The sequence below is a fragment of the Streptomyces sp. NBC_00223 genome (assembly GCF_036199905.1).
Lineage (GTDB): Bacteria > Actinomycetota > Actinomycetes > Streptomycetales > Streptomycetaceae > Actinacidiphila.
This window is the reverse complement of the sequence record NZ_CP108109.1, coordinates 4,383,650-4,441,320: the sequence shown is the minus strand read 5'-3', so window position 1 is coordinate 4,441,320 and position 57,671 is coordinate 4,383,650. Positions and strand designations below refer to the sequence as shown.

42 protein-coding genes and 2 pseudogenes (2 of these 44 running past the window's edge) are annotated in these 57,671 nt (G+C 71.7%); 19 read left to right on the top strand and 25 right to left on the bottom strand.

Annotated features, from left to right (window positions below):
* Positions 1-73, top strand: partial view of a restriction endonuclease gene (locus OHA30_RS18705; RefSeq protein ID WP_328917903.1) — the 3' end only. It extends 455 nt beyond the left edge of the window; the window shows 73 of its 528 coding nt (coding positions 456-528); its start codon lies off the left edge, out of view; it ends in the stop codon at positions 71-73.
* A gap of 15 nt (positions 74-88) precedes the next feature.
* On the opposite strand, the gene OHA30_RS18700 is transcribed toward OHA30_RS18705, so the two are convergent.
* The 15 genes from OHA30_RS18700 to OHA30_RS18630 all read right to left on the bottom strand — a co-directional run bounded on the left by OHA30_RS18700 (position 89) and on the right by OHA30_RS18630 (position 20,607).
* On the bottom strand, positions 89-2,251 hold the full coding sequence (locus tag OHA30_RS18700; protein WP_328915001.1) for a hypothetical protein: 2,163 nt from the start codon (positions 2,249-2,251) through the stop codon (positions 89-91).
* A gap of 64 nt (positions 2,252-2,315) precedes the next feature.
* Complete coding sequence (locus tag OHA30_RS18695) at positions 2,316-3,203, bottom strand: hypothetical protein (protein ID WP_328915000.1); 888 nt, start codon at positions 3,201-3,203, stop codon at positions 2,316-2,318.
* Positions 3,204-3,208: 5 nt separating this feature from the next.
* Positions 3,209-4,045 carry a vWA domain-containing protein gene (locus OHA30_RS18690; RefSeq protein WP_328914999.1) on the bottom strand — a complete coding sequence of 279 codons (837 nt, stop codon included), beginning with the start codon at positions 4,043-4,045 and terminating at the stop codon, positions 3,209-3,211.
* Positions 4,046-4,328: 283 nt separating this feature from the next.
* A complete protein-coding gene (locus tag OHA30_RS18685) occupies positions 4,329-5,426 on the bottom strand; it encodes a lactonase family protein (protein WP_443045112.1) in 1,098 nt (365 codons plus the stop codon).
* A gap of 1,049 nt (positions 5,427-6,475) precedes the next feature.
* Positions 6,476-7,189 (bottom strand): GH12 family glycosyl hydrolase domain-containing protein, encoded by a 714-nt coding sequence (locus OHA30_RS18680; protein ID WP_328914997.1) that lies wholly within the window; start codon positions 7,187-7,189, stop codon positions 6,476-6,478.
* Between the two features lie 772 nt (positions 7,190-7,961).
* Complete coding sequence (locus OHA30_RS18675) at positions 7,962-9,284, bottom strand: hypothetical protein (RefSeq protein WP_328914996.1); 1,323 nt, start codon at positions 9,282-9,284, stop codon at positions 7,962-7,964.
* A 238-nt stretch (positions 9,285-9,522) separates the two neighbouring features.
* The gene (locus OHA30_RS18670; RefSeq protein WP_328914995.1) at positions 9,523-11,295 is read right to left on the bottom strand and encodes a copper resistance CopC/CopD family protein; all 1,773 of its coding nucleotides are present in this window, start codon (positions 11,293-11,295) and stop codon (positions 9,523-9,525) included.
* A complete protein-coding gene (locus OHA30_RS18665) occupies positions 11,292-12,035 on the bottom strand; it encodes a YcnI family protein (RefSeq protein WP_328914994.1) in 744 nt (247 codons plus the stop codon). Before OHA30_RS18665 ends, OHA30_RS18670 begins: the two co-directional genes overlap by 4 nt.
* Before the next feature lie 59 nt (positions 12,036-12,094).
* Complete coding sequence (locus OHA30_RS18660) at positions 12,095-12,889, bottom strand: ABC transporter ATP-binding protein (protein WP_328914993.1); 795 nt, start codon at positions 12,887-12,889, stop codon at positions 12,095-12,097.
* Entirely contained in the window at positions 12,883-14,034 is a 1,152-nt protein-coding gene (locus tag OHA30_RS18655) for an ABC transporter permease (RefSeq protein ID WP_328914992.1), read from the bottom strand. Before OHA30_RS18655 ends, OHA30_RS18660 begins: the two co-directional genes overlap by 7 nt.
* A gap of 8 nt (positions 14,035-14,042) precedes the next feature.
* The gene (locus OHA30_RS18650) at positions 14,043-15,305 is read right to left on the bottom strand and encodes an ABC transporter substrate-binding protein (RefSeq protein WP_328914991.1); all 1,263 of its coding nucleotides are present in this window, start codon (positions 15,303-15,305) and stop codon (positions 14,043-14,045) included.
* 520 nt (positions 15,306-15,825) lie between these two features.
* Entirely contained in the window at positions 15,826-16,389 is a 564-nt protein-coding gene (locus tag OHA30_RS18645) for a GNAT family N-acetyltransferase (protein WP_328917902.1), read from the bottom strand.
* Positions 16,390-16,424: 35 nt separating this feature from the next.
* Positions 16,425-17,564: an LLM class flavin-dependent oxidoreductase gene (locus tag OHA30_RS18640; protein ID WP_328914990.1), complete on the bottom strand. Its 1,140-nt coding sequence runs from the start codon at positions 17,562-17,564 to the stop codon at positions 16,425-16,427.
* A gap of 635 nt (positions 17,565-18,199) precedes the next feature.
* Complete coding sequence (locus OHA30_RS18635; RefSeq protein WP_328914989.1) at positions 18,200-19,621, bottom strand: ATP-binding protein; 1,422 nt, start codon at positions 19,619-19,621, stop codon at positions 18,200-18,202.
* A gap of 545 nt (positions 19,622-20,166) precedes the next feature.
* Positions 20,167-20,607 (bottom strand): hypothetical protein, encoded by a 441-nt coding sequence (locus OHA30_RS18630; RefSeq protein WP_328914988.1) that lies wholly within the window; start codon positions 20,605-20,607, stop codon positions 20,167-20,169.
* Positions 20,608-20,994: 387 nt separating this feature from the next.
* On the opposite strand from OHA30_RS18630, the gene OHA30_RS18625 reads away from it, so the two are divergent.
* On the top strand, positions 20,995-23,583 hold the full coding sequence (locus tag OHA30_RS18625; protein WP_328914987.1) for an ATP-binding protein: 2,589 nt from the start codon (positions 20,995-20,997) through the stop codon (positions 23,581-23,583).
* A gap of 159 nt (positions 23,584-23,742) precedes the next feature.
* Positions 23,743-23,952 (top strand): annotated as a pseudogene (locus OHA30_RS18620) (VapC toxin family PIN domain ribonuclease); the annotation flags it as partial.
* Positions 23,953-24,169: 217 nt separating this feature from the next.
* Here OHA30_RS18620 and OHA30_RS18615 read toward each other — a convergent pair.
* Entirely contained in the window at positions 24,170-27,115 is a 2,946-nt protein-coding gene (locus OHA30_RS18615) for an ATP-binding protein (RefSeq protein ID WP_328914986.1), read from the bottom strand.
* Positions 27,116-27,448: 333 nt separating this feature from the next.
* Here OHA30_RS18615 and OHA30_RS18610 point away from each other — a divergent pair, with 333 nt between their 5' ends.
* Complete coding sequence (locus OHA30_RS18610; RefSeq protein WP_328914985.1) at positions 27,449-28,612, top strand: isoafricanol synthase; 1,164 nt, start codon at positions 27,449-27,451, stop codon at positions 28,610-28,612.
* A 57-nt stretch (positions 28,613-28,669) separates the two neighbouring features.
* Here the strand turns inward: OHA30_RS18610 and OHA30_RS18605 are convergent, their stop codons facing one another.
* Positions 28,670-30,004 carry a transcriptional regulator gene (locus OHA30_RS18605; protein ID WP_328914984.1) on the bottom strand — a complete coding sequence of 445 codons (1,335 nt, stop codon included), beginning with the start codon at positions 30,002-30,004 and terminating at the stop codon, positions 28,670-28,672.
* Positions 30,005-30,179: 175 nt separating this feature from the next.
* Here OHA30_RS18605 and OHA30_RS18600 point away from each other — a divergent pair, with 175 nt between their 5' ends.
* A complete protein-coding gene (locus OHA30_RS18600) occupies positions 30,180-30,932 on the top strand; it encodes a DUF4232 domain-containing protein (protein WP_328914983.1) in 753 nt (250 codons plus the stop codon).
* Between the two features lie 117 nt (positions 30,933-31,049).
* Here the strand turns inward: OHA30_RS18600 and OHA30_RS34035 are convergent, their stop codons facing one another.
* From OHA30_RS34035 to OHA30_RS18565, 6 genes are all read right to left on the bottom strand, one after another.
* Positions 31,050-32,636 (bottom strand): carbohydrate binding domain-containing protein, encoded by a 1,587-nt coding sequence (locus tag OHA30_RS34035; protein WP_405785552.1) that lies wholly within the window; start codon positions 32,634-32,636, stop codon positions 31,050-31,052.
* A 550-nt stretch (positions 32,637-33,186) separates the two neighbouring features.
* Complete coding sequence (locus OHA30_RS18585) at positions 33,187-33,726, bottom strand: hypothetical protein (protein ID WP_328914982.1); 540 nt, start codon at positions 33,724-33,726, stop codon at positions 33,187-33,189.
* Complete coding sequence (locus OHA30_RS18580) at positions 33,710-34,201, bottom strand: RNA polymerase sigma factor (protein ID WP_328914981.1); 492 nt, start codon at positions 34,199-34,201, stop codon at positions 33,710-33,712. Before OHA30_RS18580 ends, OHA30_RS18585 begins: the two co-directional genes overlap by 17 nt.
* A gap of 157 nt (positions 34,202-34,358) precedes the next feature.
* The gene (locus tag OHA30_RS18575; protein ID WP_328914980.1) at positions 34,359-34,988 is read right to left on the bottom strand and encodes a class F sortase; all 630 of its coding nucleotides are present in this window, start codon (positions 34,986-34,988) and stop codon (positions 34,359-34,361) included.
* On the bottom strand, positions 34,985-35,380 hold the full coding sequence (locus OHA30_RS18570; protein WP_328914979.1) for a sortase-dependent protein: 396 nt from the start codon (positions 35,378-35,380) through the stop codon (positions 34,985-34,987). The genes OHA30_RS18575 and OHA30_RS18570 overlap by 4 nt, the downstream gene beginning before the upstream one ends.
* A gap of 186 nt (positions 35,381-35,566) precedes the next feature.
* On the bottom strand, positions 35,567-37,399 hold the full coding sequence (locus OHA30_RS18565; protein WP_328914978.1) for an ABC transporter ATP-binding protein: 1,833 nt from the start codon (positions 37,397-37,399) through the stop codon (positions 35,567-35,569).
* Between the two features lie 697 nt (positions 37,400-38,096).
* Between OHA30_RS18565 and OHA30_RS18560 the strand changes: the two genes are divergently transcribed.
* From OHA30_RS18560 to OHA30_RS18525, 8 genes are all read left to right on the top strand, one after another.
* A complete protein-coding gene (locus tag OHA30_RS18560) occupies positions 38,097-38,984 on the top strand; it encodes an ABC transporter permease (protein ID WP_405785553.1) in 888 nt (295 codons plus the stop codon).
* Between the two features lie 173 nt (positions 38,985-39,157).
* On the top strand, positions 39,158-40,234 hold the full coding sequence (locus OHA30_RS18555) for a taurine ABC transporter substrate-binding protein (RefSeq protein WP_328914976.1): 1,077 nt from the start codon (positions 39,158-39,160) through the stop codon (positions 40,232-40,234).
* A complete protein-coding gene (locus OHA30_RS18550) occupies positions 40,221-41,051 on the top strand; it encodes an ABC transporter ATP-binding protein (protein ID WP_328914975.1) in 831 nt (276 codons plus the stop codon). Before OHA30_RS18555 ends, OHA30_RS18550 begins: the two co-directional genes overlap by 14 nt.
* 51 nt (positions 41,052-41,102) lie before the next feature.
* Positions 41,103-42,068, top strand: a complete 966-nt coding sequence (locus tag OHA30_RS18545) for a TauD/TfdA dioxygenase family protein (protein WP_328917901.1) — start codon at positions 41,103-41,105, stop codon at positions 42,066-42,068.
* A 557-nt stretch (positions 42,069-42,625) separates the two neighbouring features.
* A complete protein-coding gene (locus tag OHA30_RS18540; protein WP_328914974.1) occupies positions 42,626-44,725 on the top strand; it encodes an alkaline phosphatase family protein in 2,100 nt (699 codons plus the stop codon).
* Between the two features lie 11 nt (positions 44,726-44,736).
* Entirely contained in the window at positions 44,737-49,062 is a 4,326-nt protein-coding gene (locus OHA30_RS18535; RefSeq protein WP_328914973.1) for an OmpL47-type beta-barrel domain-containing protein, read from the top strand.
* A gap of 302 nt (positions 49,063-49,364) precedes the next feature.
* On the top strand, positions 49,365-50,690 hold the full coding sequence (locus OHA30_RS18530; protein WP_328914972.1) for a phosphatase PAP2 family protein: 1,326 nt from the start codon (positions 49,365-49,367) through the stop codon (positions 50,688-50,690).
* Between the two features lie 41 nt (positions 50,691-50,731).
* Positions 50,732-51,094: a hypothetical protein gene (locus OHA30_RS18525; RefSeq protein ID WP_328914971.1), complete on the top strand. Its 363-nt coding sequence runs from the start codon at positions 50,732-50,734 to the stop codon at positions 51,092-51,094.
* Positions 51,095-51,173: 79 nt separating this feature from the next.
* On the opposite strand, the pseudogene OHA30_RS18520 reads toward OHA30_RS18525, so the two are convergent.
* Positions 51,174-51,376: pseudogene (locus OHA30_RS18520) on the bottom strand (fructosamine kinase family protein); the annotation flags it as partial.
* Between the two features lie 231 nt (positions 51,377-51,607).
* Between OHA30_RS18520 and OHA30_RS18515 the strand changes: the two are divergent.
* The 3 genes from OHA30_RS18515 (at position 51,608) to OHA30_RS18505 (ending at position 54,124) form a co-directional block, all read left to right on the top strand.
* Positions 51,608-52,357: a D-Ala-D-Ala carboxypeptidase family metallohydrolase gene (locus OHA30_RS18515; RefSeq protein WP_328914970.1), complete on the top strand. Its 750-nt coding sequence runs from the start codon at positions 51,608-51,610 to the stop codon at positions 52,355-52,357.
* 507 nt (positions 52,358-52,864) lie between these two features.
* Positions 52,865-53,515, top strand: coding sequence for a DUF4232 domain-containing protein (locus OHA30_RS18510; protein ID WP_328914969.1), 651 nt, complete (start codon positions 52,865-52,867; stop codon positions 53,513-53,515).
* A 219-nt stretch (positions 53,516-53,734) separates the two neighbouring features.
* A complete protein-coding gene (locus OHA30_RS18505) occupies positions 53,735-54,124 on the top strand; it encodes a CU044_2847 family protein (protein ID WP_328914968.1) in 390 nt (129 codons plus the stop codon).
* A gap of 49 nt (positions 54,125-54,173) precedes the next feature.
* Here the strand turns inward: OHA30_RS18505 and OHA30_RS18500 are convergent, their stop codons facing one another.
* Positions 54,174-55,946 carry a chloride channel protein gene (locus OHA30_RS18500; RefSeq protein ID WP_328914967.1) on the bottom strand — a complete coding sequence of 591 codons (1,773 nt, stop codon included), beginning with the start codon at positions 55,944-55,946 and terminating at the stop codon, positions 54,174-54,176.
* Between the two features lie 148 nt (positions 55,947-56,094).
* On the opposite strand from OHA30_RS18500, the gene fxsA reads away from it, so the two are divergent.
* The 3 genes in view from fxsA to OHA30_RS18485 are tightly spaced (at most 43 nt apart) and all read left to right on the top strand, a layout consistent with a single transcriptional unit that may run on beyond the window.
* Positions 56,095-56,292 (top strand): FxSxx-COOH cyclophane-containing RiPP peptide, encoded by a 198-nt coding sequence (fxsA, locus tag OHA30_RS18495; protein ID WP_328914966.1) that lies wholly within the window; start codon positions 56,095-56,097, stop codon positions 56,290-56,292.
* On the top strand, positions 56,292-57,518 hold the full coding sequence (locus OHA30_RS18490; protein ID WP_328914965.1) for an FxsB family cyclophane-forming radical SAM/SPASM peptide maturase: 1,227 nt from the start codon (positions 56,292-56,294) through the stop codon (positions 57,516-57,518). The genes fxsA and OHA30_RS18490 overlap by 1 nt, the downstream gene beginning before the upstream one ends.
* 43 nt (positions 57,519-57,561) lie before the next feature.
* Positions 57,562-57,671, top strand: partial view of an aKG-HExxH-type peptide beta-hydroxylase gene (locus OHA30_RS18485; protein WP_328914964.1) — the start only. 1,843 nt of this gene lie beyond the right edge of the window; the window shows 110 of its 1,953 coding nt (coding positions 1-110); it begins with the start codon at positions 57,562-57,564; the stop codon falls past the right edge of the window.

The following is a 57,671-nucleotide window of genomic DNA, read 5'->3' as shown; positions in this document are numbered from 1 at the left end:
CGGCATACGCCTCTTCGACGGCGACGCCCTGGCCGGCTGGGCTTCCCGGACCGGTCCCGCGCCATGGCACTGAGGTACCTCTTCCGACTCACCTGCCCGTGACGAGGAACCTCAGGTAACGGTGGTAAGCGAGACCGCGCCGCGTCCGCTGTTCGCGTACCAGCGCGGCGTCGATTCTGTCGCGGTCGTCTCGTAGCAAGGCAAGCTCGGCGCGGCGTTGACTCATCTGCGCCCTGACACGCGCGTCATCGGCGCGGGCCGCGCTCTGGGCGTCCACGACGGCGCGCAGTTCGGCCGCGATGCGCCCCTGCAACTGGTCGTGACGCGTCTGAGCGTCGGCCTCGGCCTTCTTCCGTTCGTTCTGGAGCCGGGTGCGGTCGGCCGCGGTCTGTGCTGCCAGGCTGCGCAGTTCGGCGGGGGAGAGCTTGACAGGTGCCGTCTGCCGCGCTCGGTTCTCGATGTCCTGCCGCCAGCTCTCAAGGGTTCGGGCCCGCTTCTCACCGATGCTCGGGACTTTGACCTGGTGGCCGTTCGCCAGGACGAACAGGGCGGTGACGGTGCCGTATCCGCCTCCTGAGACATAGCGGACCCGGGTGAAGTCTGCGGCGGTCCTGATACCGGCGGCGATGAGCGCGTCAGTGGTCTTGGCACCCAAGTTCGTCAGTTTCGCGGTCTCGTGGATAGGAGTGCGCCGGAGCCGGTCCTGAACGTGGCTCTGCTGAAGCGGCGCGAGCGCCTTCTCACGCCGCTCCTGTTCACGGCGGGGCAGGGCCGCGAGCTCGCTGCTGATAGCGCTGAGACGCTGATTCAGCGTGATGGCGATACGCGCCGCCCCGGTTTGCTGCTCCGACTGGAGTTGCTGCATGCGGGCGGACGCCTTCGCCTCCCTGTCCCGTATCCGCCAGTCCAGCGCTTGGGCCTCCTGGTCCAGCTTCACCAGGGCCTTCCCCGGGTCGCCGACCGCCCGGGAACGACTCCTCAGATCGCGTCGTCGTACGCGTACCGCTCGCAGCTCGGACCGGGTACGGCGGCCCACACCGCCGGCCCCGAGCATGGCGAGCAGTGCACCCCCTTGCACGGTGGGGTAGGCCGAGGCCGCAAGGAGAGAAGTGGCCGTCAGCGACGCCGGAGCGACAAGAAGCAACGTCATGAAGGCAGCGAGGACGACGTCGGCCCGCCTGCGGCGCCGAAAACCCGAACCTGTCGAAGGGGATACGGAACCCGAGGCTGCCCCAGCGACGGGCGGTGGCAAGTGTCCTGTCAGCCATGGGGGAAGCGCGGTGGACACAGGTGGTGTCGAACCCGGCGGATCCGTTACCGCGGGCGCCGACCGCCGCGTCCGGTGCGGGCCGGCAGATGACGGGGACGCGCCCGGCGGCAGCGAGGGGAGGGCAGGGAGGGCGGCCAGCGGCTGCGTGGACAGATCCCTTATGCGGCCGGCCAGATCGCGCAGTCCGCTGTCAGGGTGGCTCAGCAGCGTCCCGAAGCGCAGTGACGCAGCCGGCGCCTGGAAGTCGTCCTCCGTCAGCAGCAGGAACTCGCCGCCGAACTCGTGCAGTTGGCCCCACAGCGATGGATCGGTGGACAGCGCGACCAACGAGAAGTGGATGACCCATGCCGAGAATCGGTCCAGATCGGGGCCGAAGTCCGCGTCCGAGCGCTGCGGCGACTGGTAGTTGCGATGACCCATCTCGGTGGCCCGGTGCCCTGACAGGGCGGGTACGAACATCCCGTCGTAGTCGACGAGCCGGAAGGTACCGTCCTGGGCGACGAGCAGGTTGCCGTGCTGAAGGTCACCGTGGGCGACTCCAGCGGTGGCCAGGTCCGCGGCCAGGGCTGCGAAGCGGTCTGCGAGCGAGGCGAGTGCCGCCGGGTCGGCGCGGTGATCCTCGATCCAGCGGATCAGACCGCTGCCCTCCGCCCACTCCATCTTGAGCATGGGATACCACTCACCAGTGACCAAGACGCCCTGTGGCTGGTATTCGAAGCCGACATTCCACGGCTGGGACAGCGCGGCGCCGTCCAGAGCGGCCAGATGGCGGCTGATCGCGTCGTACCGCGACTCCTGGGCGGCAACGTCCTGTGTGAAGCATTTGACGGCGTAGCGCCGCCCCGTCCGTGAGGTCACCGAGAAGACGCTGGCGAAGTTCCCGGAGATGGGTTTGGGGCCGAGCACGGGATCGCGCTTGACCGTACCGCTCTTGAGTTCCGGGTCCCTGAAGCACACGGTCGTGTTCTGCAGCGCTTCCACGTACTGCCCGCCGGTGGGGAACTTGCGGGTACGCCGTGTCCCAGGGCCGGTTCCCGCCCGCGGGTCACCCGGCGTCGCGGCCATCGGCGTCACCGGCCCCCTCGTCACGAACCAGAACGCGTACCAGCGCTACGTCGTCGTTGCGCATCAGCTGCCCCTCGCGCTGCTCGTGAACCCAAGCGCCGAAAGCAGACTGCCCTCCCCCGGCCGCCTCACCGAGTTCGAGCCAAGGGCGGGACCGATCCTCGCAACCGCGGAGGAACCACGCGGCGAGGGCGTCCGTGGCCAGCAGAAGTTCGTCGCCGTCACGCAAGTGGCCGCGGGAGAAGGACAGACGGTCGGCGATGAGGTCGACGTCGTGGTTACGGCTGCCAAGGAGCCGCGGGTTGAGCCCGAATTCCGCCGACGCGGTCAGGGGGAACGACGTCGCCGCGCCGCCGGAGACGTGGAACAGGCAGCTGTCGCCGAGCGCGACGGCCGTGTAAGCCCATGCAGGACCGTGCGAGGCTCGCCCGTCCTCGTCTGGAACCCCAGGTGGCAGGGGTTGCAGGCGCAAGGCGACGAGCGTGGCATACGCGCCCTTCTCAAGGCCCGGCTGCTCGTACCACTGCACGGGACGCCCACCGGCCTGCCGACGAGCGCAGTACTCCTTGATCTGGTCGTCCCATGGCTCGACGGCTCGGCGTACGAGCTCTGCCGACAACGAGCGCGGGTCGCCGAATACCTCGGAATGCAGCAGACCGACCTCCGCGGCCTCCCGCACCAGAGACTGCGCCCACCGAGAGGCCATCATGCTCTCCGAGGCCCCGTCCGCGACAGCGGCGGACAAAGGGGCGTCCAGGGCGTCGTCGGGGTCCAGACTCGGCCGCACCTCGATCGCGTCCTCACATTCGAGGTCGGAGCTTCCTTCCTTCGGAACCAGGAACCGATTCACGAAGAGTTTGGGCGCCACCCCCGTCACCGCAGTTCAGTGGCTCGGGTTCCGATGTCCAGGAACTCCACTACCGAGACGATGTCGGCGTTGTAGACGAATCCTCGGGTATCTTCCGAGACACGGTGGCCCTGCGAGGCCGCGTAGGAACGCATGTGGCTCGGCAGGACGCTGGACATCTCGAAGAGTGTCCGCGCATATGAGTCCGGCAGACCTGCCTCCGCGTCCGGGAACGTGATCGGCGAACCGCCGCCCGCGGAGACATGAAGGTTGAACAGCAGCACGGTGCCATCGGCTGTCGCGTGCGACGCGATGGATATCGCCGCGCTGGTCGGATCGCCGTCGGTCGATTCACCGTCGGTAAGATTCAGCACGATCGGCGGGAAGCCCCCGGGGTGTTCTTCGATCCACCGAGCTACCAGCGAATCCGCGTATCCCAACGCGCGCGTCATCGGCGTGCCGCCCTGCGCGACCGGATCCATCCACACCGGGAAACTGACGCTGGTCTCCACCAGTCCGCCGGCCCCGTCCGAGACCTTCTTCACCCGGTTCTCCACCCGCGCGGGGTTGTTGGCGACCTCACCCAGTGGAACGAGGTCACGGCCGGCCAAAGCGCCCCCGAACGCGGAACCGACTGAATGCCCGTAGCCGACGACCGCGACATGAAAGTAGTCCCGGACGCCCTCTTCCTTGGCGCACTTGACCGACAGTTCGGTGAGCAGCCGGTTGATGGCGTTCGCGACGACATCGGCCTTCTGTTGTTGGGCTTCGTCACCGATCGCGTCACCCATCGACGTCGACTGGTCGACAAGGAAGATGAAACAACCCGGATTAGTACGGCTGATCTCTGCGGAGTACGACATGACGGAGGCTTCGGCTCCTACTTCGGGTACGCCGGTGGGTGCTCACGTCACGCTGGACAGGCCCCCCTGGTGGGGACAGATGCTAGCCCATCCGAACTGCCTGGAGCCGGTTCCCAACAGGTTCGGCGGAAGGAGACGCGGAGCGGACGGGGCCTGTACCTTCCACGCTCCTCCCAGTCCCCGTGCCTCTTCGCCCGGAGGTGCCGGCTCGGATCCGGCGTGTACGGTCGGGCCGTTCGATCCGGTCATTTACTGCCCGGCGGTGGCTTTCCGGGCGTCGGGGCTACAGGGCGACGATTCCCTCCCCGCCGACCGCGTCGGGGACGGTGACGGTGCCGACCTTGTCCAGGGAGCCGTCCGGCTCGACGCGGAAGGCGTCGACACCGCCGGTACCACCGGTCTGGACGTACAGGAAGCGCTCGTCGGGGGTGACGGCGGAATCCACGGTGCCCGCACCGGTCGCGGTGTCGCCGAGCGGTTCGAGCGTGGCCCGGCGGGTCTGCCGGAACCCGGAGAGCGTGTTGCTGCCGGCGTTGGAGGCGTAGAAGCGGTCCCCGGCGCGGGCGATCCAGCAGGTCGCCTGCTGACCGGTGGGCGCGTCGTCGAGCCGGACGAGGCTGCCGTCCCCGCGGATCGCGAAGGTCAGTACCGCGTTGGTGCCGGCATCGGCGACGACCAGGCGGCCGTGGCCGTCGAAGGTGAAGCCGAAGGGAACCGCTCCGTTCTCCACGTTCACGACGGGCCGGGCGGAGAGGGCTCCGGACGGGCTCACTCCGAAGACGTCGATGCTGCTGCCGCCGGCCTTCGTGGTGACGATCAGTCGGGAACCGTCGTCGGTGAAGGACACCTGGCCGGGGGTATGGGTGAACTCCGGCGCTGCCGTGGTGTCGAGGCCGAGCTCCCGCTTCCACCCGGCCACCCGCTCCAGCCTCTTGCCTCCGGCGATCCGGTAGCCCTGGACGGAACCGCCCTCGCGGGCGTTGAGGACGTAGACCCGGTCCTTGTGGACGGTGACGCTGACGGGGAAGCTTCCGCCGGAGGAGATGACCTGCTCGCGGTGGAGCTTTTCGCCGTCGACGGAGAAGACGGTGACGGTGTCACTGCCCGCGTTGACAGCGAAGAGGAGGTGGTGGGCACAGTCGTAGACGAGGGAGTCCTGCGAGGCGAGGTGGTCGACGACCGAGCCGTCGAGGACGCCGCCCTTACCGCCGGTGGCGAAGGTGCCCCGCCGGCTGAGGGAGCCGTCGGCGGCGCGGCGGTAGGCGACGATCTCGTTGCCGGCGGGGTTGTCCGTCTGAACGAACACCGGACCCTCGGACCCGCTCGGGTGCGGGGCGGGTGACGCCGCTGCCGAAGCGGCGGGGAGGGCGAACACAGCCATGGAGCCCGCCACCGCGACGGCAGTCCTGGCAGCGTGAGCGAACGTGGGCAAGCGCTTCATCGTTCCTCTTCGGGCAGAGATGGGTTTGCGAGCTGGCTCCCTGCCCACGGCCTGGGCAGATGCGGTCCGCCGCCAGGATCGGGCAGACGGCGGACGCGAACCGTGACCGACGGGGCCAGGCTCCTCCGTTGGTGTGAGCGGTCCCGTCGAACGGCCCCAGGCAAAGATCGGTCTCGGTGGTCCGGAGGTTTCCCAGCGATCGATGCCTGCCCCGATACCTCACCGAGGGTCAACTGCCCCCGAAGACTTTTCGTGGCGTACTGCCGCACCACTCGTGCACCAGATGCAGCGGTACGCCACGGGCGATCACGGTCACACAGGTCATGGCCAAGGTGTGCCCCCAAGTCCATGAAGGCCGCCTGACCAGGGGAGAGGCCAGAAGAGCGCCCATGATTCCCAAGCTCGGAGCGTGGGTTCGATTCCCGTCATCCGCTCGTGACGACCGGGATGCGGGTCGTCGGGCATGCGCGCGCCCAACCGCTGGCCCGAACGGCAAGCAGTCGCACGAACGAGCGATCACGGACCCGGCGAGATGGGACTTGACGTCCTCTCAGATCGCCGCGGACCAGCAGCGTTGCGACGGCTCCTTGAATCCGCCCAGTGCACCTCTTTCGCTCTCGCGGAGCACCTGCATCAGGAGGGCGTCACGGCCTCCACCAGAACCGGACGGTTCAGACCGGGCGTGGCCCGGTCCTGTCAGCACGATGCTCAAGCCCGTACCGGCGGAGCCGCCAGGGACCGGCTGCAACGCAGGGCCCGCGACGGTCGTCGGTGAAGGTGCCGCGGCGCCGCTCCGGGGTCGCCCGCGGTCGACCGGGGTGCCGATCTCGAACCGCGTGCTCCGGAAGCCCTCACGCCTCGGGGCCGGGCGGTCGCCGAACGAGCCGCCCTGCCGGCCGGGTCGCATGCGACGTCCCGCCGTCGGCTCCGTGCGCCGGGTGGCGCTCTCCGCGGGGCGGGAGGGCGCCGTCCGGCGTTTCTGTCGCCCGTCAGGACGAGGACACGGAGAACGAGTTCGTCGTGAAGTTCAGGCCGCCGGCGGAGGACGTGATCTCGTAGCCGAACTGGACGTTGCCGAGGGTGATGTCGCCGAACCAGCCCTTGGTGTTCTTGAGCCAGTTCAGGACGGCCAGCACGTCCACGGTGGAAGAGCTCGTGTTGGACGTGCGGACGAAGGAGAAGACGGCGTTGGCGCCGTTGCTCCCCTTGTAGACCGTCCACGTGCTGCCGCCGACGGTGACGGTGCCCTGCGAGGTGCCGAGCGGGCCGACCGCGCCGGTCTTGTTCATCCAGAGCATGATCTCGTACGCGTTGTTCGTGTCCCAGACGTCGTACGCCGTCTCGTACGCGCCGCTCGACGGCACGCTGACGTTGAAGCTGGAGCTGACGGAGTGCAGCGCGCTGAGCTTCTTGCCCACGTAACGGGTGGCGTTGGGGTACGACTTCACGCCGCCGGTGTTCGGGTGGTTCGCCGACACCCCCCAGTCGCTGTACGAGTTGGCCCAGATCGTCTGCGAGCCGGCGCCGCTGCCCCAGACGTCGTTGTAGAGGGTGTAGCCGCCGTTGGACCAGGTGGCCCACTGGTCGCTCGACGACCAGGTGGCGGCCTGGGCGGGCGCTGCGGCCAGTCCGACGGCGGCGGCCGCGGCGGCGGCGAGGCCGAGCAGGAGGGTGCGGGGGTTTCTCCGAAGAGTCACGTGCATGGGGGGACTCCGTTTCGTGTGGCTGTGACGGCTCCCGCGCGGACATATCGTCGAAGCGCTTCGACTGAGGGATGAAGCAGCTCGGTGCCATCATCGGAGGTTTGAGCGATACGATGACAGTCGAATTGTCGAAGCGCAACGAGTCCTACCGAGCGGGTTTTCACTGGCCGAAAGCCGCCGGCGCCGTCCCGTCGGGCGGGAGTCTTCATGCCGCTCCATGCGGGCGGCTCGCCACTGCCCTGTGACCTGCGGTCTCTGTTTCGGTGCCTGGTGGGGTGCGAGAGGGTGGGGTGACTCAGGGGACGGCCCGAACTCTTCGCCGCGGGAGGCGGGGCGGCCTGGCCGTACTGCCGGGTGTTCGTCCGGCCGAATCATGTGGGGCTCGCCGTCGGGTGTTCGACGGTCCGGCGCCAGGACCACGCCCGCCGCCACCCGCACCAGGTCTCCGGCGGCTGGCGACTGGCGGCCGGCGGCCGGTGACGACGGCACCTTGACCGTCCCGCTGCGGATACGCGGTCCGACCCGTTCGATCGTCTTCGTCCGCGAGGCCGACCACCTGGTCAGCCGTTCGGCGAAGATCCGCAGCTTCGTGACCATGCGGGGCGCCGGGGCCCACCGGGAGCGCATGCTCCTGCTGCACGGCGAGGAGATCGGACTGGGGTCCGATGACGAATGCCCGGACCCGCCGTCGACCGACGGGAGCGCCGGCCCCCGCACGGCCGGTAGCCGGACACGTCGGCGAGCAGCACGCCACGACACCCGAGCGGGTAGGTCAGTGCCAGGTGGCCTGGTGGTCGCGGTGGGTGGGGAGGTAGGCGCCGGGGGTGAAGTGGTGGTCGTAGAAGTCCGGGTCGAGGTGCTGGGCTTGCAGGTAGTTGAGGATGTGGACGGTGGGTACGGTGCCGGGGACCTTGCCGAAGGTCTCGTCGATGTAGCTCACCTGGTCGGTCAGCAGGCGTACGAAGCGCTCGTCGTACGGGGCGGCGGAGGAGCGTACCCGGCGGGTGTCGCGCCAGGGTCCCGGGGTGTCGGGGTGGAACGGGCCGCCGGGGCCGAACTTCCGCTCGGTGAAGCGTTGCACGGCCTCCGTGGCGTCCCGTACGTGAGGGCGCGACAGGGTCTCGAAGACGCCGACGAGGCCGGTCGGGTTGGGCAGCGCCCACCGCTCGTCGTGCTCGACGTGGAAGCCCAGGCCGGGGACGTCCGGGTTGCCGGAGGCGCCGAGCACCGAGAGCCGGTCGATCCCGTCGAAGGTCCACCCGCCCAGGCCCATTGCGCCCAGCAGCAGATGGCCGTTGTAGACGCCGGTGATGAGCTCGGCGCTCGCCTCGGCCAGGGTGTACTGCTCCACGAAGGAGAGCGGGTACGGGTCGCCCGCGTGACGCAATGACGGGTCGTGCGCGCCGGGGAGCGGGCGGCCGTTGACGTCGTCGTACACGCCGTAGCCGTTCTGCAGGAAGAAGGCGAGGTTGGCGATCAGGTGCTGGGCGAGGTCGGCGACCGGGATGACCAGCAGGGAGCCGGGATGGTTGGCGATCCAGGTGTTGTGGCCTTCCAGGTACGGCTCTTCGCGGGGCAGCCACAGGCGCTGCGGGGAGAGCTTGCGGTAGCGGGCCGTGGTGGCGTTCAGCCAGGCGTCGACGTCGAGGCCGTCCGCCTCGGCGCCGGACGGGACCTCGCCCGCGGGGGCCTCGTCGCGGCTGGACAGGAAGTACGTGCCCGAGTCGTCGGTGAAGAAGAACTCGGTGGTGTGGAAGCCGGCGGCCGAGGGAAAGGTCCGACCGCCGGCCGCGCCCGGGTAGTTGGGGAGCGCCGGGGCGTAGCCGGGGTGATGGGAGATCCCGAGGTTCCACCCGGTCACGCCGGTGACGACGGCCAGGACGAGGGCCCGCTCCACTTCGCTGAGCGGCTGCGCCGGCCTGCCGCTGGTGAAGGCCAACTCTCCGGAGGGGATGCTGCCGCCGACCGGAAAGCGCCGCGAACGCCGACCGTTGACGGCGGCGACCAGGGGAAAACGCAGAAGGGCGTCGACGGCGTCGCGCTCACGCGCGGAGAGGCGGAGGGCGCGGGCGGGGGTGTCTGAGGCGTCGGACATGGTGGGGTCTCCGTTGACGTGGGTGGGTGGGGCGGGTGGGGCGGGTGCGGCACCGGCTTCCGCTTGCCACGTACGCGGCCGTGCGGATGACGACTCGTCGAGCGGCGGCTCCGATCGCGGCGCGGACGCCGGTCATCCGGCCTCGGCGGCCGATCCGGTCCCCGTCCCACGCGACCCGGGCCGCCACACCTTCCAGCGGGACGGGCGGGGCGCGAACAGCGCTGCCGGAGGCGGTGGTTCACAGGACCCGGTAGTGCAGCGCGGTCGTGTACTGCTCGGTCGGACCGGCGACGACCGTGAGGGTCGCGGTCCACCGTCCTGCGGCGGGTACGTTGACCGAGGAGCTGACGAAGGTGAACGCCGTGGCCCTGCCCGGGCGGATCGAGCCGGGCAGCCGGTACGAGAAGGGAACGCGCAGGTCCTCGACCGCGCCGGCGTCCTGCCCGAGGTCGAGCGACACGGACCTCGGCAGCGCGGTCGTGTCGCCTGCGCCCTGGGCGGTGACACGGAAGCTCTCCAGGCCGCGCCGGGCGGGCGCGACCTCGAAGATCACGGTGTACGGGCCGACCACGGCGTGCACGACCCGGGTCGGGGCGTACGCGGCTCCGGCGGGGGCGACGGAGGACAGCACACCGGAGACGACGACGATCACCACCCCGATCCCCGCCTCGGCCCGCACCCGCCCGCGCAACCGCGCCGTCTCCCCGGGCGGGACCAGGCCGTGTACGGCGCCCGCGCTCGGGCCCGCGCTCGGGCTTTTCGCGGCGACATCGCCCGGGCCAACACCCGCACCGCGCCTGCCCACGCCCCGCCTGCCCGCCCACCGGCCCACCCAGCGGTTGCCGCGCCACCCCAGCAGCAGGGCAGCGGCCACCAGCGCGAGCTTCACCAGGAGTACGCAGCCGTACGTCGTGTGAACCAGCGCCGGTACGTACCGCACCTGGATCAGGGCCTGGATCAAGCCGGTGAGCGCCAGCAGAGCCACGCTGGACGCCGCGTAACGCGACCAGAGGGGGAGCCGGGCCAGCCGGGTCGGGGTCAGACGGCGCCGGAGCATCAGCCGGCCTAGGACGGCGAGGCCGCCGAGCCATGCCGTGACCGCCGACACGTGGACCAGCGTGGTCGCGAAGTACCACCAGGAGCCCGTGCCGCCATGGCCGTTGTGGACGACGGAGCCGAGCGCCGCCAACGCCAGCACCGCTCCCCCGGCCCACCATCCGGCCGATTCCGCGCCCCCGGCCCTCCGCAGCCGCGGCAGCACCGCGAGCGCCGCCGCGAGCAGCCCGGCCCGTACCAGAACCGCCCCCGCGTAGCCGGACCCCGCGAACGCGCGCAGGCCCGCCCAGGTGGCACCGCCCGGCACGGCGGAGGCGTCCCACAGGTACTGCGCCACCACCTGGAGCACCGAAGCAACTAGCGCCAGCAGCATGCCCGCACCGGCGACGCGCCGCAGGACCCGGCGCTCGTCACGGTCGGCGCCGAGCACGAGACCGGCGGGAAGGACGCCGAAAGCGGCGACGAGCCCCAGATACAGCAGGCCCTTGACGGCGCCGACGACCAGTTGCAGGCCCGCGCTCGGCTGCGGGGCCGGCGGCGCGGTGGCCGCCGTCGCGGGTACGCCGTAGCCGAACTCGATCGAGCCGCCCACCGGGTGCGTGTCGCTGGAGACCACCGACCAGCCGGCGATGTAGGTGCCCTTGGCCAGTCCTGCCCGCATGCCGATGACCAGGGTGCGCCGCCCGCCGGTGAGTCGCACCGATCCACTGCCCGCATCCCTACCCGCCGCGTCCACCACGCCGGCCGCCCCTTTCCCGACCGGCAGCGTGACCGGCTCGTCGAAGGTCACCCGCACCTCCGTCGGGGGCACGGTCACCTCCGACCCGTTCGAGGGGGTGGTGGCGATCGTGTACGCGTGCGCGGCAGCCGGCGGCGCCGTACGGATCAGACCGGTCAGCGCGCCGAGCAGGACGAGGAGGGTGAGCGCGCAGCGCCGCCTCCAGGGCCTGGTCACGAAGGCGTACGCTCCGCGTCCTGGCTGCTCGTGGCGGCCGCGGGCAGCGCGACGGCAGGGCGGCGGCCCCTGGACAGCGCCGTACCGCCCGCCGCGCCGGCCCCCAGCGCCAGCACGATCCCGGCGACGCCGAGTCCGACACCCCAGCCGCCCTGGGAACCGCCGGAACCGCCGGAGCCGCCCGGGGAGGCCGCCACCGGCGAAGACGCCGCCGCCCGGGTAATGGTCACGCTCGGCGCCGGGTGCTCCGGCTCCGCCCCGTCCTGCGCCTGCTGCACCCAGTCGACCTCGGTGCCGTCCGAGTAGCGCTGCACGGTCGGCAGGTAGAGCGTGCCGGACGCGGGCAACGGACCCACCGACAGCGAGAACCGGCCGAACTGGCCCGGGGCCAGGCCCCCTTCGGTCGCCGTCCAGGTCACCGCGGTGACGGCCGAGGTGACGGTCCCGCCGTCGTCGTCCTTGGCCGGCGTCGCGAGCCCGGTACGGGCGAGCTGTACGCGCCAGCCGGGCACGGGCTCGCTCAGCACCGAGGTCAGCGGCGTACTGGACGGCAGGTGCACGGTCAGCTCCACGGTGTGCGCGGTCGCCGACTCGACGGGCACCTTGAAGGTCAGCACGGCGCTGCCTCCGCCCGTCGTGCTCGACGCCGTCACGGTGACGTGCGCGGCGGCCGGCCCGGCCGCCCCGAGCACCAGGGCGGCCGCCCCGACCGCGACGGCGATACCTCGTGCGTGCTTCATGGCGCCTGCTTCCGTCCTGGTTCCGTTCGCTCGTCAGTGGGGTCTCTTCGAGCCGTTGGTCAGTGGGTCTCTTCGAGCTCGTCGGGCTGCGTGGTGGCCTCCTCGTCGAGCAGCGCGAGGATGCGCGCGCGCAGGGCGACGAACTCGGGGGCGGACTGCTCGCGCGGGCGGTCGAGCCCGACCTCGACGATCTCGCGTATCCGGGCCGGGCGCGGCGAGAGCACGACCAGCCGGTCGGCCAGCACCAGCGCCTCGCTGACGTCGTGGGTGATGAGGACCGCGGTGAAGCCCCGCTCCTGCCACAGCCGCAGCAGCTCGCCCTGGAGCACCCTGCGGGTCAGCGCGTCGAGCCTGCCCAGCGGTTCGTCGAGCAGGAGCACCGAAGGGTCGTTGACCAGCGCGCGGGCCAGCGCGGCCCGCTGCGCCATGCCGCCGGACAGCTGCGCGGGCCAGGCGTCGGCGAAGTCGGTCAGACCGACCAGTGCGAGCGCGTCGTCGATGCGCTGCTTCGACCCGGCCAGGGCGCCGCGCGCCTGCGGCCCGATCGCCACATTGCCGCGGACCGTTCGCCAGGGCAGCAGCGTCGGGTCCTGGAAGACCAACGCGCGGCTCGGGTCGGGCGCCGTCACCCGAGCGCCGTCGACATGCACCGAGCCGAACAGCGGCCGGTCGAGCCCCGCGAGCAGCCGGATCAGCGTCGATTTGCCCGAGCCGCTCGGCCCGACCAGGGCGACGAACTCACCGGGCCGTACCGACAGCGAGATGTCGTCGAGGACCGCGAGATCGCCGTCGGCGGCACGGAAGGCCTGCGTGACGTTGCGGATGTCGACGGCGGCGCCGTGGCCGGTCACCATCGGGTCAGCTCCTTCTCCCAGCGCAGCACCCAGCCACGCAACCGGAACAGCAGGGTCAGCAGCACGCCGCAGACGGCGACCAGGACGACGATGCCCGCGTACAGGGCGGGGAAGTCGCCCCAGCTCTTCTGCCAGTTGAGGTACCAGCCGAGCCCCGAGTTGACGCCGAAGTTCTCCGCCACCGTGAGGCTGACGAAGGACGAGCCGAGCGCCATGAAGGCGCCTGTGAAGATGCTCGGCAGCGCGGCCGGCAGGCTCACCCGCAGCACCAGGAACCAGCTCTTGGCGCCCAGGGTCTGCGTGACGTCGTAGTACGAGCGCGGCACGCTCACGATGCCCGCCCTGGTCAGGACGGTGATGGGAAACCACACGCTGACCGCGATCAGGAAGATCGCCCCGCTGTAGGCGGTCGGGAAGAGCGCGAAGATCACCGGGACCCAGGCCAGCGTGGGCACGGGCCCGAGGAACATGAGGACCGGGTGCACCCAGTAGTTGGCCTGCTGCCACCAGCCGATCGTCACGCCGGTGGCCAGCCCGGCGACCAGGCCGAGCACGAAGCCGAGCGCGAGCAGCTGGAGGGAGTTGCCCAGGCTCTCGGCGAGAATCCGCCGGTCGCTCCACAGGTGCTCGAAGATCTCCTGCGGGGCGGCGAAGTACGGCGTTTCGAGCAGTTGGGTCTTGGCGGTGGAGATCTCCCAGAAGATCCCCCAGACCGCGGAGCCGACCAGCCAGGCGGAGCCGTGCGCGACCCGGGCCGCCGCGCGGGCGCCGAACCGCCCGCGGGTGGCGGCCAGCGCCCAGAACACGGCGGCGAGACCGGCGACGACCAGACCGGCGATCGAGGTGAAGCGCGTCGTGTGCTGGACGGCGGCGAGGTCGGGCGCCGGCAGCCGGGGGCTGTCGGACAGTGCCTCGGTGAGCGCGCTGAAGGCGACCCAGCCGAGGATGCCGGCCGCGGTGAGGACGGGGTTGATACGGACAGGGTGAGTGGTCTTCCGCAGGGCGGCGTGGATGCGGGACGCGCCCTGCACGGTCGTCTCCGCCGCGGACGGGGCCGCCGGTCGCGCCTTCCGCGCGGCGGGCGCGGTGGTGAGCGGGGTGACGGGCGCGGCGCTGGGCGGGGTGACGGGCGGGGTGGAGGCCATGGTCTTCCTCAGAAGTCCAGGCCGAGGTTCACGAAGACCTTGTCGGCCAACGCCCTGGCATCCGTGCTCGACGGCAGGAAGCCGGTGTGGATGAACTTCGCGATGCCCGGCTCCAGGGCCCGCTGGAGGTTCTTGGGCGACGGGTCGAAGGTGAGGGTGCGCAGGACCGGCAGGATGTTCTCCGGCTTGTCGGGCACGTACTTGGCCGACGACTCGATCTCGGCCGTCTTCTGGAGGTTGGCCCCCGCCCAACGCGAGCCGCGCGCCCACGCGGTGACGAGCCTGGCCGCGGTGACCGGGTCCTCGCTGACGAAGGTCTGGTTGAGGGCGACCGCGCAGCACGGGTAGGAGGCGTTGCGGCTCAGGTCGCGGTTGTTCGACACCTCCCGCGCCCAGCCGTCCTTGACTCCTTGGATGATCGGCAGGAAGCCGCCGGCCGTCGCGATGGCGTCGACCTTCTTGTCCTTGAGGGCCTTGGGCAGCAGGTCCTGCTCGATCACCACCCACTCGACCTGCTTGGCGGCCGGGCTGGAGTTGATGCCGGCGTCGAGCAGGTCGAGGGAGAAGAAGTTGGTCGCGGACCCCTGGAGACTGCTGACCCCGATCCTGCGGCCCTTGAGCGAGGAAACGGACGGTACGGAGCCGTCGTCGCGGACGTAGAGGTCGAGGCAGCCGTGGTGCAGGCCGCCGGACAGCTTGACCGGAGCGCCGTTGTAGATGGGGCCGAGGAAGTTGAAGAAGATCCCGTTGCTCGCCGTGTACTTGCCGGAGCCGACCGCCGCGGCGACGTCCTCGTCGGTACCGGTCTTCTTCAGTACGACGTTGAGCCCCGCGTCCTTGAAGAAGCCGTTCTCGTAGGCGACGACCAGCGGCGCTTCGCAGACACCGCTGGGGGCGGTGACCCGTATCTCCCGGTCGGCCCAGGACTTGGTGACGGTGAGGCCGTCCGCCTCGTGGTCGTCGGCCTTGCCGCGTTTGAGGAAGGCCCAACTGCCCAGGCCCGCGGCTGCCACGGCGCCGACGCCGAGGCCGCCGAGCGAGAGCAGGCGACGGCGCGAGACACCCGAGGCGTCGTCGAGGTCGACGTTCGCCTCGACGAGTCGGAGGCCGTCGGCTTGTGGGGTGTCGGCTGGTGAGCCGTCAGCTTGCGGGCCGTCGGCTTGTGAGGTGTCGGCTTGGGGGCCGTCGGCCTGTGGGCTGTCGGCTGCCGATCGGTCGCCTTCGGATCGGTCGCCTTCGGATTCAGGGACAGCGGGAATGTCGTCACTCATCGTTCGCACATCCTGTGGTCAATTGGCGAAACAGCTCGATGCCACGGCCGGAAATGGACAACACGGCGTACATATACGTACGCGCGTATGCGCGGTTGTGGCGTGTTGCCGGGAATCGGCAGGAGAGCGCCGCGTTTCGGACGGGCCGCTTTCCTGCTACGGGGGCGGTCGGCGGACGACCGGGCGGCCCGGGATCAGCGCTCGGCGGGGTGTCCCGGACAGAGCGCGGCAGCGATGCGCCCCAGGTCGATGTGCCGACGGCAACAGCCCTGGAAGGCACGCGGGTTGCCGCGGGACAGCGACGTCGACCGCTCGGCCATCCCCCGCACCCCCACTCGGCGGCGGATGCCGCTCGCCCGTCCCGCGCTCGTCGAACCGTCGCATTCCGAAGACGTACCGCCTACGGCAGAAAACGTAGCTCCGGGGCGACGAGCGGGGCAAGACGGCGAATCTTGCAGGTTTATGAAAGCTGTGTCAACGCGCCCTTTCGGGGCTCCGGAAGGGCGCGTTTCGGAGGCATTCAGGGGCGCCCGTACGGGGCGGGGGCGGATCGGGGTACCGGGCCGAAATGGTGGCGGCGGGGTGGCGGGAACTCGTCCGGGCCGATCGGCTCGTCGCCCACCAGCCGTTTGGCGAACGGCAGCGGGCCGCCCAGCGACTCGGGGTCGGCGGTGAGGTCGAACAACGCGGAGTAACCCGTCGTCAGGTAAAGGCCCTTGGCCTCCGGCTGGCGCGGCCCGGTGGTCAGGTAGATCCGCTGGTAGCCGACTTCGGCCGCGGCCCGCTCAAGGGCGTCCACGACGCGCCGTGCCAGCCCTTGGCGGCGGTGCCCGCTGTGCGTCCAGATCCGCTTCAGCTCCGCGGTGCGCTCGTCGAAGCGGCGGAAGGCACCGCCCGCGACCGGCTCGCCGTCCAGCAACAGCAGGAGCAGCAGCCCACCGCGCCGCGGCTCGAACTCTTCCACCGGATAGCGCGCCATCTCCTGACTCCTCCCGCCGAGGGAGGGGTAGCGGGTGCTGTACTCGTACTCCAGCTCCCGCAGCAGCGGTTGCGCCAGCGGATCCGCCAGCGTGGCCACCCGCATCTCGATACGCGGTCCGGGCTCGGCGGTGTCCACCGTCACCTCCGTGCCGTTGCTGCCACGGGCTCGGCGTCCCGCGCGGGACGCGCCGCCCGTTCGGCGTCGCGCTTGGCGACCTCTGCCCGCACCAGCGGAATGACCTGCCGGCCGAAGTCGACGGCGTCGTCCAGCAGGTCGTAACCGCGGGCCGAGATGATGTCGACGCCGAGGTCGACGTAGTCCAGCAGCGCTTGCGCGACGGTCTCCGGCGTGCCGACCAGGGCGTTGGAGTTGCCCGCGCCACCGGTGACCGCGGCGGTGCGGGTCCACAGCGCGCGGTCGTAGCGCTCGCCCTGCTCGGCGATGCCGATCAGCCGCTGCGAACCGGTGTTCTGCGGGGCGTCTCCGCCGCGCCGCCGCCACGCGCCCGCCGCCCGGCGCTGCTCGATGGCGGCGACCGTGCGGTGCGCCTTCTCCCAGGCCAGTTCCTCGGTGGGCGCGATGATCGGCCGGAAGGCGACCTGGATGCGCGGCGGAGTGCTGCGGCCGGCGGCCAGTGCGGCCGCCTTGACCGCCTCGATCTGCTTGGCGGTCTCGGCCAGTGGCTCGCCCCACAGCGCGTAGATGTCGGCGACGGCGCCACCGGCCGCGTACGCGGCGGGCGACGATCCGCCGAACGAGACGTCCGGGTGCGGCTGCCGTACCGGGAAGATGTCGGAGACGTAGTCGTGGAAGCGGTAGTGCGTGCCCTCGTGGTCGAACGCCTCATGCTCGGTCCACACGCGTTTGACGATCTCGATGTACTCCCGGGTGCGTGCGTAGCGCTCGTCCTTGCTCAGAACGTCGCCCTCGCGCTGCTGCTCGTGGTCGTTGCCACCGGTGATGAAGTGCACGGCGAGCCGGCCGTCGCTGATCGCGTCGAGCGTCGCGAACTCCCGGGCGGCGAAGGTCGGATAGGACACGTTGGGGCGGTGCGCCAGCAGGATCTGGAGGCGTTCGGTGCGCGCGGCGATGTACGCCGCGGCGGTGCCCGGCTCCGGCGAGGCGGAACTGTAGGCGAACAGCACCCGGTCCCAGCCGTGGTCCTCGTGGGCGCGGGCGAGCCGCAGCGTGTAGTCCCTGTCGAAGGACGCGCCGGAGCGCGGGGTGGACTCGGAGCCGTCGTTGGTGGCGGCGATACCGAGGAACTCGACTGGCATGGCGGAGCCTCTCATCGGGGTGGCGGGTCGGAGCGGCCGACGGCCGGGTGGGCGTTGACGACTCTCACGGGTGGTGACGGCGTCGGTGGCGTCATGGGGGTGGGCATCGCCGTCTCTTGCGGCGGAGGTGGACGGCGGCCGGAGCCGCGCGCGCAGGCTGCCGCCGGGGCTCGCGCACGGCCGTGCGCGAGCGAAAAAGGGTGAGGGGTGCCGTCAGGAACGGCGGATCGTCAGCGACAGAGCGCGGCGTGGGTTCGGCACAGATCGACGTGCCGACGCTTCGTACAGCCGGGCCGCAGAACCGCGACCGACACGACGGGCGATCCCTTCACGACGACTCCGATCGGCCCGACCGCGAAAGCCGGGCACAGCTCCGCGGCCCCGGACGCGTCCCGGCCGCGTGATGCGTATGAACGATGCAGGACGAACGTACGTGCCGGATGGCGGGCCCTGTCAAGACCCCCTGGATACCGCATCGCTACAGCGCCCCGGAGTCGGCGGCGCTTCGCGGTACCAAGAAGCTTCGTCTCCCCTCCCCCACCCGAGCCGGCCCCGTTCGGCCTCGACCCACTTCCCGATGCTGGAGCCCGGGGTTTCGCTGTCTGGTGAGGACCGATGGCCCGTAGCTCCAGTGGTCAGGAGCGCCACGCCGCGAGAAGCTCGGCAGGCCCGTACGCGGCATCCAGGCCCGTACATGCGGTCCCGCTGCGCGAGACGGCCACCGTGCGTACCGGTTCAGACGTGAGCGCGGCGCGGTGGCGGTGCAGCGCCACGAGATCATGCTGGTCGAACGGGGAGTTCTCCAGCCACTTCACCGAGCCGACGAACAACAGGTCCTTGGCGATCGGCCCCCGGTCGGCTCCGACAACGTCGATCTCCACGTCATTGGTCCGGGTCCAGTAGCCGCCGATAGCAGGGGCGGCGGGGAGGTTCGCATCGGGCAGCAGCCGTGCCAGTGCCTCTCGCACCAGAGGTTCGACCGCCCGGCCGCGCCAGCTGGTCCAGTTGCCGCGGATACGCTGCAATGTCAGGTCACCCCTACCGCGCTCGATCTCCTCCATCGCCGGGCCCAGGAGTTTCAGCCAGAAGCGGAGATAGGGGTCCGCGACCCTGTAACGGCGGTCCTTCGAGGGCCGTGTGGAGAGAGGCAGTTCCGCCGCGATCACCCGTTTCTCAGTGAGAAGCCCAAGCGCTCGCTGCAGCGGGGTAGCTCCGATTCCGCCGGCGGCGCGGGCAATGTTCGAGAAGGTCCGCTCACCGCTGCCGATCGCCGACAGCACAGTGCGGGCCTGTGCCTGCTGCGGGAACTCAGCAGCAAGCGAGCGCTCCGCGGACACCAGCAGGGCCGATACCGGATCGTTGAGCGCCGTCCGGAGAAAGTCCCACATCCCGGCGCCGTTCGGCCACTCCGCGCAGATCAGGGGAAGTCCACCGGTGATCAGGGCCGCGTCGAAGGCGTCGGCGGGCTCCGCGAGGCCCAGCATCTCACCCACTTCCGCCGGGTTGAGCGGCCCCAGGACCATCTCTCGTCCGCGCTGGTGGAACGGGCGTCCGTAGCTGTTCAGCGCCTCCATCATGGACAGGTCGGAGCCGATGAGGACCAGCAGAACAGGTTTGGTTTCCAAAGCCCTGTCCCAGGCCCTCTGGAGGACCCCCTCGAAGGCACCCTCGGCATCCATCAGATAGGGCACCTCGTCCATGACCACCACGCTGGGCCGGTCACCCGGCAAGGTAGCCGCCAGCACATCGAAGGCGGCGTCCCAGTTCGGCGGGCGTGCGGCGGAGAGCACATGCGCAAGTGGAAGACTGGACGACTGCGCGTCCTGAGCGAACCGTTCCAGGTCGACCTTGGGTGACGCGCCGGTAGCCGCGTAGAAGAGGAAGGGAACTCCGGATCTCTCGGCGAACTGCTCGACCAACCGTGACTTGCCTACCCGCCGCCGCCCCCGCAGCATCACGCACCGTCCGGGCCGCTGCCCTCCGACACCGGCCGCCACCTTGGTCAGCTCACGATCGAGCATGTTGAGCTCGTGCCGTCTTCCCACGAATTCCGCCATCGATCATCCCTCCGTCACCGCCGAAACCTGAGACTAACATCAAAGTTAGTAACATTAATGTTAGTAACGTGGGTGTCACTCGAATAGGGCACGCATCATGGCTGACGCCCGGTGCTTCACGGGCGACCCGGCCCAGGTCCGCACGAGGTCCGCGGGACGACTACGACGGGCACGCGACGACTTGCTCACCGTCGTCCCCGTCGCCCGACCCACCGTCCTTCACGACCGGCAGGGTGCGCCCGCCGCACCACGTACGCATCAGATCTGACGGTCAAACAGTCGTACGGGGCAGGATCGGAGAGACCTTCGCATACCGATGCCGCATTCGTCTTGAATTCCGGCTACCCGGACGGGCTCGTCCGCTCCTGGCGCCGCACCGTACGCCTGGTTCGTGCCACCCTGCCCGTGGAGGGCGACGCGCGTCCTGGGCGACGCGCTCACCGGGCTGAGGGGCGCGGGCGCGCCGCCGTCAGCGTGTCGCAGAGCCGGCCCGTTCCCCCGGGGGGAACGGGCCGGCAGGGGCGGGCGCGCCGCCGGGCGCCGCGTCAGCTGTAGGCCAGCGAACTCAGGGAGCAGTAGCGGACGAACGGGCCGGGGTACACGTACTCGTCCAGGCAGTAGCCGTCGGCGCTGATGGTCGAGGTGCCCGGGGTGATGGTGTAGCGGTAGCCCTCCCACGTCGGGGTCTTCGGGTCGTTCTCGCAGAAGCCGGTATTGACCGCGAGGGCCGTGGCGCTCTGCGGGATCTGGACGGTGAAGTACTTGACGCCGCCGGACGCGTAGCTCGAACCGTCGGGGTAGTACCAGCCGGAGCCGTTGTCGACGGTCAGCCCGTACGGCAGGCCGTAGGAGCAACTGAGGGCGAGCTGGAAGGTGCGCGTCGCCTCGGCCGAGGCGGACTGCGGCGCCGCGGCCGCGATCAGCAGCGCGGCGGCGATCGCCGAGCCGAGCGCCACGAGTCTCTTACCGGTGCTTCGTGTGGTCATGGTTGCGTCCCTGTCCTTTCAGGCGCCGTGGCGCCCTGGGTATGTGGGGGGTGCGGACAAGCGGGAGGCTGCTCCGGGTACCTGCCGCCGCCGTGGTCGCCCTTGTCGCGGACCCACGCGGCGGGCGGCGGGCCACCCGTGGACGTGCCGGCCCATCCTGACCGCGCGGCGGGGCGGCGGCAGCGGATTCCGTACGCGGCCGAAAACCGCCGAAGACCACCGAGGACCACCGAGGACCACCGCAGACCGCCGAAGACCGGCCTGCACCGGGGGAGGCAGGCGAAGACCCGCGTACGGCTTCCGGCGCCGCCGCCGCGGCGGTAGGCTGCCGTCCGCTCTCGGCGTTCGGATTCATTGCCCTGCGAATTGCGGACGAGAGGATCTGGTGTGAGGCAGCCCCTGCCGGATCCGACCGGTCCCGTGACCGAGGCCGCGGCGGCCGTACGGACGCTGGACGGACTCGCCCTGCTGCTCCGGGACCTGCGGCGCAGGCACGCGCGCCGCCGCCAGGACAGCACGCTGACCTACCGCGAACTGGCCGCACGCACCGGGTGGTCGCAGACGGCGATCGCCGAGTATTTCACCGCCCGTACGCTGCCGCCGACCGACCGCCTCGACGGGCTGCTCGAACTGCTGGGCGCCACACCGGCCGAGCAGCGCGCGCTGGCCACCGCCCGGGACCGGGTCGAGGAGGCCGCCCGCCGTGCCAGGCGCGGCGGCGGCGCCCGTACCGCGCCCCCGGGCGAAGCCCCGTCCGCGCTCGGCGGGCCGGACCGGGCACCGCACCAACTGCCCGCCCCGCCGGACATGTTCACCGGACGCGTGCGCGAACTGTCCCTCCTCGACACCGCCGCCGGCGGCGACCGTCACCCGGGCGACGGCGCGGGCGGCGTCTGCGCGATCGGTGGCATGGGCGGCATCGGCAAGACCTGGCTCGCGCTGCACTGGGCGCACAGCCGGCGGGACCGCTTCCCGGACGGCGAACTCCACGTCGACCTACGCGGGTTCGACCCCACCGGCCGGCCCTTGGACCCGGAACTCGCGGTGCGCGGCTTCCTGGAGGCCCTGGGCGTGGCACCGGACGCCGTCCCGACCGGGCCGGAAGCACAGACCGCGCTGTACCGCAGCCTCACGGCGGACCGGCGGATGCTCGTCCTGCTGGACAACGCCCTCGACACCGCGCAGGCCGCCCCGCTGCTGCCCGGCGGCAGCGCCTGCACGGTGCTGATCACCAGCCGCCGCCGGCTGACCGGTCTGATCGCCGCGCACGGCGCACGGGCGGTGGCCCTCGGCGTACTGCCGGAGGACGAGGCGCGCGAGGTGCTCGTACGCCGCCTGGGCCGCTCCCGGCTGAACGCGGAACCCCGCGCGGCGGCCGAGCTGATCGCCCGCTGCGCCGGCCTGCCCCTCGCGCTCGGCATCGCCGCCGCCTGTGCCGCCACCCACCCGGGCCTCTCGCTCGCGGCCCTGGCCGGTGAACTGCGCGACGACGCGGACCGGCTGGACGCCCTGGACGGCGGTGAACCCGGGGCCGACCTGCGGGCCGTGCTGTCATGGTCCGGCCGGGCCCTCTCACCCGCCGATCGCCGCAGGTTCGGGCTGCTGAGCATCGCCCCGGGCCCTGACATCACCCCCGCCGCGGCCGCGCACCTGCTCGACCTCCCGCCCGCGGCGGCCCGCCGCCTGCTGCGCGCACTCGACCACGCCCACCTGGTCCAGCGCCACGCCCCCGAGCGCTACCGCATGCACGACCTGCTCCGACTGCACGCCACCGAGCAGGCCCACGAGCACGGCACCACGGCCGAGTTACGCGCGGCGGTACGCCGCCTGGTCGACTTCCACACCGCCACCGCCTGCGCCGCCGCCCGACTCCTCGCACCCCACCACCCCCCGCTCCCCACGACCACGCCCACCGCGCCCCCACCGCTCGCACCCGCCGCCGACTTCCCGCGTGCCCCGTCCACGTCCGGCGCCCTCGTCCCGCGAGGACCTGCCCCCGGCGCTCCCGCGGCCGGCGGCTCCGTACCCCGCGACACCGCCCCGCCTCGGGTGCCGGAGCCGCCGGGGGATCAGGTCGCGGCGATGGGCTGGTTCGACGTGGAGCACGCGAATCTGCTGGCCGCCCAGCAGGCGGCCCACCGTCACGGGTGGGACGCCCAGGTGTGCCGGCTGGCGTGGGCGCTGGACCCCTTCCACCGGCGGCGCGGGCACTTCGCCGAGCAGGCGGCGGCGTGGCAGCTCGCCGTGGAAAGCGCCGCACGCCTGCGCGACGCGGCCGCCCAGGCCCACGCGCACCAGATGCTCGGGGACGCCTGTGCTCTGCTCGGGCGGACCGCCGACGCCCTCCGCCACCTGTCCCGGGCGCTGGAGCTGGCCGAGAGCACCAGCGAGGCCGCTGTCCGGGCCGAGATCCACCACAGTCTGGGCGGGGCCTGGGAGCGGCACGGCGACGACCGCCGTGCGCTGGAGCACGCGCTGCGGGCGCTGGCGATCTTCCGGACGCTGGACGACACCTACCGCCAGGCACGGGCCCTCAACGGCGTCGGATGGCTGCGGACCCGGCTCGGCGACCACGCCGGGGCCCGTGCCGACTGTCTGGCCGCCCTCGCGCTGCTGCGCCGGCACCCCGCCGACCGCCGCCAGCTCGGCGAGTCCAGCACGCTGGACAGCCTCGGCTGTGTCGCGCACCGGCTCCGGGAGTACGACGCGGCGGTCGCGTACTTCCGCCAGGCCCTGGCCATCTGCCGTGCCCAGGGCCACAGCCACCTCGAAGCCGACGTGCTGCGCCACACCGCCGCGGCCCTGCTCGCCCGGCACAGCACCGAGGAGGCCCGGGAGACCCTGCTACGGGCCCGCGCGTTGCTCACCGCCCAGCACCGCCTTGCGGACGCCGCCGACGTCGGGCGGGAACTGGCGGGCCTCGCCCCGCCTCCGTCACCCCCGTCCCTCACCGGCAAGGAGGCGGCCCCCGGATGAACGTCCCGGACACCGCGCTGCCGGATGCCGCGCCGAGCGGTGCTGCCGGTGCCGCGCCGCACTCGGCGCGGAAGCCGTGATGGAGGCGCGCGACCTCCTGTCCGCGCCCCTCCTCGAACTGATTCGGTGCGGGCCGCGCGACAAGCAGGGGGCGGATTTCAAGCCGCCCGCGTCTACGGCAGAGTCTGCGCAGCCGTGATCAGCACCGGCCGCACGCCACGGCGCCGGGGCGCCGGCCTCGTGATCGTCGCCATCGGCATCGCCGAAGAACTGCCCCTCTTCACCACCGACCCCGACGACTGCAAGGGCCTCGACGGCCTTCTCACGGTCGTCCACGTCAGCCGGCCCAGCGTCCTCCATGACCGGTAACGCGTGACGGGGTGCCGGGACGGAAGATCGTGCGGGGGCTGGGGGGCGTGGCAGACGGGCAATGGTCGCTGACGAAGGCGCCGGGGTACTGACGTACCTCGCTGTGATCTGACTCGGGCCACGGCTCGTCCCCGGCGGTCGATGCCGCCGGCGGCCTTTGTGGAGGGGCAGCGAGGCCGCCCACGATCCGGCGGGGTGCGCCGGGGAGAGCGCGGGCCTACGGCACCCGGACGTCGGTTCCGGCGATCAGCCGGGGCAGTCCCGCGTGATCGCAGCCGACCTTGAGATAGATGTCGGACAGCAGCCGCGTCACCACCGTGTCCGAGGTGCCGAGTTCCTCGGCCATCTGCGCGACCGACCGGCCGCCGACGGCCCATTCGGCCACCGTACGCTCCTGGACGGTGAGCGAGTCCGCCTCCGCGGTGCGGGGATGGAGCGGCCACAGCCCGGTGGCGTCCAGTTCCTCTCGGGCCCGCGCCGCGAGCCCGTCGGCCCCGCACTGCACGGCCCTTTCCAGTCCCCGGTGCAGCTGCTCCGCGGCAGGCTGCGGAAGTCCGGTATGACGCAGTGCGACGCCATGGTCGACCAGCGCCCGCGCCAGGTCGTACCCGGACGGTGAGCGTTCGAGGTGCCCGACGGCCTCGGCGAGCAGACCGGCGCGCCGGGTCACGGGGGTCACCGCGGCCAGGGCGTGCAGCGCCTGGCCGATCGCGGACTGCGTACCGAACCTGCGGGCCCTGAGGACACCTTCCTCGGCGGCCGCCGCGGCCCGCTCCGGGTCGGTGACCTCTTTGGCCAGGGCCAGCCGGAGCGGCCAGGGGCACCAGGCGGGGTTGCGCATGCCACGGGCGTCGAGGCGTTCGCCGACCCGGACGAGCTGCTGTTCGGCCTCGCGGTGACGGCCGAGGGCGAGCAGCAGCTCGCTGTGGACGGTCTGCGCGTCCGGGTAGACCACGGCGCTGGGCGTGATGTCGCCGTACCGATAGGACGTGGCGAGTTCCTGCGCCTCCTCGGCGCGGCCCCGGGCGAGCAGGATCTCGATGAGGATGCCGAGCGCGAAATACTGCGCGGGCACCTGGCGCCCGACCCGGTCGGCGATCCGCAGACCGTCGCGGACCATGGCCTCGGCGGAGTTCAGGCGCCCGCGGCGGAAGCGGATGTAGCCCAGCAGCGTGTAGCCGAAGGACAGATGCGCGCCGCGCCAGCCCTTGTCCTGGCATTCCGCGATGCCCTGGTGGAAGAGCTGCTCGGCCCGTCCCGGCTGGTCGCAGTACATGAAGGTGAGGGCCACCAGGATCGGCACCTCGAAGCCCCAGAGCTCGTCGGTCCACGGCAGGCCGTCGCCGAGGGCCTGCTCCGCCCAGTGCAGCGCCGTGGCCGCGGGCTCGCCGCGTACCATCGCGTCCCAGGCCCGCAGCCCCATGATGTAGCGCTCGGCGGTGCCCTGACCGGCCAGCTCGGCGGTGCCCTGACCGGCCAAGTGGTCCGCGAGCCGGGCGAGTTTGCGCGAGCGGGCGGTCGAGTCCCGCTCGTCCGCCCGGAAGGCGTTCCACATGAACTGCTCGGCCTGAAGGTGCAGCCGGGTCTTGACGTCGGCGGCCGAGCGGGCGGCTTCCGCGACCGTCTGGGCCGCCTCCGCCATCCGGTCGGAGTGACCGAGCGCCTGCGCCAGCCGGTAGACGATCGCCTCGCGCAGGTCGGGGGTGAGGACGGGTTCGTCCAGCGCGGCCCGCAGGTAGTTGACGGTGATCGCGGGCTCCGTCAGCAGAGCGGAGCAGCCCAGCTCGAACAGCACCTGGGCGCGGTCCTCCATGGCCGGTGGTTCACGCAGCGCCCGTGCCAGGCAGCGCCGGGCGGCGTCGGGAGCACCCGCCCGCTGGTACTCGCGGGCGGCCGCGCACAGTTGCTGCACCAGCCATGGGTCACCCTCGGGGTGGGTCTCCAGCAGGTGACGGGCGGCCGCGGTGGGGCCGAGACCCGCCTGGGAGACGACCTCGGCGGCCTGGCCGTGCATGGCGACCCGAAAGGCCACCGGAATCGCCCGGTAGACGGCGGTGGAGACCAGCGGGTGGAAGAACTCAAGGCGGCCGTCGGCCTCTTCGTGCCCGTCGCGGGGCGGCTCGGCGAGGATACGGGCCTCGCGCAGCCGGGTGACCGCGTCGGCGGATTCGGCCTCGCCCAGTCCGCCGACGCTCGCCGCCCTGCTGCGGGACGCCTCGGCGCCCAGCACCGCGACACTCCAGGCGAAGCGGACCGCGGAGGTGCCCAGCCGTTCCAGCCGCTCGACCAGACCGCCGCCCTTCACCGCGGAGGCCAGCTCCCGCAGTTCGGGCAGGTGGGCGACCTGGGGCTTGAGTCCGCGGTCGGCGACCCTGGCGGCGAGTTCGACGGCTTCGAAGGGATTGCCTCCGGTGACCGCCCAGGTCTCCCGGCAGAACGCCTCGTCGGCGTCCTCGCCCAAGGTGTCCCGGACGATACGGCTGACGGCGCCCGGCGTGAGCGGCGCGAGGTCCAGGGGACGCGACCCGTGCCGGACCGCCAGCCTGCCGAACGCCATGGCGTCGCGCGGCAGTTCGTCGGGGCGGTAGGCGACGACGAGCAGCATCGGCAGTTCGGTGACCCGCGGCGCGAAGCCGGTGAGCCAGGCGAGGGACTCGGCGTCGGCCCAGTGGGCGTCGTCCAGCATCACCACCAGAGGGGCGCGCTGTACGGCGAACCGGGTGACGATCCAGTCCAGGCCGTCCCGCACTCCCTGCGGGTCGGGGGAACCGTTCGAAGCCGCCACCAGGCCCACGGCGGGTGCGACGATGTCGTACCAGTTCCCCAGCGCCTCGCGGTGCTCCTCCTCGGTGCCGGTGGCGAGCAGCGGCTGCACGAGGTGGCGCACCACCTGGAAAGCGACACCCTGCTCCTGCTCCCCGGCCCGCGCGGACAGCACTGTGCAGCCGCGGGCCATGGCCCTTCTGCGCACCTCGTTGAGAAGGGTGGTCTTGCCGAGACCGGCCGACCCGGCGAAGACGAGCAGTCCGCCGGTGCCGATCACGGCCGGCCCCTGGGACGGCCCGCTCAGATCGGCCAACAGGGATTCCACCGCGGCGGTTTCCCGCTCGCGCTCCAGCAGCAGCCCCGTCCGCCAAGGCGGTTGGTCTCCGGTGAAAGACATGTACTTCCCTCGAAAGCGTGGTGTCCCCGCTCGCCTGCACTCTGGATACGCACAGCGTACGCACGCGAGCACGAGGTGAGGTCCGCTTCGGAGCTTTCTCTCCCGGCCCGCGCCGACTCGGCCCGCGGCGGGGACGGAGCCGCTATGCTCCCGGCGGCCGGAACCCCCAGGGGGCGCACAATCCGTCGCGTGCGCCGGTCGCGCATCTGGCGCCGCCCATCGGCCGGGGTCTCCCGGCGGAAGCTGCCCCTACGCTTTCTGAACGGCACCCGGAACACCTCGGGCCCGCACCGCCACAGGCGGCCGGGCGCTTCGCGGCATCCTGGAGGGCGAATGTCAGACGAGACCGCTTCCGGCCCCGGCCTTCCCCTCGACCCCACCCGGCGCGCCGCGGCTGTCAGGATCCCCTTCCCCCCACGGCTGAACCTGCACGCGGAGCGTGCCAGGCGGCACACTCTGCAGTGGGTGCAGGGCATGGGCCTGCTCACCGGGGACATCGCCGCGGCTGAATACGACGCTCTGCGGCTGGAGCGGCTGATGGCGTACTTCTACCCCGACGCCACCGCCTCCGGCTTGGAGCTGGCCGCCGACTTCAACGCCTGGTTCTTCATCTTCGACGACCAGTTCGACGGGGGTCTCGGCACCCGGCCGGAGGAGATCCGGCGCGTGGTGGACTCGCTCGTCGGCACCATGACGGTGGAGGGGACCCCGGCGCCGGACGCCGGGGACACGTTAGGTGCACGCGGCCCCAGGGACGCGTGGGGTGCACCCGGCCCCGGGGACGTCCCGCTGCCGGGTGGCGAGGAGGAGACCCCGCTCGTCCGCGCCTTCCGGGACATCTGGCTCCGGTCCACGACCGCCATGCCGAACAACTGGCGGCTGCGGTTCCGTGAGCACTGGCGGGCGTATCTGGCCGCGCACGAGGGAGAGGCACACCAGCGCAACGCCGACCGGCTGCCCTCGTTCGAGGAGTTCCTCGACATACGGCGGGATTCCATAGGGGTGCGGCCGTGCCTGGACTTCACCGAGCGGTGCGGCGGCTACACCCTGCCGGACGAGGTGTACGGCTCGCCGGCCCTGCGGGAGATGCGGGAGATCACCGGCGATGTGGTGATCTTCGTCAACGACATCGTCTCCCTGGTCAAGGAGTTGGCGGCCGGCGACGTCAACAACAGCGTGGTCGTGCACCGCGCGCACAAGGGCTGCACGATCGAGGAGTCGGTCGAGCACATCAGCGCGCTCGCCAACACCCGTACGACCCGCTTCACCCGGCTCGCCGCCGCCCTGCCCGGCCTGCTCGCCCGGCGCGGCGTTCCCCGGGAGACCCGTGAGCACGTCAGCCACTACGTGGACGGTATGCGTCACCTGATGGCGGGCAACCTGGCCTGGTCCCTGGCCACTTCCCGCTACGACGAGACCGGCGTGGCAGCGGTGAGCGGCGGACGCCACCGCCCCTGGAGCCGCCTCACCCACGGCATCATCTCCGCACCCCGGTGAGGTCCGGGCTCCACCGTCGGTCCGCCGTCAAGGACGCGGGCCGATGTCCGGGGGGTGTCAGCCGCCCATGCGGGTGATCCAGTCGCTGCCGCCCAGCGGGTAGTCGTAGCCGGGGCGGCCGACGTCGGCGCTGGTGCGGAACGGGGTTCCGTTGTCGTCGATACGGACGGTGCCGCGGCGGCTGCCGCTCGACCAGTCCAGGGTGAGGTTCCAGCGGACGTCGTGCGCCTTGGTGCGGGCGGTGACGTAGAAGACCTCCGGGTCGGACTCGCTCACCTTGTACGGGAAGTCGCGCTGGCCGTTCCTGACGGTGACCGTGGGGCTGCCCTTGTCCAGGTCGACGGCGAAGGTCTTGGTCCCGACGCCGCCACCGCAGCCGACGCCCATCGCGTAGTCGTTCCAGGCGAGCGGCGCGGCCTTGGTGTCGACGTTCACATGCAACGCCTCCAGGACGACGGTGTCCGCGCCCGTGCCCTGGACGGTGAGGGCGACCCGCTGTTCGCCCGAGGAGACCGCACCGTACACGGCGGCCCAGCGCGGCGCGTCCTGCTCGTTCGCCGGCGGGCCGACCCGCTCGGGTGCGCTGTCGACGAGGAAGTGCTGGCTGCACGGGTCGTCGTAGACATAGGGGCGGACGCCGACGGCGAAGGGGACGGCGCTGCCACCGGTGGGCCCGGCTGCCGCGCCCGGCCGGACGCTGCCCTGCGAGGCGTCGGCCGTACCCCTGCTCGCGGCGGTGCCGACCGCCTGCGGGTCCTTCGCGTCGTCGTTCCCGTCTCCGCCCCACGGCGGATGCGCGACAAGCGCCGCGACCACCAGTACGGCGGCCACCGCGGCGGAGGCGACCAGCGCGGTACGACGCCGTCGTGGCGGGGCGAGCCCTCGCGCCACGCGGACGACGACCGGCTCGTCCGCCGCACCGTCCTCGCCCCGTCCGGGCGATGCCGCGGTACGCACCGCCTCCGCCGCCGATCCGGTGTCCACCGTCTGCGGCGCGCCGGCCGCCCGGGCGGACTCGGTCGAACCGGCGTCCTGAGGCGAGTCCTTCGTCGCGGCCGGTTCCGCGGTGGCGTCGTCGCCCGGGGCGGCCTCCCCGGCCCCCGTCGCCGCGGCGGAGTCACCCCTGAGTCCGCGTGCCGCGTCCGCCAGGATCCAGCGCCGGTGCAGTTCCACGAGTTCCTGCGGCGTCGCCCGGCACACCCGCGCGAGGCGCTCCACCGGCGCGTAGTCGCTCGGGATCGCGATGCCGTTGCAGTAGCGGTGCAGCGTCGACGCGCTCGTGTGCAACCGCTTGGCCAGTACGCCGTAGCTCAGTCCCGAGCGGTCCTTGAGTTCCCGCAGCAGCGTCGCGAACTCCTCGGTCGGCCCAGCCCCTGACACCCGTTTCCCCATCCCGCAGCGTCCCGTTCCGGCATCCCAGGGGTACTGAATTCCCCCTGGTCAGACCAGGTTTCGGCGTTTCAGCGTCCCAACTGTCCGCAGTATGTGGCGGCTGGGACGGATCGCCCCGCAAGCTCCGATCATCCAAGCACCACACCCACCCGAACAACGAATGAGGCACGGCTGCATGTCCAGTATTCGAAACTCCGGTACTCGTCTCGTCGCCGCCGCCGCGACCGTCGTTCTCGCCGCCCTCTCCCTGACCGCGTGCGACGACGGAGCGGACGTCCACGACAAGGGCGCCGGGACGGACGCCTCCACGACCGCGTCGCCTTCCACCGGCGTCCCGACGACCGCGTCACCTTCCACCGACGCCCCCACGGAAGGCACTTCGGCCACCGACCCGTCCCCGTCGCCCTCCGCGGTGAAGTCCGCGGCGAAGCCCGCGGCGTCCAACAGCTCGAAGCCGACAGCGGGCACCGTCGCCACCAAGGCTCCGATTCCCCGCAGTAAGTCGGTCACCTGCGAGGGCTCCAACACCAGGACCGTCGCGGCCCCGCTCCAGCGCCCCCTGAACCACATGCTGCTCACGGTCACCAACACCGGGAACAGTACCTGCTACCTCTACTACTACCCGGCGCTGCGCTTCAACGACGCCCAGGCCGTGCCGCCGGTCCTCGACGACTCCCAGCCGCAGGCCGTTGTCACCCTCGACCCGGGCGAGTCCGGCTACGCCTCCGTCAGCCTGTCCGCCGGCGACGGCAGCGGCTCGAACGGCCGCACGGTGAAGTCCCTGACCGTCTACTTCTCCGGTCGGTCCGACAACGGGAACGTCGGCGCCGCCGCCCACCCGCCGCTGCCCGCGAAGGGCGTCTACATCGACGACTCGCTCACGACCACGTACTGGCAGCAGTCGATGGACGACGCCCTGGGCTGGTGACGCCCGGGAACAGGCCCGAGCAGCGGTGTCCCGCGGGCCGCCGTCACCGGCGCGGTCCTTCACGCACGCAACGCCCCGGCCTGTCACGTGGCACGTGACGGGCCGGGGCGCGAGGTGTCAACGGCCCTGGAGGGGCTTGACGTTGTCGCCGAAGGTCCAGCTCTTGGAGCCGTCCCAGTTGATCGACCACGTCATGAGGCCCTTGAGCGCGCCGCCGAAGGCGTTCCACGACTGGCTCACCAGACTGGGCGCCATGTAGCCGCCGCCCGCGCCGGACTGGGCCGGCAGACCGGGCACCTGCTTGTCGTAGGGCACCTTGATCGTGGTGCCCTGGATGACCAGGCCGTTGTTCAGGCACGTGGTCTGCGCGGTGAAGCCCTGGACGGTGCCGGCCGAGTACGAGTCGCCGGAGCAGCCGTACATGCTGCCGTTGTAGTACTGCATGTTCAGCCACCACAGGCGGCCGTTGTCCGCGTACTTCTTCACGATCGGCAGGTACGCGCCCCAGATCGACCCGTAGGTGACGCTTCCGCCGGTGACGTACGCGGTCTCGGGCGCCATGGTCAGGCCGAAGCCCGCGGGCATCTGCGCGAGCACGCCGTCGATGATGCGCTCCAGGTTGGCCTGGGAGGCGGACAGCGTGTTGATGTTGCCGCTGCCGGACAGGCCGGTCTCGATGTCGATGTCGATCCCGTCGAAGTTGTACTTCTTGAGGATCGGGACGACGGTCGCCACGAAGCGGTCGGCGACGGTGCTGGAGCTGAGGTCGATGCCCGCGGTGGCGCCGCCGATGGACATCAGGATCGTCGCCCCGGCCGCCTTGGCCTGGCACATCTCGGCGGGAGTGGCGACCTTGACGCCCGAGTCCATCCCGTCCTGCCACTGCACGGTGCCGTCGGAAAGGATCACCGGGAAGGCGGCGTTGATCACGTTGTAACCGTGCTGGGCGATCCGGCTGTCGGTGATCGGGGTCCAGCCCAGCCCCGGGTGGACGCCGTTCGAGGCACCGTCCCAGTTCTCCCAGTACCCCTGGAGGACCTTGCCCGCGGGCTTCGGCTTCGTGGCGCAGGTGTCACCAGGCGAGGTGGTGGGCGGGGTCGTCGGCGGCGTAGTGGGAGGAGTGGTGGGCGGGGTGGTGGGCGGAGTGGTGGGCGGGGTCGTCGGCGGCTTGGTCGGCGGCGTCGTGGGCGGGGTGGTCGGCGGAGTGGTCGGCGGAGTCGTGCTGGTGCCGCCGGGGCCGGTGAGCGACACGTCGTCCGCGTAGTACGTCGGCTGCGCGTACCAGCCGTGCAGGTAGACGGTCACCGAGGTGGTGTTCGCGCCGGTGGTGAAGTTGAGGCTGAGCTGGGTGTACGACGAGGCGCTCGGCGTCCAGGTGGACGGATCACTGGCGGCGCCGGTGCCGGTGGCGCCCAGGTAGACGTAGCTGCCCTGGACGTAGGCGCTCAGCGTGTACTGGGAGTTGGGCTGCACGCTGACGGTCTGGGTGCACTGGGCGTTGTCAAGGCCGGATGGTGTGGCCTTGAGCGCGGAAGTGCCGGAGTGCACCGGGCTGCTGACGGCTACGCCGGAGCCGCCGGAACAGGCCCAGTTGGAGAGTCCGCTCTCGAAACCGGGGTTGGCCACCAGGTTGGTGGTGGCGGCCCCGGCCGCGCCGGAGCCGGCCAGGGTGACGCCCGCGCCGATGACGGCGGCGGCGCTCACCCCGGCGAGGGCGCGCCTCAGGACGGGTGATCCGTGCCTGGCACGGCTTGTGTGATGCACGTGCGATGTACGTTCCACGGCCGCCTCCTGCGGGCGCGGGGCCGGGAGTGGCGCGCTCCCGTACGGGTCGCTCCCGTACGAGTCGTCGCCGCGGCTGACGGAATCTGGACGAGGGCGGAAAACGCCTGCCAGACGTGGGGTACGCGACCTCCGACGGAACATGTGGTGCTCCCTTCTCGCCACGTGCCATGGGCATGAGCAAGTGTGGGGGGGCATGACGCCCGGCTCTGGGTGAAGTGGAGACATGTCACTGTGACCGACCGGATCGTAGGAGCGGCGGCAAGGCTCGTCAATAGGTCTGGACCAAACAGGTCTAAACCAAAGGTGGGTGAACCCTGCTCGACCAGCGCACATCCGAGTCGACGACCGGGCGGAACGGGCGCGGGCACCGCTTGGTGGTCCGTAACGGCCGCCGTCGGCCGCTTACGTGGTCACCGCGGCCGGGCCGGCCGACGCCACCGCGCCCCCGGGCGAACGCGTCGATCGCGGTCTACGGCCGGGTGCCCGTCGCGGCAGTGGGGTAGGGACCGTTCCGCACCGCGCTCCGAATCGCCGACGGCTCGACGGACCACATGGCCGTTCTCGTGGGCACGGGCGTGGTGGGGGGTGCGGTCCTGTGCTGCTCGGTGGAGGGGTGGCCCTCGGGTTCGGGCACGGCCAACTGGGTGGGCGTGGCCGAAGGGTTGCTCCCCACCGTAGGGGTGCTCGTGGCCGAAGGGGTACTCGTGGCCGACGGACTGTCCGTGGCCGAAGGGCTGCCCGACGGCGGGGCGAGCGGGAGCGTCGGGAGAGTCGGGGACGCCGGTTCCAGGGGCGCCGCCATGCGGAACGGCAGCGCGACAAGGACGGCGACGGCGCACGACAGGCCGACACCGACCGCCGTACGCAGCAGCCAGCGGCGGGTGGCGCCGCGGCGGATCGCCTCGTACCGACCGGGAGGCGGGCCCAGGTAGTCGACGGTGGGCCGCAGTATGACGGTGAGGGGGTCGTCGGGGTCGAAGTCCGGACCGTCGTCAGAGTGTGTGATCAAAGCTCCTCCTCAGATGGGCTCGGAGCAGTTCCCGGGCCGTGTGGAGGTCGGACATGATCGTCCCCTCCTTGCGCCCGGTCAGCAAGGACACCTTCCGGATCGGCATATCAGCGTAGTAGTGCAACAGGATCGGGACACGCAGCCGTTCCGGCAGCGACTGCACGAGCAGGCGTACCGACGGGTCGGCCTGTTCGGTCTGCGGGCGGACGGCGGCTTCGACGGTGGCCCGGCGCAGCGCACTGCGTTCGCGCTCCAGCTTGCGCCAGTGGTCCCGGACGAGGTTGGCCGCGGTGACGTAGAGAAAACCTTGCGGTTCCGCCACCGCTGTCCAGCGGGCCCAGAGCCGGGTGAACGCCTCCGAGGCGATCTCGTGGGCCGTCTCGTCGTCGTCGACCAGACGGCGGCACCAGCCGGCGAGGCGCGGGTAGACGGCGGCGAACAGTTCGGACGCTGCCCTCTCGCGGGACCCTTTCAATGCTCTCCATGGTCGTGATGCACTCGTGGGGTAAGGATCCCGGGCCGTCGGGACGGACCGTCGGCGCGGTCCGTCGATACGGTCCGTCAGCACACGGCCGTCGGTGCGCGGTCCGTCGACACGCGGTCCTTCGGCCCGGGATCCGGGCGGTGGCGGGTCAGGGGCTCGTCGAGCTCAGTTCGGCGAAGACGATCACGTTGTCGCGGTAGCCGTCACCGCTACGGGGGCCGCCACAGGTGATGAGCCGCAGTTCCGGGCGGTCCACGTCCCCGTAGACCGCGTCCGTCGGAAAGTCCGCCTTGGCGACCGTCCGCAGGGAGTCGACGGTGAACACCGCCGCCGTGCCGTTCTCCAGGCGCGCCACGATCCGGTCGCCCCGGTGCAGCCGCGAGAGGTGACGGAAGACCCCGTCCCCGTAGGCGCCGACCGTGACATGGGCGAGGATCACCGACGGGCCGACCTGACCCGGCGTCGGCGAGTACCGGTACCAGCCCGCCTGGTCGTGCGCCGTGATCGGCGGGACCTGCACGCTGCCGTCCGGGGCCAACCCCAGCCGCATGACCGGGGTGTCGACCCCGATGGCCGGGATCTCCAGCCTGACCGGGACCGAACGCCCGATCGCGCGCACCGCCTCCGCGGCGGGCCGCGAGGACGCCGTGCCGCTCCGGGGAGAAGCGGTCGTGGCCCGGTCGGCCTGGTCGGGCCGGCCGGCCTGGTGGCTGCCGCAGCCCACGAGCAACGCGGCCAGCGCCGCGGCGGCGAACGCGCGCCTGGAGAGCGAGGTCATGCCCCGGTCGCCTGCCGGCGACGGACGACGAAGAACGCCGCGCCGCCGACGACGAGCACCGCGGCGGCGCCGCCGCCGATCAGCCCGCCGTTGGCTCCGGAGCGCTGCGCCACCGGCTGCACACCGGTGTCGGGCGCTCCCTTCGGTACGACGGCGACCGCACCCGGCATGGCCTGCTGGGCGGGCCTGACCGCGGCCGAGGTCGGGGTCGGGGTCGGGGTCGGGGTCGGGGTCGGGGTCGCTATACGGGTGGGGGCGGCGCTGGGAGCGGCGGCCGCCTGGCTCGCGGTCGGGGTCGGGGTCGGGCTCGCCCCGTCGGCGAACGCGGGAACCGTGCTCGCCAGTACGGCGGTGCACGCGAGTGCCATGGCACTGAAGAGGGTTCGGCGCATGAATCGCTCTCTTTCTTCGGCCAGCCCGCGCTCTCACTCGGCGGGCTGAGTTACGGATCGAGAGCAGAGACGACGCAGCGGCGGACCAGATTGCAAAGAGATGGCAAAGTCGTCGTTTTGAGTACGCGGGCGCCTCGGCGCGTCGTCGCGGGCGTCTGTGTCACGACGGGGGCTGCCGCCCGGGGTTCATGTGCCCTTGACGGGCCTGGCGGCACCCTCCGTGTCGTCGAGGAAGCCGCCCGACTGGTGTTGCCACAGTTTCGCGTAGGCGCCGTCCGACGCGAGCAGTTCCTGGTGTGTGCCCTGCTCGACGATCCGTCCGCGGTCGAGGACGACGAGCCGGTCCATGGTGGCGACCGTACTCAGCCGGTGGGCGACCACCAGCGCGGTCCGCCCCTCCATGAGCCGCCACAACGCCTCCTGGACAAGGATCTCGCTCTCGGAGTCCAGGGCGCTGGTCGCCTCGTCCAGCATCAGTATCGGCGCGTCGCGCAGGACGGCCCGGGCGAGGGCGACCCGCTGGCGCTGACCGCCGGACAGTTTGACACCGCGTTCGCCCACCATGGTGTCGAAGCCCTCCGGCAGCGCGTCGGCGAACTCCGTCACGTGGGCGACCTCGGCCGCGCGGCGGATCTCGGCGGCGGTGGCGCCCGGCCGGGCGAACGCGATGTTGTCCCGAAGCGTGCGGTGGAACATCGCCGGGTCCTGCGGCACATAGGCGATCAGGCTGCGCAGATCGGCCTGGCGCAGCCTGCTGATGTCCTGGCCGCCGATCAGTATCCGGCCGGCGTCCACGTCCGTCATCCGCAGCAGAAGCCGGGTGAGCGTGGTCTTGCCGCCGCCGGACCGGCCGACGAAACCGATCTTCGCCCCACTGGGCACGGCCAGTTCAAGGCCCTCGAAGAGCGGCTTCCCGCCGTCGTGGGCGAAGGTGACCCGCTCGAACCGGACGTCGGAGCCCCGGCGCACCAGCGGCTCCGGCAGCGCCGGGTCGAGCACGGTCGGCGCGGTCAGCAGCAGTTCGCTGAACTGCGCCGCCTCCGTCATCGAACTCTCCAGCCTGCGGTAGATCTGGTTGAACTCGAACATGACCCGCGTCGCGTTGGTGTAGTACGTGAAGGCGACCACGACCTCCTCCACGCCGTGCCCGCTCCCGCCGAGCACGACAGCGAGCAGCAGGCCCAGCGCGTTGGTCAGCACGGACAGCGGTGCGACCAGGGTGTCGATCCGCAGGTTGCCGTAGTCCCACGACCGCAGCGTGAGCCGTCGCAACTCCGCGACGCGGGAGCGGTGCTCGGCGGCCTCGCCCTCCTCGGCGGCGAACGCCCGTACCGTGTCGATGTTCACCAGGCTGTCGGCGACATGGCCCGACACCCGTGCGATCGCCTCCTCCCGCCGGCCGACGAGCGCCTGACGGCGACGGATGAGCGGCGTCACGCACAGCGCCGTCAGCGCGATCATCGCCAGGAGCACCACAACGAGCATCGGTTCGTAGTGCCACAGCACCACGGACCCGAACGCCAGCGGCACGAAGCTGCCCACGACCGAGAACGTCAGCGTGTCGATGAACTCCTCGAAGCGGGAGGCGAAGCTCAGGACCCGCTTGGTCAGCGACCCGGCGAAGTTGTCGTGGAAGAAGGCGGCGTCCTTGGCGAACAGCGCGTCCATGCCGATCACGTACAGGTGCTCGATGCCGCGGGTCTCAAGACGGTTCAGACAGTGCAGCCCGACGCGCCACAGCGTCTCCGCGAGCAGCAGAACGCCGGCGAATCCGAGGACGTACGGCAGTGCCGCGCTGATGCCGAGGCCGGCACCACCGGTGTCACCGGCGATACGGCTGACGAGTTTCGCCACGACCAGCGGCGCGATGTAGTTGATGCCGATGTTGCCCAGCGCCGGCAGCAGCATCGCCGGCGCGGTCAGCCACCGCAGCCGGGTCAACTCCCGTCCGTAGTAACGCAGTGCGAGGAACACCGAGCCCCTGCCCGGCGAACTCCCGCGCGATTCAGGCGATCCCATTCCATCCCGTCCCTGCGTGGTCTCCGGCAGCCGGACCCGTGCTTCTCCGCGGAGCGGCCGTTGCCTCACCGGCGCGCGGAGTCTCGCTTCAAGTGCCCGTGCGCAGGTCCTCATTCCCGCGGGTGGGCAGGACGACGGAGCCCCCGCCCAGCGGATGGCGACGCACCCGCTGCACGGAAGGACCAGGAACCGCAGTGTCCCGTGACGCCGCCCGCGGAGTCCAAGCGTTTTCGCCGTGTGCGGGCGCTTTCGGACATCGAGGAGTGCGGTCGGTACGGGGAGCGCTTTCCTCGCTTCCGGCGCTGCCGGGAACAGGCGGACACCCCTGGCCACGGACCGCGTTGAGCCGCCGTCCGTTCTTCCGGGAAGTGGACGGGCTATTGGTGCGGAGCCGGGTCTGCGGTAGAAATAGGGCCCATGATTCACGACCGCTTGGTGCGACGCCTGGTCATCGACCTGTGCCGACGCCCTGTTTCGTGTTGTCGCTGATCACGCGTCTCTGACGCCGCCCGCCGTTCGGTCGTAGCACCCGGCGAGGGCCGTCTTCCGCACCCTGCTCATGGGTTCACCACGTCGTGAGGTCCGCTCCGGCGCGGGGTCCACCTCTGCCTTTCTCCCCTCAGCTCCCGCCCGGAGACGGTCACCGCTGTCGTTCGACGTCAGTGGCCCGCCCCGGTGCCGCCATGGAGGCAGCCCGTTGTCCACCACATCACACCTGCCGGAAGCTGATCCCCCCTCGACAGCCGGCCCCGCGACAGCCGCGGGACCGCCGGTTCGCCGCCCCCGCCCGACGGGCACGGGGGCGCGGGCCCGCCGGCTCGGGTTGCCGCTCGCCTCGCTCCTGCTGTTTCTCGTTCTGTGGCAACTGCTGGCGGCGAGCGGGCAGTGGAGCGAGACCCTGGTTCCGTCTCCGGCCAAGGTGTGGGACGCGTTCATCGACGTGTCCACGACGCACGACGGCGTACGGGGCTACAACGGCCAGTACCTCGTCGAGCACCTGGCCATCAGCCTGCGGCGCATCGCGATCGGAGGAGGCGTCGGCATCGTCGTCGGGGTCCTCTTCGGCCTGCTCATGGGCACCGTCGGCTGGGTGCGCTCCCTGTTCGAACCCTGGATCACCTTCCTGCGGACGCTGCCGCCGCTGGCGTACTTCTCCCTGCTGATCATCTGGTTGGGCATCAACGAGGAGCCGAAGGTCACGCTGCTGGCCATCGCCGCCTTCCCGCCCGTGGCGGTGTCCACCACCGCGGCGGTCTCGGCCGCGCCGCGGGTGCTCATCGAGGCGGCCCGTGCCCTCGGCGGCTCACGACTGGACGTCATGAGGGACGTCATCGTCCCGTCGGCGCTGCCGGAAATACTCACCGGCGTCCGGCTGGCCGTGGGCGTGACCTACTCCTCCCTCGTCGCCGCCGAACTCGTCAACGGACTGCCCGGCATCGGCGGCATGGTCAAGGACGCCGCCAACTACAACAACACCCCGGTGGTGCTCGTCGGCATCATCACCATCGGAATCTCCGGTCTTGTCATCGACGGTCTGCTGCTGCGGCTGGAACGCGCCGTCGTCCCCTGGCGCGGCCACTCCTAGGCCGCCGGCCGCCGCTCCCAGGCCGCAGCTCCGTGCCCATCGGGCCGTGGCCCGTACGCCGTTGGCCCATCAGCCCGCGGCCCGTCCGCCCCCGGCCCTTCGCCCCGCAGCCCGTACTCCCCTGGTTTCCCAGGTCCGGCCCCCGTCCCCTCCTCGCACAGAAACGGCTCCCCATGTCCCCCTGGAATCCCCGCGCTGCCGTCGGCTCCGCCGTACAAGGACCGCCGCGCCGCCTGCTCCTCGCCGGCGCGCTGGCCGCGGCCGCCGCCGCTCTCACCGGCTGCTCCTCCGACAGTGACGGCTCGTCCGGCGGCTCCAAGCGGCTGCGCATCGGCTACTTCGCCTTTCCCAGTGGCGACTTGCTCGTGAAGCACCACAAGCTGCTGGAGAAGGCCCTGCCGGACTACAGGATCAGCTGGATCAAGTTCGACTCCGGCGCCACCGTCAACCAGGCGTTCCTGGGCAAGTCCCTCGACATCGGCGCCCTCGGCTCCAGCCCGTTCGCCCGAGGGGTGTCCGGAAGCTCACCGATCCCGTACAAGGCCGCGTTCATCCTCGATGTCGCGGGCGAGAACGAGGCGCTGGTGGCCCGCAAGGACACGGGCATCTCCGACGTCGCCGGTCTGAAGGGCAAGACCGTCGCCACCCCGTTCGCCTCCACCTCGCACTACAGCCTCCTGGCGGCGCTGGAGGCGGCCGGTGTCAAGCCGTCCGACGTCAAGCTCGTCGACCTTCAGCCGCAGGCGATCCTCGCCGCGTGGCAGCGCAAGGACATCGACGCCGCCTACGTCTGGCTGCCGACCCTGGACGAACTGCGGAAGTCCGGCACCCAGCTCGTCAGCAGCAAGGAGATCGGCGCCGCCGGCAAACCGACCCTGGACCTGGCCGTGGTGTCCGACGCGCTGATCGCCAAGGACCCGCACGCGATCGACGTGTGGCGCAAGGCGCAGGCGCAGGCCCTGGGCCTGCTCAAGTCCGACCCGGAGGGCTCGGTCAAGGCCGTCGCGGCCGAGCTGAACATCAGCGCCGACGACGCCAGGAAGCAGCTCGCGCAGGGGGTGTTCCTCACCCCTGACGAGCTGACCTCCGCCGATTGGCTGGGCACGGACGGCCATCCGGGCAAGCTCGTGACCCACCTCACCGGCACCGGCCGGTTCCTGGCCGACCAGAAGCAGATAGCCGCGGCGCCGTCCGAGGACGTCATCCGCAAGGCTCTGTATCTCAAGGGGCTGCCGGATGTCCTCAAGTGAGACCAGTGAGATCACCGATCACACGGCCCCCGCACCGGCCGGCACCACGCGCGCCGGAACCATCCGGCTCGACCAGGTCACCCATCAGTACGCCCAGGGAAGCGAGACGGTCACGGCGGTGGGCCCGGTCGATCTGGACGTGCCCGCCGGCGAGTTCCTGGTGCTCGTGGGCGCCTCCGGCTGCGGCAAGAGCACACTGCTGCGGCTGATCGCCGGATTCGAGCAGCCCACCCACGGCTCGGTCCAGGTGTCCGGCACCGCTCCGCTGCCCGGCAGGGCGGCCGGCATGGTGTTCCAGCAACCGCGGCTGTTCCCCTGGCGAACGGTGAAGGGCAATATCGACCTGGCCCTGCGCTACGCGGGAGTCGACCGGGACGAGTGGCCGCGGCGACGTGCGGATCTGCTGGCGCGCGTCGGGCTGGAAGGCACCGAGAAGCGACGTGTCTGGGAGATCTCCGGCGGCCAGCAGCAGCGCGTCGCCATCGCCCGCGCCCTGGCCGCCGATCACCCGCTCCTCCTGCTGGACGAGCCGTTCGCGGCGCTGGACGCGCTGACCCGTGAACGGCTCCAGGAGGACGTACGTCAAGTGACCGCCCAGGCCGGGCGGACCACCGTGTTCGTCACCCACTCGGCGGACGAGGCGGTGTTTCTCGGATCCCGCATCGTGGTGCTGACCAAGGGCCCCGGAACCGTGGCCCTCGACCTGCCGATCGCCCTGCCGCGCGGTGACATCGACGCCGAAGGGCTCCGCGACTCCGACGACTTCGCCGACCTGCGCGCGCGGGTGGCACACACCGTCAAGGCAGCGGCGGCCTGACGCCCGCCGAATCCCGCGCCGCCCCTTACAGAGGAGGAGACACAGGTGAGCATCATCAGCCCGCAGTCAGCCACCGCCAACGCCGGCGCCGACCGCCCGGCACCCCCGGACCTGCCGATCACCCGGCTCGGTCCGCGCTTCGGCGCCGAGATCCGCGGCATCGACCTCGGCCGCCTCGACGACGGCCAGGTCACCGCGATCAGGGAAGCCCTCGTGGAGCACAAGGTGCTCTTCGTACGCGGACAGGATCTCGACGACGCCGCGCAGATCGGGTTCGCGCGGCGCCTGGGCGACGTCACCACCGGGCACCCGGTCCACGACTCCGGTGACGTGGCCCCCGAGGTGTACGCCGTCGACAGCCAGGACAACGGATTCGCCGACGTCTGGCACACGGACGTGACGTTCGTACGGCGTCCCCCGGCGATCTCCGTCCTCCGGGCCGTGGTCCTGCCGCCCCACGGCGGGGACACGTCGTGGGCCGACAGTCAACTCGCCTACGAGTCCCTGTCGCCGGGGCTGCGCACGTGGGTCGACTCCCTCACCGCGGCGCACGACGGCACCCGCGAGTTCGGGTACTACCTGGCCCAGCGCAGAAAGGGCCGCGGAAACCTCTGGGAGGGCGAGGTGTTCACCGACCTGACGCCTGTGGAGCACCCCGTGGTACGGGTGCACCCCGAGAGCGGGCGCAGGGGACTGTTCGTCAACCCCGGGTTCACCTCGCACATCGTCGGCGTCTCGGAGTACGAGAGCCGGGGCGTGCTCGACATCCTGTACGCCCATCTCACCAAGCCCGAGCACACCGTGCGCCACCGGTGGCAGCCCGGTGACGTCGCCCTGTGGGACAACCGCAGCACGGCTCACTACGCGAACCGGGACTACGGTGACCGGCACCGCGTCATGCACCGCGTCACGCTGCGCGGGGACATCCCGGCCGGCCCCGCGACCACCCCGACCTCCCCTCGGCCCGCCGAGGACAGCCACCGGGAGGTCGCCGCCGCACCGAGCCCCCTCGGCTGACGACCACTGCCCGACGGTCGGCGCGTGTACCGCGTCGAGGGCCGCGTACCGCAAGGCGCGCGGCCCTCGATGGACCCGCCGTGGCCCCGAGTTGTCGTCGCTCTGCGCCGGGGTCCGGCCCACCGAGGACGCCCCGCGCCGCCTTCCCCCGACCCCAGCGGGCCGTCTCCTCGTGGACGGCCTCTCCCACAGCGGGATCGCGGCAACGCTCCTGGTCAGCCCGGGGAGACCGGCAGAGCCTTCGCCTCCCGCATCCTCGCCTAGCGCCAACTCCGCTATCAGGACCGGGCAGTTGTCCGCGCGTACCGCCGCAGCCCGCTGACCTGACGCTCCACGGGGGCAGCGCGAGTACCGGTGGACCGTGGCGGTGGGACGGACCGGGGCGCCCGGAACGTATGTCCGCTCCCCCGGCCACCGCCCGTACGCGGGTACTCACCAGCGCGTTTGGCCATCCGTCCGTGGCCCGCCGTTTGCCCGGCCCGGCTAGCTTCACGCACGCACGCCCCGCCGACGTGTGCTGCCCGTGAGTTGCTTCTCCCCGAGCCAGAGGTCGCCTGATGACGCTCACCACCATCGAGCCCCCGCCCATCGACTTCCCGTCCACCGAGTCCCCGTCCGCCGACTCCCCGTCCGTCGAGAGTGCCGCGGACGGACTCCGTGTCACGGACGAACTGCGTGTCACGAGACGAAGAATGCTCCAGACCGCCGCCGTCGCCCTCGGTGCCATCGCCACCGGCACGGTCGGCGCGGCGAGCGCGGCCGCAGCCCCGGCCGAATACGTCCTGCCGAAGGGCTTCAACGGCGACATCTCCGATCTGAAGCACGTCGTGATCCTGATGCAGGAGAACCGTTCCTTCGACCACTACCTCGGTCAACTGCCCGGCGTGCGCGGGCAGAACGACAAGCAGGTCCTGAAGTTCCAGGACGGCACCGACGTCTTCCAGCAGCGCGACGCCAACGGCACCGTCGTACCGCCGACCGTCTCGACCGCCACTTGGGGCGACAACCACAACTTCTACGGCGCCAACGGCGGCCGGTGGAACACCTGGGTGCAGGACAAGGGCGCGCAGTGCATGGGGTACTACACCCCCGACCACATGCCGTGGATGTACTCGCTCGCCTCCCAGTACACCGTCTGCGACATGAACTTCTGCTCCCTGCACGGGCCGACCATCCCGAACCGGTACTACCTGATGACCGGTACGTCGAACGGTGAGACCTCCAACGCCGGGCAGAACAACTACAGCAGGACGTGGCTGACGGTGCCCGAGCAGCTGGAGAAGGCCGGCATCAACTGGCGGGTCTACTCCGACAACAGCGGCAACGGCGTCACCGGCAGTCTCCAGAGCGGCTACATCGGTGAGTACGGCTGCAACGTGACGAACAGCTTCCAGGCGTTCGACCCGCGGTCGGCGAGCGCCGACGACCTCAAGCCGGGCACCGGCAAGGTCTGGAAGGCGAACTCCTTCGTCTACTCGGGCGCCACCACGCCCAACGACGACTCCGAGGCGAACCTCGACGCGGTGCTGAGGGACCTCATCGCGGCCTGCGAGCCGGGCGCGGAGTCCCCGCTTCCCGAGGTCTCGTGGATCGTGATGCCGGCGGCGTGGAGCGAGCACCCGGGCTTCGACACCGTCCACGGCGAGCGCTACATGAACAAGGTGCTCCAGACGCTCCAGAGCAACCCCGACATCTGGAACCACACCCTGGTGATCATCACCTACGACGAGAACGACGGGAAGTTCGACCACGTACTGCCGCCGCGCCCCGAGCCGGGCACGGCGGGCGAGTTCTCCGGCAGTACGCCGTACGGGTTCGGTCCGCGGGTGCCGATGCTGCTGATCTCGCCCTGGACGCGCGGCGGTTACGTCGCCTCGGAGGTGTTCGACCACACCTCGACCGTGAAGTTCCTGGAGACCTGGGCCGCGTCCCTCGGCAAGCCGTTCACCAACCCGAACATCACCGACTGGCGCCGCTCCATCTCCGGCGACCTGACCAGCGCGATCGACTTCGCCCACCCGCAGCCCGGACCCGCGGACATCGCCGACCCGGTCCACGGGACGCCGCCACCGCTCTCCGCGGACCGGATGAAGCCGCGCGGCCTGTCCTTCCACCCGCACGCCACACTCGCCGAGAACCGCTCGGCCGGCACGGTGACCGCGTCCATGACGCTGACCGGCGGCCCCGACGGCAAGGCGGTGAGCCTCCAGGTCTTCCCCGACAAGTACCTCGCCTTCTCCAACACCCCGTACACGGTCTCCGCTTCGAGCCCGCGTCAGTACACCTGGGACGTGAAGAAGACCGACGGCAAGTACGCCTTCTCCGTCTACGGGCCCGACGGCTTCGTGCGCTCCTTCGCCGGACAGGTCGTCCCCGCCGGCCAGAAGAACATCGCGATCCCGCGCGCCGACGTGGAACTCGTCCCCGGTTCCGACTTCGGAGTCCGGCTGACGCTGCGCAACGACGGCACCGGCACGGTCCGCTACACGCTGACGGCGAACGACCACCTCGGCGGCACCCAGACCTACAGCGTCGCCGGCGGAACGTCGGCGGTCGTCGACTGGCCGACCCGGCTGGGCTACTACGACGTCGTGATCACCGCCAACACCGGCACCGGCTGGACCCAGCGGTACGCCGGCCGCGTGGCGACGGTATGAGGAGCGAGGACATGAGACCCCGAACCATGCCGCCCAGGACCATGAGGCCCGGCACCAGACTTTCCGTGGCCCTTCTGACGACTCTCGCCGCGCTGCTCGCGCCGATCTCCCTGATGGCGGGGACGGCGAACGCGGCGGCACCGGCCTCCGCGGCGCGGCAGGCCACGCCGGCGGCGGTCACCGTCCCCGACGCGGGCGTCCTCGACGTCGACTTCGCGGACGGCACGCCGGCCGACCACGCCCAGCGGCTCGCGGTCACCACCAAGGGCACACCGTCGGTCACGCGCGACCGGACGGCGGGCAAGAACGTGGCCACGTTCAACGGGACCACGGACGCCTACACGTACCCCTTCTCCGCTCAGTGGTCCAAGCTGACCGGCGGGTTCTCCGTCGAGTGCAGATTCCGCTGGAACGACGCGTCGATCCCGACGTCGGGGCAGAAGGCGATCTGCTCCAACGCGCAGTCCGGCGGCGCCGATCTCCAGATCGACAGCGGTCAGCTGGCCTTCTCGGTGAACGTCGGCGGCTACAAGTACACCCACGCCCCGATCGTGCCCGGCCGCTGGTACGACGCCGTCGCAACGTGGGACGGCACGAACGTCAAGCTCTACGTCGACGGCGTGCTCGCCTCGACCACGGCCGCGGCCGGGTCCTTCACCGTCCCGGTGGCAGGGGCGCAGAACTGGACGCTCGGCGCCGACTCGGCGGCGAACGGCGGCATCGAGACGCCCTCGCCGGTCAGCCTCAGCACGGCCCGCGTCTGGGATTCGGTGCTCTCCGCCGACCAGGTGGCGGAGTTCGTACGGCAGAACAGCGCGCCGCCGCCCGGCGCGCCCGACTGCGCCGCGTACGAGCGGGAGATCGCGGGCGCGGCCGACGCCGCCGCCGGTACCGTCGTCCTCGACGAGGACTTCTCCCGCGCGGACTCGGCCGACTGCTGGAACCAGGCCACCGGTTCGGTCCCGTGGAAGGTGCGCGACGGCCGGCTCGTCGGCGGCTCGCCGGCCGCGGGCGACCAGCCCGTGATCACCTTCGGCCCGCACCTGGACGACTACCTCTTCGAGGCGACCGCCCGTTTCGACAGCGTGCTGAAGCCGGCCGGTCCGTGGTTCGCGCTGATCGCGGACACTCCGGAGTCCGGGGTACGTCCGTACCCGGCCTTCGCGCTGCGCACCGACACGACGGCCGCCGACGGCGTCCGCGCGATGACGCAGAACGTGACGTCCTCGTCGGCGCTCGCGAGCGCGGCGTACGGCTCGGACCTCGGCACGGGCGGCGATGTGGACGTCGCGCTCGAAGTGCACGGCACGCTGGCGAACTTCTACGTCGGCGGCAAGCTCGTGCTCGGCGGCGTCACGATCCCGCGCACGACGAAGGGGGCCCTCGGTTTGTACCTCGACTCGGCGACCGTCTCGTTCGACGACGTCAAGGTGACCAGGCTCGGCCCGCTGGAGACGGCCGGCTTCATGACCGACACCTTCCGCCTTCCCGCCGTGCCGGTCTCCGGCGCCGTCCACCAGCCGCTCGCCGGACTGTGGAACAGCGGCTGGGTGGGGCAGGGACAGGCACCGGTCACCTTCGCCAAGGAGTCCGGCGACAGCTGGCTCTCTGTGAACCCCGACGGTGTCGTCACCGGCACCGCCCCCGACGAGGTGCCGCAGGACGACGGCGAGATCACCGTCAAGGCCGGCGACGGCACGACGACCTCACGGATCCAGGTGCAGATCCCGGTGGCCGCGGCCGGGGCGGCGCCGCGGATCCAGAGCGCGTCGTGGAACGCCTGGGACGGCGGCGGCCATGTGACCGACGCCGTCGCGAAGAACGTCGCGGTGATCGCCACCCAGGGCATCGACCTGGTCGGGTTCCAGGACGGGGGCGCCGCCATGGCCCGCAAGGTCGGCGACGCCCTCGGCTGGCATGCGTACGCCGCCGGTGATCTCGGCGTCGTCTCGGCGTACCCGATCTCGGACGCCGACCGGGTCGGCCCGACCGGCACCGCGCCGGCCGCCGCCGTCACCCTCGACGTGGCCGGGACGCCGGTACGGGTGTGGGACGCCCACCTCGACGAGGCCGACTACGGCCCGTACCGCGCCTGCTTCGACGGCGCCAAGGACCTGGCCGCCCACGAGAAGACCACGACCCGGTACGCCCAGGCCCGGGCCATCGCCCAGGAAATGGCCGGCGACCTGTCCGGTGACACCCCGGTGCTGCTCCTCGGCGACCTCGCGTCGCCGTCGGGCGCCGACTGGACCGCCGTCACAGCGGGCGCGCACTGCGACGCCGGCGCCGTCGACTGGCCGGTGCCGGACGTCTTCACGGACGGCGGACTGACCGACTCCTACCGGGTCGCCAACCCCGACCCCGAGGCCGACCCCGGGAACACCTGGTCGCCGATCACCTCGACCCACGGCAACGGGCGGGACGAGCCGCAGGACCGTATCGACTACGTCTGGTCCGCCGGCGCCGAACTGCACGTGGAGGAGGCGCACGCGCTCACCGTCGGCTGGCCGTCCGAGGACGACGTGGCGGACAACTCCTGGGCGAGCGACCACGCGGCGGCGGTCACGACCTTCACCCTCGGCGAGGGCTCCACCACCCCGGCGCCGGACCTGCCGGTCGTCTCCGTCGACAACCGCACCATCGCCTACCAGGTGGGCCACGGTCCCGTGGACGCCGCCGCGTTCCTCGGCGACATCAAGGCCACCGCCGATCCGGCCGACGCGACCCTCGCGGCCGACCTGTCCGGGGTCGACTTCGGCGCCCCCGGCTGGTACACGGCGCTGGTCACCGCGACCAGCGGGCGCTACACGTCGCACCCGGTCGCGATGACCGTGCGCGTCGCCCCCGTGCCCGGTCTTGTCCTCTCCTCCGACACCGCGACGTTCGGCGTCGGCGAGACCATCGACGAGCCGGCGGTCCTGGCACGGCTGGAGCCGATCCTCGACGTGCCGGGTGCCGTGAACGTCGGGCTCTCGGACGTCAACAGCCGGGTTCCGGGCCGGTACCCGGTCACCGTGACCGCGACCGACCAGTGGGGCTTCACGGTCACCCGGTCCGCGACCGTCGAGGTCGTGGGCACGCCGGACACGACCGCCCCGGTCATCACCACCTCGGTCGCGCCGGGCGCGCCCGACGGCCGCGACGGCTGGTACGTGTCCGCGCCGGCGATCACGGCGGGCGCGAGCGACGACGACGGCTCGGCGCCGACTCTTGAGTACCGGGTCGACGGCGGCGCGTGGGCGCCGTACGCGGGCACGGTCACCGTCGACGACGGCACTTGGACGTACGACTTCCGGGCCACCGACCGGGCCGGGAACGTATCGACGGCGTCGGTGACGGTCAAGGCCGACCGGGTCGCCCCGGTGACGACCGCGTCCGCCGCGCCGGGTGCCGGCGCCGGTGCTCCGGTGACGGTCACCCTCACCGCCACGGACGCGACCTCGGGCGTGGCCCGGACCGAATACCGCGTCGTCGACGGCGGCTGGGCTACGTACACCGCGCCGTTCACGGTGACGCCGACGGCCGCGGACCAGGCGGTCGACTACCGGTCGACCGACGTGGCCGGCAACGTGGAGAAGGCCGGCCGGCTGGTGATCCCGGCGATCACCCGCGTCACCCCGACCGTCACCGCGACCGCTCCGGCGGCCGTATACGGGACGGCGGCGAAGGTGACGGTCACGGTGAGCGCTCCCGGACTGCCCGCGACCGGCGTCGTCACCCTCACCGAGGCCACGACCGACGGCCCGAAGGCCCGCGGCACGGCCACGCTGTCCGACGGCAAGGCCGCCTTCACCCTGCCGGCCGGTCTGGCGGTGGGCGGCCATGACCTGACCGTCTCCTACGCGGGCGGCGACCTGCTGACCCCGGCGACCGCCAAGGTCACCGTGACGGTCGCCCTTCCGGCGGCCTGGATCTCCTCGACGGTCTACAACACCGGTGACACGGTGGGCTACCAGGGCAAGCTCTACCAGGCGTCGTGGTGGACGCAGAACCAGAAGCCGGGCGACCCGAACGGGCCGTGGCAGGAGATCACACTGGCCGAGGACGGCACAGCGATCTGGACCGCGTCGAGAATCTTCGACACCGGGGACGTCGTGACCTACCGAGGCACGACCTACAAGGCCAAGTGGTACACCCGCAACCAGGAGCCCGGCGACCCCAACGGGCCGTGGCAGGAGATCACACTGGCCGAGGACGGCACCGCGATCTGGACCGCGTCGAGAATCTTCGAGGCCGGAGACGTCGTGACCTACCGAGGCACGACCTACAAAGCGAAGTGGTACACCCGCAACCAGGAGCCCGGCGACCCCAACGGACCGTGGGCGGTGATCGGCTGACAACCGGCTCTTCCGACTGACCCAGCGGATCCCGGCCCCCACGTGGGGGCCGGGATCCGCCGCGTTTCCGCGCTCGGTCGCGGACGGGGGGCGCCGCGCCGGATCGACCGACCCGTCACACACCCATGGCCGACGAAACCTGCCCGAACCGCTCCGTTAACATGTTCGAACCCACGACGACCGCCGTCAACCGCTCGTTCATCGGAAACCACGAGGTCCCGCACGAAGAGCGAACCATCCGGGCAGAACCTAACAAATCACCCAGACCATTGATATTCATAGCATCAGGGCTGTTTTCGCGAATGAGCCGAATAAGCCGCAGAGTTACGTCCGTCGCGCGGCACCAACCGCAGGCGACGCTGTGGGCTGCGGCGGGTGCGGTGACCGTCGGATTTCTCGTCACGCTGGAGATCGTCGCGCATCACCTCGGCGTGCCGGGGCCGATCACCAGCCAGGTGCGCGAGGTGGTGTTCGCCCCCAAGTCGGGTTTCCTGCTGTACGCCAGCATGGCGTTGATGATGGTGGTGCTCACCTGGCGGCAACGGTTGATCGCGGTGGGCGCCGCGATCGGCATCGACGTCGTCTTCCTACTGGTGCGGTGGGCGGCCGGCGCCAGGCCGACCTTCGGCAACGGCGCGTTGTGGGTCATTCTGGGCTGTGCGGTCATCGCCGTCACCCGCCGCACCGGCCGGGAACGGGCGCTGCTGCTGAAGGGTGTCGGGCTGAGCCTGCTGCTGGTGACCGGCCGCAAGGTCGGGGACACCTGGCTGCTCACCACGTCGAAGGTCCGCCCCAATGTGCTCGACCCGTACGTGGCGACCGCCGATCGCGCGCTGGGCGACCCGTCGTGGCTGGTGGGCCGAGCGGTCGCGGCCACCGGCCCGATCGGCACCCATCTCCTGGACTACGTCTACATCCAGCTCGCGGTGGCCGCGGTCGCGGTCGCGCTGTACCAGCTGCGTCATGTGGCGGTCGAGCGCCGATTCCCCCGGCACCACCTGGTGCGCACCTTCCTGGTCATCGGCCTCCTCGGGCCGGGCATCTACATGATCTTCCCCACGGTCGGACCGGTCTTCGCCTACGGCGCCGACGGCGGGCACTGGGCGGCGGCCAACCTGTGGCCGCACACACTGCCGCCGCTGAGCACCCCGCACCCGATGCCCTTCGACGAACTCACCCCGCGCAACTGCATGCCCAGCCTGCACACGGCGTGGGCCACCGCGATCTTCATCCATTCCCGCAGGGGCCCAAGAGCTCTGCGCTTCGCCGGCGCGTTCTGGCTGGTCGCCACCCTCACCGCGACGCTGGGATTCGGCTACCACTACGGCGTGGATCTCGTGGCCGGCGCGGTGTTCGCGCTCACGATCGAGGCGGCGCTGCGCGCGTTCGACCGCGGCTGGGACACGTCGGGGGTTCAGCTGGTCGCTTACGGCGCGGCGGTCTTCGCCGCGCTCCTGGTGTCGTATCGCTGTCTGCCGACGCAGATGGCCACGTATCCCTGGGTGTTCGGGCCGCTTCTCCTTCTGGCGATGGCCTCAGTGATCTACGGCTATGTCCGGACCACCAGGCAGTGGGAACCGCGGCCCGAGCCGGCCCGGCAACCGGAACGGCAGCCCGTACTGGCGTGATTCCTGTCGTACCGGCGCGCCGGAGGGGCAGAATGGTCGCCATGTCCTCACGCTGGTCGATCGGTTCGCGCAACTCGCTGCTGTCCATCGCCTCCACGGAGTCCGTGCTGTCCATCGGCTCGGCCGGCTCGGCCCTGTCCATCGGTTCCGTCGCGTCGTTCGGCTCCTTCGGCTCGCTCGGGTCGAGCATGTCCGCCCTGTCGATCGGCTCGTTCCAGTCGTTCGGCTCGTGGCTGTCGGGCCAGTCCAGCGGCTCCGCGCTGAGCTGGCAGTCCGACGGCGCCGTGCTCTCCCGCCGTACGTACGCCCCGCCCGCGAGCCTGCTGCCGCGCGCCGCGCTCGCCGTCACGGCCACGGCCGTCACCGGGCTCGCGTGGTGGCAGATCCGCCGCGCCCTGCGATGAGCCGGGCGGGAGGCGGGCCCCCGCGACGTCACATCACCTTGTACCCCGCCACGTCCGGACCTCCGCGCGGTTCCGCGCCTCACCGGGCCAGAGCCGCCCGCGCGGCCCCGACCGCCTGCTCGGCGTAGCCGCGGCCGAACAGCGCCGCGTGCACCAGCAGGGAAAGAGCTGGTGGAGGGGAACCCGGTCCGCCCACCCGTCGGCCAAGGGCGCGACCTCGCCGTAGGCGTCCAGCACGCGGTCCGGATAGGGGCAGCCGAACAGCCGGAGCACGGCCAGGTCGCCCTGGGCCGTCACCGGCCTCTTCGACGCGCGCCCGGGCCGGGCACCGAGCGGGGACGCACCGGCACGGGGCGGTTGAACACGGCGCTGAGGGGACGGGAACGGTCGAGGGCGCCCACCTTACGGGCGAGGTTGTCGGCCCCGACCCCTTGAGCACCTCCAGCCCCAACGGCATGCTGGGACCTCACATCGCGCTTGACATGAACCCGACCGGTTACCGAAAGGACAACGATGACTTCGTCCTCTTCCCCCTTCGACCGTCGTACCCTTCTGCGCGGAACGCTGGCCGTCGGCGCCGGCGTCGTACTGGGACCGGTCCTGGTCTCGGGCTCGGCGTACGCGTACTCGTGGTCGCGGACCCTCTCGCAGGGCGCGAGCGGCGCCGACGTCACCGAACTGCAGATCAGGGTCGCCGGCTGGGCCACGAGCAGCCCCGGCCAGACCCGGGTGGCCATCGACGGGAGCTTCGGCCCCGGCACCGCCACCGCGGTCCGCCTCTTCCAGTCCGCCTACGGTCTGTCGTCCGACGCCGTCGTCGGGCCCGCCACGCAGGCGCAGCTCAACGCCCTGGAGCAGTCGGACGGTTCCACCGCGCACTTCAACTTCAGCGAGTTCACCGACCGCGTGAGCGGCACGTTCGACGGCGGCAAGGTCAGCGCCGCCGCCGCCAAGGAGAACGCCCGCCGCGCGATGTACAAGCTCGAAGCGCTCCGCAAGAAGCTGGGCAACGTCCCGATCACCGTCAACTCCGGCTTCCGCAGCATCGCGCACAACGCCTCGGTCGGCGGAGCGAGCGACAGCATGCATCTCTACGGCACGGCCGCCGACCTCGACGTTCCCGGCGTGGCCAACAAAACCGTCTACCAGAAGGCGGAAACCTGCGGCTTCTCCGGCCTGGAGACGTACACCGAGGACCACCAGCACGTCGACAGCAGGGCCGACCTGGGCCGCGCGTGGTGGTGGGAGAACGGCACGATCTGACCTGCTGTCGGCTCTGGTCGACTGCCGCCGTGGCCCTCAGCGGTGGCGTAGGCCGGGGCCGACCGCCGCGGGGGCACAGGCTCGCGGACGACCCGGCCGACCGCGCCGTGCCACGGCCGGTTCCGGCGGGGTGCTTCCGGCAGGGTGCTTCCGGCGGCGGATCGAGCCGCACGGTTCTGCCATACGGCACAGCTCGCGTGCGGTCGCCGCAGCGCGGCCACACTGTCGCGCGCCGGCGCCGGCGCCGCAGTCGTGACGGCCGGCCAGGCCGTCCCCGTACGGGTGCGGGCCGGCCGGTCAGCGCTGGGCGCGGCCGACGCGGCGGAGGCGAGGCATCGCCCTCCGGCTACGGTCACATACCGGATGCGTACGTCACGGCGCTTCTACTCGTCTGTCACAGGGGTGTCCTGGTGTCACCTCCCTGGAAACCGCGCTGGTGATGGGAGTGTCCGGAAGGACAGAAGGGCTTGCTCGGCACGAGCGGGCATCCGTTGTGGAGGAGAAGCCATGCGCGTCCAGAAGATCTCGGTCATTGCCCTTGTCGCGGTGACCGTGGGCCTCTCGCTCACCGCCTGTGACAGCGATGACGCCAACGGCTCTTCCACCTCGTCCAGTTCCCCCACGTCGGCGGCGGCGCCCACGCAGGGCGGCACCGGTTCCGCCAGCCCGACGGCGCCGCAGGCCGACACCTCCGTGAACGGCAAGGGTGCGGCGGCCACCAGCGACTCGGGCAAGGGCTCCTCCGACGGCTCCGGTACGGCCGACGGCGGTGTCTGCCAGACCGCGCACCTCTCCTTCACCAGCTCGTTCGGGATGGCGGAGGGCGAGGTGCTGATCAACCTCACGAACACCGGCGCCGGCGCGTGCACCATGCACGGCTTCCCCGGGGTGGACCTCAAGGGCCGGTACGGCACGGTCAGCGCGGAACGCAGCCACGTGACCGCGCCCGACGTCACCCTCCGGTCCGGTGAGGCGACCCGCTTCACCCTGCACTTCCCGCCGAACAACTCCGGCGGCAGCGGCGTCACCTTCACCAGCCTGGTCGTCACCCCGCCCAACGAGACCCACTCCCACACCATGGCCCTGTCCATCAACATCCCGGCCGGCGACGGCTCCGGCCCCACCATCACCGTCGACCCGGTAGGCGCAGGCAAATAACCCCGCCCGACAGCATTGGCGTACGAGCCCGCCTCGCGCCCGCGATGCTGGACGAACCGCGTACGGGGTCCTACGCGGGCGCCGCGCGCAGCTGACCGGCTCGGCGGGGCGGTCTGCGAGGTCGGGGGGTGGGGGGTGTTTACGGGCTTGGGGGCCCGGGAACGTCGCCGGGGCAGGCAGGGGCGGAGGCCGGTTACGGTCGGCGGGCAGGGGGAGAGCATGGCGGAGATGGTGGCGTTCACGATCGGTGACGGCGAGGCGCGGGTGTTCGTCGACGTCGCCGACGACGAGAGCGGGGTGCAGCGGGTCTCCCGTGGCGGGGACGCGATCCGGGCGGCGACGGCGACGTTCGAGGCGGGCTTCGGCCACGTACGGGACGCGGCGGCGCACGCGATCGCCCAGCTCACCGCGCTTCCGCAGCGGCCGTCCACCGTGGAACTCGAGTTCGGGGTCAGGATCAGCGCTCAGGCCGGGGCGGTGTTCGCCCGCACCGGGGCCGACGGGCATCTGAAGGTGCGGATGGTCTGGGAGAGCCACCCACCCGCCGCGGGCGCGTCCTCGGAGGCCGGCGCGGACGATGACGACGACGACGCGGACGCCAACAGCTGAGCAACAGCCGACCGGGCCCCCGTACACCTCCACGCCGTACGGCTCCGGATCACCTGGCGTCCTCCGGCTCGGTACCGCGCTGCTGCGGCGGCCGCACATCCTCGGGCGCCTCGGCCGGGATCGAGTGCGCGGCGGCCACGATCGGCCCCGCGGCCACAACCCGCCCGCCGCCAGCCCCCGGCGGCGTACCCGGGCCCCCGGCAGAACCCCCGTCCGCCACCTCCAAAAGCGCCCCACCGTCCAGGACCGGCCCGTCCCCCCGCCGCTCCACCTGGCTCCGGTACAGCGTCGTACGCCCGACCACCACGCTCGCGCACAGCACGCCGACGATGCCGGGCGCGAGCAGCGACGCGTCGCCGACCGTCTCCACCGCCATCACCAGCACGGCCAGCGGCGCCCGCGCCACCGGGCCCAGGCACGCGGCCATCCCCACGACCACGCAGGCCAGCGGGCTGTGCGGCACCAGGCCGGTCGGCTCGAACAGCCGCCAGACGACGGCCCCCACGCCCGCCCCCACCACCAGGCAGGGGCCGAAGATCCCGCCTGAGCCGCCCGAGCCGACCGACACGGACGTCGCCACGATCTTCGCCAGCGGCACGGCCACCAGCACCCACGGGGACAGGTCCAGCAGGACCTGGCGCTGCGTCAGCGCCTGCATCAGCCCGTAGCCGGTGCCGAGCACACCGGGGACCAGCAGGCCGAGGCCGCCGACCATCAGGGCCCCCACCGTGGGGAACAGCAGCCGGCGGACCGTGGTCCGGGCGACGGGCTCGACGTGCTCGTGCACCCAGTAGAAGCAGAAGGCGTACAGGCGCCCGGCCGCGCCCGCGAGCAGGCCCACCAGGGCCAGCGGCAGAAACCCCCGCAGTCCCCCGAAAGAGGTAACCGCGTGCGGGCCGAAGAAGGTGCCGAAGCCCAGACAGGCGCCGAAGGTGACGAACCCCGCGGCCGAGGCGAGCAGGGCCTTGGGCAGGACGGCCGGGTCGGCGTCACGCCGGTAGAGGAGTTCCGCGCCGAGCAGGGCGCCGCCGAGCGGTGCCCGGAACACCGCGCCCACGCCCGCCGCCAGACCGATGACCACGGCGGTACGGGCCTGCCCGGGGGTGAGCCGGGCCCGGCGGGCGATGATCGAGCCGAAGGACGCCGAGATCTGGGCGGCCGGGCCCTCCGTACCGCCCGATCCGCCGGCTCCGATGGTCAGCGCGGAGGCGACCAGCTTCACGAAGGGGACCTGGGCGCGCATGCTCAGCGGCCGGTGGTGGGCCGCCTCGATCGCGGCGTCCGTGCCGTGCCCGCTCGCCTCCGGCGCGAACCGCACCACCAGGACCGACGCGAGCAGCGCCCCCGCCCCGGCGACCAGCGGGACCGCCCAGGGGCGGCTGGAGGAGTGCGAGTGTTCCAGAACTCCCTTGGCGGTGGTGCCGTAGGGGCGGTAGCCGCCGATGTCGCCGAGCAGCCACTCGGTGCCCCAGTGCACCAGCTCGTAGAGCGCCACCGCGCCCAGCCCCGCGACCGCGCCGATCAGCAGCGCGAGGACGATCCAGCGGGGAAGCGTGTCACCGGGCCCGCCCGCCGGCCCGCTGGGCAGCCACCTGCGATCGCCGTCGGCCGACGCCCCGCGCCCACCACCACCGTCAGCAGACGCCCCGCGGCCCGGCAGCCATCTGCGCCCACCACCGCCCGCGGCCGGCGCCCCGCGCCCACCACCGCCGGCCGTCGCCGACCTCGACGAGAGCCGTAAGCCCCGCCGCTCGGGCTCCGCCGACGACCCGCGTCCGCGGCTGCCGGTCTGGTCCGGCCCGTCCTGAGCGCTGCCCAACATCGGTCCATCCGGTTCCGGGGAGCCGACCGCCGGTGGCCCGGACTACAGGGGGCGGGCCCGGCACCGGTAGTGACGCCCTATCAGTCTTCGGTGAGCTCGCCTATCCTAGAGGAGGTTCCGTCACTCCTGAGGAGAGAAGGGGGAGCTGATGAACGGGGAACAGGGGGAGTTCGCGTCGTCGCTGCCCGATCTGACGGACATTCCCTTGGACGAGATCCTGCACAGCACCGACAGCGCGCTCGCCCACGCGCTGCGGCGGGTGCTCCAGCAGGCGGCGGGCGCGGAGTCGCCGATCTCCGCCTATCAGTCGGGGGCGCAGTTCTTCCCTCCTGACGACGACGGCTGATGACGGTGACGGGGGCACCGCCGTACTGGCCGGACGAGGCCCTGGACGTCCCGGCCCTGCGCGCGGCCGGTCTGCGGGCGCTGCCGTTCCAGGAGTTCCTGCTCAAGGTGCAGAGCAGCTGCAATCTGGCCTGCGACTACTGCTACGTGTACCGCGCGGGCGACGAGAGCTGGCGTACGCAGCCGCGCAGCATGTCGGCGGAGACGGCGGAGCTGGCCTGCCGCCGTATCGCCGACCATGTCAGGACCCATGGCCTGCGGTCGGTCCGTGTCATCCTGCACGGCGGTGAACCGCTGCTGGTGGGACCGGCGTTCATCGACGGCCTGGTCCGCCGGCTGCGCGCGCTGCTGCCGGAGACCACCAGGGCCGAGTTCACCATCCAGACCAACGGCACGCTGATCGACGACGCCGTACTGGAGTTGTGCCACACGCACGGCATTCGGCTCGGCGTCAGTCTGGACGGCGACCGGGCGGTCCACGACCTGCACCGCCGTTCCCCGGGAGGGGCCGGCAGCTACGACGCCGTGGCCCGGGTGCTCGCGCGGCTGGGCGACGACCGCCACCGCCCGCTGTGGGCCGGGCTGTTGTGCACGGTCGACATCACCACCGACCCGGCGGCCGTCTACGGCCATCTGCTCTCCTTCCGTCCGCCCGCGATCGATCTGCTGCTGCCGCTCGCCAACTGGGGCCGCCCGCCGCTCGGTCGTACGGACGATCCCGAACGGGTGCCGTACGCCGACTGGTTACGCGTGGTCTTCGACCTCTGGTACCACGCGCCCGCGCAGCCGACCCGGATGCCCTTCTTCGAGGGGATCGTCGATCTGCTGCTCGGGGGCAGAAGCGGCGTCGAGAGCGTGGGCGGCGGCCCGGCCCGGCTGGTGGTGATCGAGACCGACGGGACGCTGACCCAGTCCGACCTGCTCAAGACGGCGTACCCGGGGGCGCCGTGGACCGGGAGCGATCTGCGCCACGACGCCCTGGACAGCCTGCTCGACCATCCCGGCTTCGTCGCACGGCAGTTGGGCCCGGACGGCCTGTGCGAGGAGTGCCGGGCCTGCCCGGTCGTACGGGTCTGCGGCGGCGGGCTGTACGCCCATCGCTACCGGCCCGGCTCGGGGTTCCACCATCCTTCGGTCTACTCCCCCGACATGAGGGCGCTGATCACCCACATCTCCCGTACGGTCAGCGGCGACTTCGCCCGGCTCGACGGCGGACCGGGCCGGTGAGCGGGCAGGGCCGTCACGGACGCGGCTGGTACGGACGGGGCATATGAACGCGCGGAGCCGGACCTTCACCCCGCTGGAGTTCCCCCGGCAGGCGCTGGACGCGCTCGGGGCGGGCGGCGGCGGTCCGCAGGCGTTCGCGCTGCTGCGCTCGGC

What these genes read in the sequence shown, in the direction of transcription:
- OHA30_RS18690 (WP_328914999.1), bottom strand. Translation starts at nt 4,045, where the DNA reads ATGTCGTACTCCGCAGAGATCAGCCGTACTAATCCGGGTTGTTTCATC.
- OHA30_RS18685 (WP_443045112.1), bottom strand. Translation starts at nt 5,426, where the DNA reads ATGGCTGTGTTCGCCCTCCCCGCCGCTTCGGCAGCGGCGTCACCCGCC.
- OHA30_RS18680 (WP_328914997.1), bottom strand. Translation starts at nt 7,189, where the DNA reads ATGCACGTGACTCTTCGGAGAAACCCCCGCACCCTCCTGCTCGGCCTC.
- OHA30_RS18675 (WP_328914996.1), bottom strand. Translation starts at nt 9,284, where the DNA reads ATGTCCGACGCCTCAGACACCCCCGCCCGCGCCCTCCGCCTCTCCGCG.
- OHA30_RS18665 (WP_328914994.1), bottom strand. Translation starts at nt 12,035, where the DNA reads ATGAAGCACGCACGAGGTATCGCCGTCGCGGTCGGGGCGGCCGCCCTG.
- OHA30_RS18660 (WP_328914993.1), bottom strand. Translation starts at nt 12,889, where the DNA reads ATGGTGACCGGCCACGGCGCCGCCGTCGACATCCGCAACGTCACGCAG.
- OHA30_RS18655 (WP_328914992.1), bottom strand. Translation starts at nt 14,034, where the DNA reads ATGGCCTCCACCCCGCCCGTCACCCCGCCCAGCGCCGCGCCCGTCACC.
- OHA30_RS18650 (WP_328914991.1), bottom strand. Translation starts at nt 15,305, where the DNA reads ATGAGTGACGACATTCCCGCTGTCCCTGAATCCGAAGGCGACCGATCC.
- OHA30_RS18645 (WP_328917902.1), bottom strand. Translation starts at nt 16,389, where the DNA reads ATGCGGGTGGCCACGCTGGCGGATCCGCTGGCGCAACCGCTGCTGCGG.
- OHA30_RS18640 (WP_328914990.1), bottom strand. Translation starts at nt 17,564, where the DNA reads ATGCCAGTCGAGTTCCTCGGTATCGCCGCCACCAACGACGGCTCCGAG.
- OHA30_RS18635 (WP_328914989.1), bottom strand. Translation starts at nt 19,621, where the DNA reads ATGGCGGAATTCGTGGGAAGACGGCACGAGCTCAACATGCTCGATCGT.
- OHA30_RS18630 (WP_328914988.1), bottom strand. Translation starts at nt 20,607, where the DNA reads ATGACCACACGAAGCACCGGTAAGAGACTCGTGGCGCTCGGCTCGGCG.
- OHA30_RS18615 (WP_328914986.1), bottom strand. Translation starts at nt 27,115, where the DNA reads ATGTCTTTCACCGGAGACCAACCGCCTTGGCGGACGGGGCTGCTGCTG.
- OHA30_RS18610 (WP_328914985.1), top strand. Translation starts at nt 27,449, where the DNA reads ATGTCAGACGAGACCGCTTCCGGCCCCGGCCTTCCCCTCGACCCCACC.
- OHA30_RS18605 (WP_328914984.1), bottom strand. Translation starts at nt 30,004, where the DNA reads ATGGGGAAACGGGTGTCAGGGGCTGGGCCGACCGAGGAGTTCGCGACG.
- OHA30_RS18600 (WP_328914983.1), top strand. Translation starts at nt 30,180, where the DNA reads ATGTCCAGTATTCGAAACTCCGGTACTCGTCTCGTCGCCGCCGCCGCG.
- OHA30_RS18575 (WP_328914980.1), bottom strand. Translation starts at nt 34,988, where the DNA reads ATGACCTCGCTCTCCAGGCGCGCGTTCGCCGCCGCGGCGCTGGCCGCG.
- OHA30_RS18570 (WP_328914979.1), bottom strand. Translation starts at nt 35,380, where the DNA reads ATGCGCCGAACCCTCTTCAGTGCCATGGCACTCGCGTGCACCGCCGTA.
- OHA30_RS18565 (WP_328914978.1), bottom strand. Translation starts at nt 37,399, where the DNA reads ATGGGATCGCCTGAATCGCGCGGGAGTTCGCCGGGCAGGGGCTCGGTG.
- OHA30_RS18555 (WP_328914976.1), top strand. Translation starts at nt 39,158, where the DNA reads ATGTCCCCCTGGAATCCCCGCGCTGCCGTCGGCTCCGCCGTACAAGGA.
- OHA30_RS18550 (WP_328914975.1), top strand. Translation starts at nt 40,221, where the DNA reads ATGTCCTCAAGTGAGACCAGTGAGATCACCGATCACACGGCCCCCGCA.
- OHA30_RS18540 (WP_328914974.1), top strand. Translation starts at nt 42,626, where the DNA reads ATGACGCTCACCACCATCGAGCCCCCGCCCATCGACTTCCCGTCCACC.
- OHA30_RS18535 (WP_328914973.1), top strand. Translation starts at nt 44,737, where the DNA reads ATGAGACCCCGAACCATGCCGCCCAGGACCATGAGGCCCGGCACCAGA.
- OHA30_RS18530 (WP_328914972.1), top strand. Translation starts at nt 49,365, where the DNA reads ATGAGCCGAATAAGCCGCAGAGTTACGTCCGTCGCGCGGCACCAACCG.
- OHA30_RS18525 (WP_328914971.1), top strand. Translation starts at nt 50,732, where the DNA reads ATGTCCTCACGCTGGTCGATCGGTTCGCGCAACTCGCTGCTGTCCATC.
- OHA30_RS18515 (WP_328914970.1), top strand. Translation starts at nt 51,608, where the DNA reads ATGACTTCGTCCTCTTCCCCCTTCGACCGTCGTACCCTTCTGCGCGGA.
- OHA30_RS18510 (WP_328914969.1), top strand. Translation starts at nt 52,865, where the DNA reads ATGCGCGTCCAGAAGATCTCGGTCATTGCCCTTGTCGCGGTGACCGTG.
- OHA30_RS18505 (WP_328914968.1), top strand. Translation starts at nt 53,735, where the DNA reads ATGGCGGAGATGGTGGCGTTCACGATCGGTGACGGCGAGGCGCGGGTG.
- OHA30_RS18500 (WP_328914967.1), bottom strand. Translation starts at nt 55,946, where the DNA reads ATGTTGGGCAGCGCTCAGGACGGGCCGGACCAGACCGGCAGCCGCGGA.
- fxsA (WP_328914966.1), top strand. Translation starts at nt 56,095, where the DNA reads ATGAACGGGGAACAGGGGGAGTTCGCGTCGTCGCTGCCCGATCTGACG.
- OHA30_RS18490 (WP_328914965.1), top strand. Translation starts at nt 56,292, where the DNA reads ATGACGGTGACGGGGGCACCGCCGTACTGGCCGGACGAGGCCCTGGAC.